Source organism: Actinocorallia sp. B10E7, assembly GCF_039871655.1.
Classification (GTDB): domain Bacteria; phylum Actinomycetota; class Actinomycetes; order Streptosporangiales; family Streptosporangiaceae; genus Actinocorallia.
Genome location: NZ_JBDPLZ010000004.1, coordinates 338,234 through 394,725, shown reverse-complemented (window position 1 = coordinate 394,725; position 56,492 = coordinate 338,234). Strand labels below are relative to the sequence as shown.

Annotated in this window: 53 protein-coding genes (2 of these 53 running past the window's edge); 20 read left to right on the top strand and 33 right to left on the bottom strand. The window is 70.5% G+C overall.

The features are described 5' to 3' along the window. Together ABGB12_RS15715 and ABGB12_RS15710 are read left to right on the top strand one after the other, a co-directional pair. Positions 1-822: the 3' portion of a cytochrome P450 gene (locus ABGB12_RS15715; protein WP_347678442.1), read on the top strand. It extends 408 nt beyond the left edge of the window; the window shows 822 of its 1,230 coding nt (coding positions 409-1,230); the start codon falls outside the window, past its left edge; its stop codon occupies positions 820-822. A 60-nt stretch (positions 823-882) separates the two neighbouring features. Further along, entirely contained in the window at positions 883-2,490 is a 1,608-nt protein-coding gene (locus ABGB12_RS15710; RefSeq protein ID WP_347678440.1) for an acyl-CoA dehydrogenase family protein, read from the top strand. Positions 2,491-2,499: 9 nt separating this feature from the next. Here the strand turns inward: ABGB12_RS15710 and ABGB12_RS15705 are convergent, their stop codons facing one another. Beyond that, the gene (locus ABGB12_RS15705) at positions 2,500-3,495 is read right to left on the bottom strand and encodes a zinc-binding alcohol dehydrogenase family protein (RefSeq protein ID WP_347678438.1); all 996 of its coding nucleotides are present in this window, start codon (positions 3,493-3,495) and stop codon (positions 2,500-2,502) included. 150 nt (positions 3,496-3,645) lie between these two features. Between ABGB12_RS15705 and ABGB12_RS15700 the strand changes: the two genes are divergently transcribed. The 5 genes from ABGB12_RS15700 (at position 3,646) to ABGB12_RS15680 (ending at position 7,540) form a co-directional block, all read left to right on the top strand. Then, positions 3,646-4,530: a metal-dependent hydrolase gene (locus ABGB12_RS15700; RefSeq protein WP_347678436.1), complete on the top strand. Its 885-nt coding sequence runs from the start codon at positions 3,646-3,648 to the stop codon at positions 4,528-4,530. A 73-nt stretch (positions 4,531-4,603) separates the two neighbouring features. Then, positions 4,604-5,773 (top strand): metallophosphoesterase, encoded by a 1,170-nt coding sequence (locus ABGB12_RS15695; protein WP_347678434.1) that lies wholly within the window; start codon positions 4,604-4,606, stop codon positions 5,771-5,773. Positions 5,774-5,782: 9 nt separating this feature from the next. Then, positions 5,783-6,139: an ACT domain-containing protein gene (locus ABGB12_RS15690; RefSeq protein WP_347678432.1), complete on the top strand. Its 357-nt coding sequence runs from the start codon at positions 5,783-5,785 to the stop codon at positions 6,137-6,139. A gap of 62 nt (positions 6,140-6,201) precedes the next feature. Then, positions 6,202-6,906, top strand: coding sequence for a TRIC cation channel family protein (locus ABGB12_RS15685; RefSeq protein WP_347678430.1), 705 nt, complete (start codon positions 6,202-6,204; stop codon positions 6,904-6,906). Between the two features lie 52 nt (positions 6,907-6,958). Beyond that, complete coding sequence (locus ABGB12_RS15680) at positions 6,959-7,540, top strand: TetR/AcrR family transcriptional regulator (RefSeq protein WP_347678428.1); 582 nt, start codon at positions 6,959-6,961, stop codon at positions 7,538-7,540. Here the strand turns inward: ABGB12_RS15680 and ABGB12_RS15675 are convergent. The 3 genes from ABGB12_RS15675 to ABGB12_RS15665 form a co-directional block, all read right to left on the bottom strand. Then, entirely contained in the window at positions 7,521-8,186 is a 666-nt protein-coding gene (locus ABGB12_RS15675; protein ID WP_347678426.1) for a TetR/AcrR family transcriptional regulator, read from the bottom strand. The genes ABGB12_RS15680 and ABGB12_RS15675 overlap by 20 nt on opposite strands. Before the next feature lie 64 nt (positions 8,187-8,250). Continuing rightward, the gene (locus tag ABGB12_RS15670) at positions 8,251-9,075 is read right to left on the bottom strand and encodes a cytochrome c biogenesis protein CcdA (protein WP_347678424.1); all 825 of its coding nucleotides are present in this window, start codon (positions 9,073-9,075) and stop codon (positions 8,251-8,253) included. Beyond that, positions 9,076-9,630: a redoxin family protein gene (locus tag ABGB12_RS15665; RefSeq protein ID WP_347678422.1), complete on the bottom strand. Its 555-nt coding sequence runs from the start codon at positions 9,628-9,630 to the stop codon at positions 9,076-9,078. A gap of 170 nt (positions 9,631-9,800) precedes the next feature. Between ABGB12_RS15665 and ABGB12_RS15660 the strand changes: the two genes are divergently transcribed. The 4 genes from ABGB12_RS15660 to ABGB12_RS15645 all read left to right on the top strand — a co-directional run bounded on the left by ABGB12_RS15660 (position 9,801) and on the right by ABGB12_RS15645 (position 13,141). Next, complete coding sequence (locus ABGB12_RS15660; protein WP_347678420.1) at positions 9,801-10,718, top strand: hypothetical protein; 918 nt, start codon at positions 9,801-9,803, stop codon at positions 10,716-10,718. 162 nt (positions 10,719-10,880) lie between these two features. Further along, entirely contained in the window at positions 10,881-11,651 is a 771-nt protein-coding gene (locus ABGB12_RS15655) for an SDR family oxidoreductase (protein ID WP_347678418.1), read from the top strand. A gap of 85 nt (positions 11,652-11,736) precedes the next feature. Further along, on the top strand, positions 11,737-12,414 hold the full coding sequence (locus ABGB12_RS15650; protein WP_347678416.1) for a GNAT family N-acetyltransferase: 678 nt from the start codon (positions 11,737-11,739) through the stop codon (positions 12,412-12,414). Positions 12,415-12,505: 91 nt separating this feature from the next. Continuing rightward, complete coding sequence (locus ABGB12_RS15645; RefSeq protein ID WP_347678414.1) at positions 12,506-13,141, top strand: TetR/AcrR family transcriptional regulator; 636 nt, start codon at positions 12,506-12,508, stop codon at positions 13,139-13,141. 12 nt (positions 13,142-13,153) lie between these two features. On the opposite strand, the gene ABGB12_RS15640 is transcribed toward ABGB12_RS15645, so the two are convergent. The 9 genes from ABGB12_RS15640 to ABGB12_RS15600 form a co-directional block, all read right to left on the bottom strand. Continuing rightward, complete coding sequence (locus ABGB12_RS15640) at positions 13,154-13,909, bottom strand: SDR family NAD(P)-dependent oxidoreductase (RefSeq protein WP_347678412.1); 756 nt, start codon at positions 13,907-13,909, stop codon at positions 13,154-13,156. Between the two features lie 3 nt (positions 13,910-13,912). Further along, entirely contained in the window at positions 13,913-15,190 is a 1,278-nt protein-coding gene (locus tag ABGB12_RS15635; protein WP_347678410.1) for a cytochrome P450, read from the bottom strand. An 11-nt stretch (positions 15,191-15,201) separates the two neighbouring features. Next, positions 15,202-15,672, bottom strand: coding sequence for a hypothetical protein (locus ABGB12_RS15630; RefSeq protein ID WP_347678408.1), 471 nt, complete (start codon positions 15,670-15,672; stop codon positions 15,202-15,204). A 3-nt stretch (positions 15,673-15,675) separates the two neighbouring features. Next, complete coding sequence (locus ABGB12_RS15625) at positions 15,676-17,046, bottom strand: aromatic ring-hydroxylating dioxygenase subunit alpha (RefSeq protein WP_347678406.1); 1,371 nt, start codon at positions 17,044-17,046, stop codon at positions 15,676-15,678. Between the two features lie 751 nt (positions 17,047-17,797). Beyond that, the gene (locus tag ABGB12_RS15620) at positions 17,798-18,910 is read right to left on the bottom strand and encodes a hypothetical protein (protein ID WP_347678404.1); all 1,113 of its coding nucleotides are present in this window, start codon (positions 18,908-18,910) and stop codon (positions 17,798-17,800) included. A 480-nt stretch (positions 18,911-19,390) separates the two neighbouring features. Then, the gene (locus tag ABGB12_RS15615; protein WP_347678402.1) at positions 19,391-19,759 is read right to left on the bottom strand and encodes a helix-turn-helix transcriptional regulator; all 369 of its coding nucleotides are present in this window, start codon (positions 19,757-19,759) and stop codon (positions 19,391-19,393) included. A 65-nt stretch (positions 19,760-19,824) separates the two neighbouring features. Then, on the bottom strand, positions 19,825-20,130 hold the full coding sequence (locus tag ABGB12_RS15610; protein ID WP_347678400.1) for a type II toxin-antitoxin system RelE/ParE family toxin: 306 nt from the start codon (positions 20,128-20,130) through the stop codon (positions 19,825-19,827). Positions 20,131-20,277: 147 nt separating this feature from the next. Beyond that, positions 20,278-21,477 (bottom strand): CoA transferase, encoded by a 1,200-nt coding sequence (locus ABGB12_RS15605; protein WP_347678398.1) that lies wholly within the window; start codon positions 21,475-21,477, stop codon positions 20,278-20,280. Further along, positions 21,474-22,115, bottom strand: a complete 642-nt coding sequence (locus tag ABGB12_RS15600) for a GntR family transcriptional regulator (protein ID WP_347678396.1) — start codon at positions 22,113-22,115, stop codon at positions 21,474-21,476. The genes ABGB12_RS15605 and ABGB12_RS15600 overlap by 4 nt, the downstream gene beginning before the upstream one ends. A gap of 96 nt (positions 22,116-22,211) precedes the next feature. Between ABGB12_RS15600 and ABGB12_RS15595 the strand changes: the two genes are divergently transcribed. From ABGB12_RS15595 to ABGB12_RS15585, 3 genes are all read left to right on the top strand, one after another. Beyond that, positions 22,212-23,090, top strand: coding sequence for a hydroxymethylglutaryl-CoA lyase (locus ABGB12_RS15595; protein WP_347678394.1), 879 nt, complete (start codon positions 22,212-22,214; stop codon positions 23,088-23,090). Between the two features lie 169 nt (positions 23,091-23,259). After that, the gene (locus ABGB12_RS15590; RefSeq protein ID WP_347678392.1) at positions 23,260-24,753 is read left to right on the top strand and encodes a hypothetical protein; all 1,494 of its coding nucleotides are present in this window, start codon (positions 23,260-23,262) and stop codon (positions 24,751-24,753) included. Continuing rightward, on the top strand, positions 24,741-25,775 hold the full coding sequence (locus ABGB12_RS15585) for an acyltransferase family protein (protein ID WP_347678390.1): 1,035 nt from the start codon (positions 24,741-24,743) through the stop codon (positions 25,773-25,775). The genes ABGB12_RS15590 and ABGB12_RS15585 overlap by 13 nt, the downstream gene beginning before the upstream one ends. Before the next feature lie 43 nt (positions 25,776-25,818). On the opposite strand, the gene ABGB12_RS15580 is transcribed toward ABGB12_RS15585, so the two are convergent. Further along, positions 25,819-26,625: a hypothetical protein gene (locus ABGB12_RS15580; protein ID WP_347678388.1), complete on the bottom strand. Its 807-nt coding sequence runs from the start codon at positions 26,623-26,625 to the stop codon at positions 25,819-25,821. A gap of 2 nt (positions 26,626-26,627) precedes the next feature. Continuing rightward, a complete protein-coding gene (locus ABGB12_RS15575; protein ID WP_347678386.1) occupies positions 26,628-27,917 on the bottom strand; it encodes a VWA domain-containing protein in 1,290 nt (429 codons plus the stop codon). A gap of 278 nt (positions 27,918-28,195) precedes the next feature. Here ABGB12_RS15575 and ABGB12_RS15570 point away from each other — a divergent pair, with 278 nt between their 5' ends. The 3 genes from ABGB12_RS15570 to ABGB12_RS15560 all read left to right on the top strand — a co-directional run bounded on the left by ABGB12_RS15570 (position 28,196) and on the right by ABGB12_RS15560 (position 33,935). Further along, complete coding sequence (locus ABGB12_RS15570; RefSeq protein ID WP_347678384.1) at positions 28,196-29,845, top strand: protein kinase; 1,650 nt, start codon at positions 28,196-28,198, stop codon at positions 29,843-29,845. A 105-nt stretch (positions 29,846-29,950) separates the two neighbouring features. Next, positions 29,951-32,488 carry an AAA family ATPase gene (locus tag ABGB12_RS15565; RefSeq protein WP_347678382.1) on the top strand — a complete coding sequence of 846 codons (2,538 nt, stop codon included), beginning with the start codon at positions 29,951-29,953 and terminating at the stop codon, positions 32,486-32,488. A gap of 223 nt (positions 32,489-32,711) precedes the next feature. Next, a complete protein-coding gene (locus ABGB12_RS15560) occupies positions 32,712-33,935 on the top strand; it encodes a hypothetical protein (RefSeq protein ID WP_347678380.1) in 1,224 nt (407 codons plus the stop codon). 35 nt (positions 33,936-33,970) lie between these two features. On the opposite strand, the gene ABGB12_RS15555 is transcribed toward ABGB12_RS15560, so the two are convergent. Then, entirely contained in the window at positions 33,971-34,438 is a 468-nt protein-coding gene (locus ABGB12_RS15555) for a DNA-binding protein (RefSeq protein WP_347678378.1), read from the bottom strand. 619 nt (positions 34,439-35,057) lie between these two features. Between ABGB12_RS15555 and ABGB12_RS15550 the strand changes: the two genes are divergently transcribed. Both ABGB12_RS15550 and ABGB12_RS15545 read left to right on the top strand, forming a co-directional pair. Next, positions 35,058-35,864, top strand: coding sequence for an SAM-dependent methyltransferase (locus ABGB12_RS15550; RefSeq protein ID WP_347678377.1), 807 nt, complete (start codon positions 35,058-35,060; stop codon positions 35,862-35,864). Between the two features lie 256 nt (positions 35,865-36,120). Further along, positions 36,121-36,996, top strand: a complete 876-nt coding sequence (locus ABGB12_RS15545; RefSeq protein ID WP_347678375.1) for a hypothetical protein — start codon at positions 36,121-36,123, stop codon at positions 36,994-36,996. A gap of 236 nt (positions 36,997-37,232) precedes the next feature. Here the strand turns inward: ABGB12_RS15545 and ABGB12_RS15540 are convergent, their stop codons facing one another. The 15 genes from ABGB12_RS15540 to ABGB12_RS15470 form a co-directional block, all read right to left on the bottom strand. Further along, on the bottom strand, positions 37,233-37,613 hold the full coding sequence (locus ABGB12_RS15540; protein WP_347678373.1) for a hypothetical protein: 381 nt from the start codon (positions 37,611-37,613) through the stop codon (positions 37,233-37,235). A gap of 180 nt (positions 37,614-37,793) precedes the next feature. Continuing rightward, positions 37,794-38,507: an oxygenase MpaB family protein gene (locus ABGB12_RS15535; RefSeq protein WP_347678371.1), complete on the bottom strand. Its 714-nt coding sequence runs from the start codon at positions 38,505-38,507 to the stop codon at positions 37,794-37,796. Between the two features lie 243 nt (positions 38,508-38,750). After that, entirely contained in the window at positions 38,751-39,557 is an 807-nt protein-coding gene (locus tag ABGB12_RS15530) for a MaoC/PaaZ C-terminal domain-containing protein (protein ID WP_347678369.1), read from the bottom strand. Positions 39,558-39,574: 17 nt separating this feature from the next. Further along, entirely contained in the window at positions 39,575-40,750 is a 1,176-nt protein-coding gene (locus ABGB12_RS15525; protein ID WP_347678367.1) for a lipid-transfer protein, read from the bottom strand. Then, a complete protein-coding gene (locus ABGB12_RS15520) occupies positions 40,747-41,169 on the bottom strand; it encodes a MaoC family dehydratase (protein WP_347678365.1) in 423 nt (140 codons plus the stop codon). Before ABGB12_RS15520 ends, ABGB12_RS15525 begins: the two co-directional genes overlap by 4 nt. Then, positions 41,166-42,260, bottom strand: a complete 1,095-nt coding sequence (locus ABGB12_RS15515; RefSeq protein ID WP_347678363.1) for an acyl-CoA dehydrogenase family protein — start codon at positions 42,258-42,260, stop codon at positions 41,166-41,168. The genes ABGB12_RS15520 and ABGB12_RS15515 overlap by 4 nt, the downstream gene beginning before the upstream one ends. After that, positions 42,260-43,213 (bottom strand): bifunctional MaoC family dehydratase N-terminal/OB-fold nucleic acid binding domain-containing protein, encoded by a 954-nt coding sequence (locus ABGB12_RS15510; protein WP_347678361.1) that lies wholly within the window; start codon positions 43,211-43,213, stop codon positions 42,260-42,262. Before ABGB12_RS15510 ends, ABGB12_RS15515 begins: the two co-directional genes overlap by 1 nt. Continuing rightward, complete coding sequence (locus ABGB12_RS15505; protein ID WP_347678360.1) at positions 43,210-44,379, bottom strand: acyl-CoA dehydrogenase family protein; 1,170 nt, start codon at positions 44,377-44,379, stop codon at positions 43,210-43,212. Before ABGB12_RS15505 ends, ABGB12_RS15510 begins: the two co-directional genes overlap by 4 nt. Positions 44,380-44,400: 21 nt before the next feature. Then, positions 44,401-46,056 carry an AMP-binding protein gene (locus ABGB12_RS15500; protein ID WP_347678359.1) on the bottom strand — a complete coding sequence of 552 codons (1,656 nt, stop codon included), beginning with the start codon at positions 46,054-46,056 and terminating at the stop codon, positions 44,401-44,403. Positions 46,057-46,222: 166 nt separating this feature from the next. After that, positions 46,223-46,585, bottom strand: a complete 363-nt coding sequence (locus ABGB12_RS15495) for a hypothetical protein (RefSeq protein ID WP_347678358.1) — start codon at positions 46,583-46,585, stop codon at positions 46,223-46,225. A 5-nt stretch (positions 46,586-46,590) separates the two neighbouring features. Then, positions 46,591-47,337, bottom strand: a complete 747-nt coding sequence (locus tag ABGB12_RS15490; RefSeq protein ID WP_347678357.1) for an ABC transporter ATP-binding protein — start codon at positions 47,335-47,337, stop codon at positions 46,591-46,593. Further along, positions 47,334-48,065, bottom strand: coding sequence for an ABC transporter ATP-binding protein (locus ABGB12_RS15485; protein ID WP_347678355.1), 732 nt, complete (start codon positions 48,063-48,065; stop codon positions 47,334-47,336). Before ABGB12_RS15485 ends, ABGB12_RS15490 begins: the two co-directional genes overlap by 4 nt. After that, the gene (locus tag ABGB12_RS15480) at positions 48,052-50,328 is read right to left on the bottom strand and encodes an ABC transporter permease (protein WP_347678353.1); all 2,277 of its coding nucleotides are present in this window, start codon (positions 50,326-50,328) and stop codon (positions 48,052-48,054) included. Before ABGB12_RS15480 ends, ABGB12_RS15485 begins: the two co-directional genes overlap by 14 nt. Positions 50,329-50,418: 90 nt before the next feature. Then, positions 50,419-51,795, bottom strand: a complete 1,377-nt coding sequence (locus tag ABGB12_RS15475) for an ABC transporter substrate-binding protein (protein ID WP_347678351.1) — start codon at positions 51,793-51,795, stop codon at positions 50,419-50,421. 93 nt (positions 51,796-51,888) lie between these two features. Beyond that, positions 51,889-52,650, bottom strand: coding sequence for an SDR family oxidoreductase (locus ABGB12_RS15470; RefSeq protein WP_347678349.1), 762 nt, complete (start codon positions 52,648-52,650; stop codon positions 51,889-51,891). 218 nt (positions 52,651-52,868) lie between these two features. On the opposite strand from ABGB12_RS15470, the gene ABGB12_RS15465 reads away from it, so the two are divergent. Next, positions 52,869-54,548, top strand: a complete 1,680-nt coding sequence (locus tag ABGB12_RS15465) for a class I adenylate-forming enzyme family protein (protein ID WP_347678347.1) — start codon at positions 52,869-52,871, stop codon at positions 54,546-54,548. Positions 54,549-54,693: 145 nt separating this feature from the next. Here ABGB12_RS15465 and ABGB12_RS15460 read toward each other — a convergent pair whose 3' ends face one another. Then, positions 54,694-55,305 carry a PaaI family thioesterase gene (locus ABGB12_RS15460; RefSeq protein WP_347678345.1) on the bottom strand — a complete coding sequence of 204 codons (612 nt, stop codon included), beginning with the start codon at positions 55,303-55,305 and terminating at the stop codon, positions 54,694-54,696. Between the two features lie 5 nt (positions 55,306-55,310). Continuing rightward, positions 55,311-56,492, bottom strand: the 3' portion of a protein-coding gene (locus ABGB12_RS15455; protein WP_347678343.1) for an acyl-CoA dehydrogenase. It continues 1,026 nt past the right edge of the window; 1,182 of the gene's 2,208 nt are visible here — the last part of the coding sequence; the start codon falls outside the window, past its right edge — the gene reads right to left on this strand; it ends in the stop codon at positions 55,311-55,313.

The following is a 56,492-nucleotide window of genomic DNA, read 5'->3' as shown; positions in this document are numbered from 1 at the left end:
CACGCCGACGCCGACGGCGTGGTGGACGTGCGGGCGCACTTCGCCGTCGAGGTGCCGATGCAGGTGATCTGCGAGCTCACCGGGGTGCCCGGCGAGCAGCGCGCCAGGCTGCGGGAACTGGTCGACAGCATCTTCCGCACCACGACCCCGCCCGAGGAGGTCGTCCAGGTGCAGACCGACATCTTCCGGCTGCTCGGCGACCTCATCGCGCTGCGCACGGCCGAGCCCGGCGACGACCTCACCAGCGCGCTGATCGCCGCACGCGCCGACGACCCCGAGGCGTTGTCGGACGAGGAGCTCGCCGGAACGTTGTGGCTGATGCTGGCGGCCGGGCACGAGACCACCCTCAACCTCATCACCAACGCCGTCCGCGCCCTGCTCACCCACCCCGACCAGCGCGCCCTCGTCGACGGCGGCGAGGCCACCTGGGAGGCCGTGGTCGAGGAGACCCTGCGCTGGGACGCCCCGATCGGCAACTTCATGGCCCGCTACCCGCTGGAGGACCTGGTCGTCGAGGGCGTCACCATCCCCGCCGGGGACGCCATCCTCGCCCCCTACAGCGGCGTCGGCCGGGACGAGGCCCAGCACGGCGACGACGCGTCGGTCTTCGACCTCGCCCGCGCCCAGGCCAAGAACCTGGCGTTCGGCGGCGGCCCGCACATCTGCCTGGGCGCTCCGCTGGCCCGGATGGAGACCCGGATCGCGCTGGAGGCGCTCTTCGCCCGCCACCCCTCCCTGGCCCTGGCCGTCCCCGCCGAGAAGCTGACCCCGCTGGAGTCGTTCTTCTCCAACGGCCCGCAGACCCTGCCCGTCACGCTTTAGACGATCTGTCCGGTACATGGCCCGTTGGTAGTTACTGGCGGGTCATGTACCGTGCGAGACATGACGCACGAGGTCTTCAACCAGGTTCCCCCGCTGGTCGATCACGATCTGGCCGAGGACCCGGCCCTGCTGGACGGGCTGCACCGCGAGGGGGCCGGCTGGGCCGCCGAGGAACTGCACGCCCTGGGACGGCTCGCCGGGACCCACGAGGCCCAGGAGCACGGACGCCTGGCCAACGAGTACCCGCCCGTGCTGCACACCCACGACCGGTACGGCAACCGGATCGACGAGGTGGAGTTCCACCCGTCCTGGCACCACCTGATGCGGACCGCCGTCGAGAACGGCCTGCACGGACGCCCCTGGAGCGACCCCCGCCCCGGCGCGCACGTCGCGCGGGCCGCGAAGTTCTACACCTGGCGGACCGACGCCGGGCACGGCTGCCCCATCTCGATGACGTACGCGGCCGTCCCCGCCCTACGGCAGCAGCCCGACCTGGCCGCGCGGTACGAACCGCTGCTGACGTCCGAGGTCTACGACTTCGGGCTGCGCGCGCCCCTCGGCAAGCGCGGCCTCATCGCCGGCATGTCGATGACCGAGAAGCAGGGCGGCTCGGACGTCCGCGCCAACACCACGACCGCCACCCCGCAGGCGGACGGCGCCTACCGGCTCGTCGGGCACAAGTGGTTCACCTCCGCTCCGATGTCGGACGTGTTCCTCACCCTCGCCCAGGCGCCCGGTGGCCTGACCTGCTTCCTGGTCCCCCGCGTCCTGCCAGACGGCTCCCTCAACCCGCTGCGCGTCATGCGGCTGAAGGACAAGCTCGGCAACAAGTCCAACGCCTCGTCCGAGATCGAGTACCACGACGCCCACGCCTGGCGCGTCGGCGACGAGGGCCGCGGGGTGCGCACCATCATCGAGATGGTCAACATGACCCGCCTGGACTGCCTGATCGGCGCGGCTGCGGGCATGCGCCAGGGCGTGACGGTCGCCGCCCACCACGCCGCCCACCGCAGCACGTTCGGCAGGACCCTCGCCGAGCACCCGCTGATGCGCAACGTCCTGGCCGACCTCGCCGTCGAGTCCGAGGCCGCCACCACCCTCATGATGCGCCTCGCCGGCGCCGTCGACCGCGGCGAGACCGACTTCAAGCGCCTGGCCCTGGCCGTCGGCAAGTACTGGGTCACCAAGCGCTGGCCCGCCCACGCCGCCGAATCCCTCGAATGCCTCGGCGGCAACGGCTACGCCGAGGAGTCCGGCATGCCGCGCCTCTTCCGCGAGTCCCCCCTCAACTCCATCTGGGAGGGCTCCGGCAACGTCGCTGCCCTGGACGTCCTGCGCGCCATGATGAAGGAGCCTTCGAGCATCCCCGCCTTCTTCGAGGAGGTCGAGCAGGCCTCCGGCGCCGACTCCCGCCTCGACGCCGCCGTCCGCCAGATCAAGGACTCACTCACCGACGCCTCCACCCTCGAGCTCCGCGGCCGCCGCGTCGTCGAACGCCTCGCCCTGGTCCTCCAGGGCTCCCTTCTGGTCCGCCACGGCCACCCGTCCGTCGCCGACGCCTTCTGCGCCTCCCGCCTGGGCGGCGACTGGGGCTCCGCCTTCGGCACCCTCCCCCCGGGCGTGGACTTCGGCACCATCATCGAACGGGCCACCCCGAAGATCGGATAGTCCGCGTGGTCAGGGGATGAGGACCGCCGCACCTTCGAAGCGGTCGGCGGCCAGGTCGGACAGGGCGCGGTCGGCCTCCGACAGGGGGTAGGGCCTCGTCGTGACGGTGAGGGAGAGGTTGTCGGCCAGGCGGAGGAACTCCTCGCCGTCGGCGCGGGTGTTGGACGTGACCGAGCGGAGCTGCCGCTCCTGGAACAGGTGGCGCTGGTAGTCCAGGGGCGGTACGTCCGTCAGGTGGATGCCCGCCACGGCCAGGGTGCCTCCCCGGTCCAGCCGTTCCAGCGCGGCGGGGACGAGTTCCCCCGCCGGGGCGAAGACGATGGCCGAGTCCAGGGGCTCCGGGGCGGGGTCGAAGGAGTCGCCCGCGAAGGAGGCGCCCAGCTCCAAGGCCAGGCGGCGGGCCCCGGCGGAGCGGGTGAACACGTGGACGGACGCCCCCTGCGCCAGCGCGATCTGCGCCGTCAGGTGCGCCGATCCGCCGAACCCCCAGATCCCGAGCCTGCCTCCCTGCGGCAGCTCGGCCCGCCGCAGCGCCCGGTAGCCGATGATCCCGGCGCACAGCAGCGGCGCGAGCGCGACGTCGGGCATCCCCTCGGGAAGGTCGTACACGTAGGCGTCCGGCGCGATCGTGTACTCGGCGTACCCTCCGTGGGCGTCCCAGCCGGTGTAGCGGGAGAACGGGCACAGATTCTCCGAGCCCCGCCGGCAGTACGCGCACGAACCGCAGGTGGAGCGCAGCCACGCCACTCCCACCCGGTCCCCCGCGCCGTGGCTGCAGCCCGGCCCTGCCGCGACGACCTCGCCCACGATCTCGTGCCCCGGCGTCACCCCCTCCAGGTGCGCCGGCAGGTCCCCCTCGGTCACGTGCAGGTCCGTCCGGCAGACCCCGCAGGCCAGCACCCGGACGAGCAGTTCCCCCTCGCCCGGCTCCCCGACCTCGCGTTCGACCCGCCGCAGCGGCCCCGTCTCCAGAGGACCCGGCCACACCACGCTCCACGCTTCCACTCCGGTTCAGTTCCCGGAGGGCTCCCCGGTCAACCTCCGTCCGGCCACGGGTTCAACCCGTATCCCCCTCAGGGCTAGGGGACACGGCCCGGAGGTGTCACAATTCGGCATGCAAGATCCCCCGAAGTCCTAAGGAGCACCCGTCTGATGATGGGCCGAACGCATGCCCTGTCCGGAGCGGCACTCTTCAGCGCGGGGACGATCCCGCTGGGGCTGCCCTGGCACCAGGTGCTGATCGGGGCGGTGGCGTGCGCCGGGGCCGCGGTGCTTCCCGACATCGACCACCACAGCTCCCACATCGCGCGGACGTTCGGGCCGCTGACGCGCGGGTTCGCCTGGGGCGTGGGGAAGGTCTCGGGCGGGCACCGCAACGGCACGCACTCCGCGCTCGGCGTCGGGCTGCTCGCCGCCGTGGTGTTCTTCGCCTCGGCCGTCTACGTCCAGGACGAGGTGACGTTCTGGATCGGGTGCGGCATCACCGGCACGATGCTGGTCGTCGGGCTGTTCATCGGGCTGCTGTCCAAGGGGCGGGGCAGGGCCGCCTACCGCAGGCCCTGGCACGGCTTCCTCGCGATCATGGCGTGCGCGCTGGCGGCCGCCGGAATCGGTGCCGGGACCTACTGGTACGGGCAGGACGCCGGGGTCGTGCTCATCGGCGCCGTCCTCGTGCTGATCCTGGCCGCCGCGATCCGGCCCCTGAACATCAAGGGCGTCTGGGACGACCTGGCGCCCATCCCGATCACGTTCGCGCTGCTGTGGTTCCACGTCGACCTGTCGGTGCTGCCCTACGCGGTCGTCGTCGGCGTCGTCATCCACATCATCGGCGACATGATCACCCTCGGCGGCTGCCCGCTCGGCTGGCCCTGGTCCCAGACCATGCACGGGCCGAAGTGGTTCCGCACCGGCGACAAGACCGAGAAGCGCGTCGTCTTCCCCGCGCTCATCGTGGTGCTCTGCATCTCCTCCGGCATCCACGTCTCCCCCTACATCCTCGAGCACACCGAAAGGTTCCAGGTCACCCTCCCCGGCAGCTGAACCCGCGGGCGCGGGAACGGCCCGGCGGACCGGTTCGTTCTCAGCCCGTCCGTGACGAAGAAGGGGGTGCTCCATGGCGGTGGACACGACGGCGCGGCCGAGCTTCCTGCGGCCGCTGACGGTGGCTCTGGTGCTGATCGCCGTCCTCGGGCTGCTCTTCGGAACGTCCTGGTGGACGGTCGTGGCGGCCGCGGGCTGGGGCCCCGCGGGTCTCGCCGCCGGGTCGGCCGTGTTCGGCGGCGCGGCGCTGGCCCTCCCGATACTGAAGATCCTGGGTCAGCGGGACCACGACGGGCTGTCGGTGGCCGGAGACGTGCTGCTCGGGGCCGGGTGGGTGCTGTTCACCTGCTCGGTGGCCGGGAACGTGCTGCGGCTCGCCCTGTCGGCGTCCGGAGTCGAACAGGCCGGAAGGATCACCGCCGTCGCCGTCCTCGCGGTCTCCGGGGCGCTGCTGGCCTGGGGGCACTTCGAGGCGATGCGGGTGCCGCGGGTCGAAGAGGTCGAGGTGACGCTGCCGCGGCTCGGCCCCGGCCTGGACGGCGCACGCGTGGTCCTGCTGACCGACACGCACTACGGGCCGACCGACCGGGCCGCGTGGTCGCGGAAGGTGACCGGCGTGGTGAACGGGCTCGGCGCGGACGTCGTCTGCCACACCGGTGACATCGCCGACGGGAGCGTCAGGCAGCGCCGGGAGCAGGCCGCTCCCCTGGCGGACATCGAGGCGCGGCTCGCCCGCGTCTACGTCACGGGTAACCACGAGTACTACGGGGACGCCCTCGGCTGGCTCGACCACATGCGGGAACTCGGCTGGGAGCCGCTGCGCAACCACCACGTCGTCGTCGAACGCGGCGGCGACCGTCTCGTGCTCGCCGGGATCGACGACGCCACCGCCCACCACTCGGGTCACCCCGGCCACCGCGCCGACCTGGAGGCGGCGCTGACGGGCGCCGACCCGTCCCTGCCCGTCCTCCTCCTGGCCCACCAGCCCAAGCAGATCGGCCAGGCCGAGGCCGCGGGCGTGGACCTGCAGATCTCCGGCCACACCCACGGCGGTCAGATCTGGCCGTTCCGCTACCTGGTGCGCCTGGACCAGCCCGCCGTCGCCGGCCTGTCCCGCCGCACCGACCGCACCCAGCTCTACACCAGCCGCGGCACCGGCTTCTGGGGCCCGCCCTTCCGCGTCTTCGCCCCCAGCGAGATCACCCTCCTGGTCCTCCGCTCCCCTGTCGGCACGTCCTCTTAGACTGTCCCGATGACCGCGCTGACCCTGGGCACCGTCCCGTCCTCCTTCGTGATCGAGCACCTTCCCCAAGCCACGCTCCCCGAGGACGACGACTGGGTCGCCCTGGTCCGCGCCCCCGAGGGCCTCACCGTCGTCCGGGACGCCACCCCCTGGACCGAGGCCGAACGCTGGACCGGCCTTTACGGCACAGAGCACGGCCTCGACTCCCCCACCCGGCTCTCCTCCGTCGTCTCCCCGCTGGCCGAGGCGGACGTCCCGGTGTTCGTCCTGTCCACCTTCCACGGCGACCTCGTCCTCACCCCGGAAAGGCTCCAGAAGACCGTCGCCGAGGCCCTCGAAGGGGCGGGTCACCGGATCCTGCGGTAAGAGGCGGCCTTGCCCTCGGCCCGGGCGGGCCTCTCGTCCGCGCGGTCCCTACAATGATCGGCGTGCGGATCGAGACGATCACCACGGGACTCGACCTGGCCGGGGTGTTCGCGAGCGGTCTGCTGGGCGGTGCCGTCGCGCGCCGGTACGGGCTCGACCTGTTCGGGTTCGTGGTGATCGGCCTGGTGTCGGGGCTCGGAGGCGGGCTGATCCGCGATGTGCTGCTGCAGAACGGGCCGCCCGTCGCGCTGACGAACTCCGCCTACATCCCCACCGCGCTGGCCGGCGCGGGCCTGGCGTTCGTGCTGCAGATCTCCGAGCGGGACTGGGACCGGGTGTTCACCGTGCTCGACGCCGCCGCGCTCAGCCTGTGGGCCACCGTGGGGGCGCAGAAGACGCTGGCGGTCGGGCTGGGCTGGATGCCGGCGGTCCTGCTCGGCACGATCACGGCGGTCGGCGGAGGCGCCTGCCGCGACCTGCTCGTCCAGCGCATCCCCGCCGTGCTGGGCGGCAACGCCCTGTACGCGACGGTCGCGGTGATGGTCTCCGCCATCCAGGTGCTCGGCACGCAACTCGGCTCGCCCCTCACCGGAACGGTCCTGGGCATCCTCGCGGGCGCGGTCCTGCGCGTCCTCGCCGCCTGGCGCGGCTGGAACCTGCCCAACGCCCTCGACTGGCAGCCCCGCACCGTCCTGGGCGGGATCCGGCCGGCCCGCCGTCCCCGCCGCCGACGACGCCCCGGGCCCGAGGACGGCGGCTCGCGGTAGCGCCCGTCGGGGGACCCGGCTCGGGCGGGACCGGCGAAGGTAGTCTCGGGACATGGGGAAGCCGCGGCGCAGAAACGTGATTCTGGAGGAGGCCATGCGGGTCTTCTCCGCGAAGGGGTACGCGGCGGCCTCACTGGGGGAGATCGCCGCTGCCGCCGGGATCACGCGGAGCAGTATGTATGAGTACTTCCCGTCCAAGAAGGCGTTGTTCCTGGACGTGTTGAAGTACCAGACGGAGGCCGCCATCGCCTATGTCGGGCCGAAGGTGACGGCGGCGGGACCCGCGGACTCACGGATGCAGGCCGCGGTGGCGGCCTACTTCGAGTACGCGGTGGACAACCCGGCGGCCTGGCGGCTGCTGTTCGACCGGAGCCGAGAGGGCGACCCGGAGGTGCAGCAGCTGCGCTGGGAGGTGCGCAGCGCGGCCATCGAGGTGGTCAGGCGGCTGCTCGAGCCGGACTTCGAGCGGGCCGGCATCGGCACGGCGGCGGGAACGGTGATCGCCGAGGTGATGGTCTCCGCGCTGGACGGGGCGACCCGCTGGTGGGAGCGGCATCCGGAGACGCCGGTGGACGAGCTGGTCGGCGCGGTGCTGCGGGCGCTGCTGATCGGGTTCAGACGGCTTCCGGCCTGACCTCTCCGCCGAGGCCGGTCCAGAACACCCGCATCGCGGTGTCGACGAGTTCGGCGCGGGGGACGTGCGGATTGTGGTCCCGCCACTGGGCGAGGCCGTCGAGCCCGGACAGCAGGATCTCCACGTGCAGCGCGGCGTCCGGGGAGGCCGGGTCCAGCCCGAGGTCGCGCAGTTCCCCGCCGAGCAGGAGCGTCAGCACGCGGGTCCTGCTCTCGTTGATGCCCCGGCGGGCCACCTTGATCTCCGGGTCCTCCTCCGCGGAGAAGTCGAAGAGCAGGCGCCGGGCCGCCGGGTCGCGTTCGGCGAACTCCAGGTAGCCGTCGACGGCCGCCCGCAGCCTGTCCTCCATCCCGGTGCGCGCCGAGACGGCGACGCCCATCGCCATGAGCACGGCGATGTGCTGTTCCTGGAGCACGTTCAGGAACAGCACCCTCTTCGTCGGGAACCTGTCGTAGAGGATCGAGCGGTTCACACCGGCCTCGAGGGCGATGTCGCCCATGGAGGTGTCCCGGTACCCCTTCTCCGCGAACACTCGCAACGCGACCTCGATGAGGTTGGCCCGCCGCTGGCCCGGCGTCATCCGCCTCCGCGTTCCCGCCTCCCGCTTCGTCGTCGCGGTCGGGATCGAGGAGTTCGGCTGGCTCACTCCACGGAGTCTAGCCACCAGGGGTCCGCTCACCGGGCCCGGCCGATCCGCACGCGGTCTCCGGTCACCGCCTTTCCCGAACACGCCCGGCCTTGCGTACGAGCAGGGCGAGGAGCACCAGGACGGCGAAGGCCACGGCCACCGGGAGGGCTCCGAGGTCGTTGAGGTGGCCGGTGACGGCTCCCTGCACCTCGGTGAACGCCCTGATGACGGGGTCGTCGGCGGCGGCACCGTCCAGGACGCGCAGTTCGTACCAGCCGTAGTAGGTGACGTAGAGGCCGGCCGCGAGCAGGAGGGCACCGCTGATCCGTGAGACGTACGGGAGGATCCTGCGGAGTCTCCGGACGGCGGCCTCCTGTGCGAAGGCCACCATCAGGGAGAGCACTCCGACGATCAGGCCCATGCCCAGCCCGTAGGCGATGAAGGCGGCCAGGCCGTCCAAGACGTTCCCCGAGCCGGAGGCCAGTCCCGTGACGGCCAGGAACGGGCCGATCGTGCAGGAGAGGGAGGCCACCGCGTAGGAGGCTCCGTAGCCGTAAAGAGCGGTGAAGGAGCCCGCGGGGCCTCCCGTCTTCAGGTGCGGTACGCGCACGAGCAGTTCCCTGCCCGCCAACAGCCAGATCCCCAGGAGGAGCAGGGCCAGGCCGATGACGATGGTCGCCCAGGGCAGGTAGCGCTGGAGCGGGGCCGCGACGAGTGAGATCGCCAGGCCGAACGCGCCGAAGACCGTCACGAAACCCGCCGTCATGGCCGCCGACAGGCGCAGGGCCCGCCAGAGTCCTCCGGGGCCGGCCAGCAGCAGCGCCAGGTAGGACGGGAGAAGGGCGAAGCCGCAAGGGTTGAACGCGGCGACCAGGCCGGCGGCCAGGGCGAGTGCGAGGTCGTCCATCTACAGGGCGAACTGGTCGATCAGTTCGGACAGGGCGGACTCGCTGAGCGGCCCCACCGCGGAGTGGGTGCCTCCATCGGGGTTCACCAGCAGGTAGGAGGACTGCGACGTCACCTTGAAGTGCTTGTACAGCTCACCGGTGCGGTCGTCCAGGTGGACGAAGTTCGACGTCCCGGTCCGGGAGACGAACGCGTCCATCTGCTCCTTGTTCTTGTCGAGCCCGGCCACGCCCACGAACTTCACCTTGTCGCCGTACTTCTTCGCCGTCGCGGCCACGGCGGGGCCCTCCCCCTGGCAGGTGGGGCACCACGGAGCCCAGAACCACAACACCACCGGCTCGCCCGTCAGGCTGCTCCCGTCGAACGGCTTCCCGTCGAGGGACGTCGCCTGGAACTTCCACAGCGCGGGCGTCTCCGCCGCCGAGGACTTCTCCGGCTCCGCGGAGGCCGTCACCGTGGTCGAGGACGCCGCCGAGGGCTTCTCCTCCTTTTCTTCGCTTCCGCACGCGGTGGCGGCGAGCGCGGTCATGACCAGCACAGAAATCAGCTTTCTCATACGAAGCACCGTATTGCGCGCGGAGCCCGCAGGACCTTACGCCTTGATGACACCGGAGATCAGCGGGGACACCGCGGCGGTTCCGGCTCTTGACCCATGCCCGATCGTGAATGAAACTGTGTCTGCCTGAGCGGAACAATGTTTCCTTGTGCGTTACGAAAGGAGCCCTGGTGGGCCTTCGCCGCATCCTCCGCTTCGCCCTTCCCGCCGTTCTCTCCGCCGCCTTCCTGACGGGCGCCCCCGGCCCCGCGCGGGCCGACGGCCCCGTCTCCACCTACACGAGCACGGTCAGCGGGGACCCCGCCGACGTCTACTACCCCACCGGCATCAGCGAGCGTCTGCCCGTCGCGCTCATGCTGCAGGGCGCGCAGGTCGGCCGCGCCCACTACTCCGCCTACGCCCGCGCCGTCGCCGCCCACGGATTCATCGTGGTGGTGCCCGACCACAGGCGCCTGCTGTTCTTCGACAACGACTACTACCCCGAGCAGAAACAGGCCGCCGACACCGTCGCGTGGATGAAGGACGAGAACTACCGCGACGGCTCACCGCTGGAAGACCTCGTCAAGACGACCCGGCTGGTGCTGCTCGGCCACTCCTTCGGCGGCGCGACCGGACTGTCGATCGTCGGGGAGACGTGCACCTTCCCGTTCTGCACGGGCCTGACGTACGAGATGCCGACGCAGGTGAAGGGCGCCTCCTTCTTCGGCGCCAACAACAAGTCCCCGCTGACCGGCACCTTCGCGACCATCGACCTGCAGGTCCCGACCCAGCTCGTCCAGGGCGTCCAGGACGGTGTGGCCCTCCCCGCGGACGCCGAGACGACCTACACGAAAATGATCCACGACCCCAAGCAGATCGTCCGGGTCTCCGGAACCAACCACTACGGCATCACCGACACCCAGAACCCCGCGGGCGCCGACCCCGAGGTGGGCCCCCAGTCCCTCGGCCAGGGTCAGAGCATCGAGATCGCCGCCCGCTGGGCCGCGAAGTTCCTGCTCGCCGCCATGGGCGACGAAGCCGCCGCGGACTACGTCTGGAACACCGGCGACGCCGCCGACCCCGACGTCACCGTCACCGGCGACAACTGACCTTCCCCCTCGCGGCCGGGCCCCGGCCATCGGGGCCCGGCCGCCCCCTTTCCCGCCCGAAGGGACCGTCCCGGTGAACGGTATGGGCGGCGTCCGGGCAGGCGGGTCCGTTGCTAAGGTCCGCGCGACCGTGGTTGCCGGGCGAGGAGAGGCGGAGGGGCGATGAACACGGTGGTGGACCTCAAGGGCCGGGCGGTGCTGGTCACCGGAGGGACGAAGGGCATCGGCGCGGTGATCGCGCGGACGTTCCTGCTCGCGGGCGCCGACGTGATGGTGTGCGGGCGCAACGAGCCCGAGGCGCTGCCGGAGGCCGACGGCCGGTCGGCGCGGTTCCTGCCCGCCGACATCCGGGACGCGGCCCAGGCCTCCGCGCTGGTGGAGCGGACGGCGGAGCAGTTGGGCGGCCTGGACGTGCTGGTCAACAACGCGGGCGGCTCCCCCGACGCGGACTCCGCGACGGTCTCCCCCCGGTTCGTGGAGCGCATCGTCTCCCTGAACCTGCTCGCGCCGTTCTACGTCGCCCAGCCCGCCAACAAGATCATGCAGGCCGGGAACGGCGGATCGATCATCAACATCGGCAGCGTCTCGGGCATCGACCCGCAGCCGGGGACCGCCGCCTACAGCGCCGCCAAGGCCGGGCTGCTCATGTTCTCCAAGGCCCTGGCCATGGAGTGGGCGCCGAAGGTCCGCGTCAACCACATCACCACCGGCCTGGTGATGACCGAGGCCGCCGCCCACAACTACGGCCAGGACGGCGGCGCCTCCACCGCCGAACTCATCCCCATGCGCCGCATGGCCGACCCCCAGGACGTCGCGAACGCCTGCCTCTACCTGGCGAGCGACCTGTCGGCCTACGTGACCGGCGCCGACCTCGCCGTCCACGGCGGCGGCGAAGTCCCGGCCCGCTACCTCGTCAAGCAACAGCAGAGCTGACCCGAACGACCCGAGAACACGGGAACCGGGCTCTTCTCCGGTTCCCGTCCCATCAGAGGCCGGGGGGCGGGATCACGCTTTGATGATGATCAAGCGCGTTTGGTCGCTGTGGGCCGGCATGGCCCAGGTCCCGATCGGGTTTCCCCGGCCGGGTGAGATCCGTGTCGTGGTCTCGCCCGAGTCGCAGCTGTGCCCGCCGGGCTGGGTGGGCATCGTGCAGCTCGCGGGGGCGACACTCGCGACCGTTCCGGAGGCCGGGATGGTGGATCATGTGCGGGACGCCCTTGAGCAGGGGGATCCCGTGGCCGTCCTTCAGCCGACGGAGACAGTGGGGCCGGCCTGGCTGCCCTATCTCGACCGCGCCGATTTCGTCCCCGTGAGCGGGCGGGTGGAGCGGCTGCCCGTCGAGCATCCGGCGGTCAAGGAACTCATCGCCGGCGTGGACCAGACGGACGCGGACGAAGCTCGGCTGGATGCGATCCTTTCGGACGCCTTCGTCGTCAGGGACGCGGCCGAGGCGGTCTCCGGCTGCGGTTACCAGCCGTGGTCGGATACGGCGGCGCATCTGTCGGTGCTGACCGCTCCGCGCGGGCGGGGCAAGGGGCACGCGCGGGTGGCCGCTTCGGCGGCCGCGGCCGACGCGCTCGAGCGCGGCCTGGTGCCGCAGTGGCGAGCGCGAGTGGAAGCGTCGCGGCGAGTAGCTCGGGCCCTGGGGTTCCGTGAGCTGGGAATGCAGCTCAGGCTGCGGTTGCCGGCCGAATGAAAGCGAGATGCGTCGCCGGACACGTCCATGGTGATGATCTCGCGCCGAGTAGAGTGCTTTCAGGGACGTTCTCGCCGAACCGGGGGTTACCGTGTCGACCACTCCGCCGCTTCTGGGCCGGCCGGTCGCCGCCAAGGGCGGAGAGACCAGGAAGCGCGTCATCGAGGCCACTATGCGCTGCGTGGCGGAAATGGGTTACTCGCGAGCGACCATTCGGGAGATCGCCCGTGTGGCCGAGATGACCAGCGGCAGCCTCTATCACTACTTTCCTAACAAGTCGGAGCTCGTTAAGGCCGCTTTCCTCGAGCTCTCAGGGATCTCTCTGCCTCGGTTGGCCGCGGCCGCGGACCGCGCGGACGGTGTTCTGGACAAGCTGATGGCCGTGCTCGACGAGGGCGATCGGCTCCTGCGCGACTATCCCTTCGCGGTGGCGTTCGATCGTGCGATCCGGGTGGAGAGCGCTGCGGATCTCCATCTGGCGGAGGACAGCGACACGATCTTCACGGCAATCCGTGACGTGGTCGTCGGCATCATGGAGCAGGCCCGGCAAGAAGGGGCTCTGAGGCCGGAGGTCGACGTCGAGAGTGCCTCGAACGCGATCTACACCATCATGCTGGGCCTGTGCGAGCACACGGCCGCGACGCCGCCGGAGGTCTATCAGGCCACCGGGCGCGCGTTGAGACTCCTCATCCGGGGCTCACTGTTCGACTACACGAAACTGGCGTAGGAGCCCTGGCGCTCAGGTCTTACGGCCGCCGTTGACGCCGAGGACCTGGCCGGTGATGTACGACGACGAGTCCTCGCACAGGAAGACCGTGGCGTTGGCGATGTCCTCGGGGCGGCCGGCCCGGCGCACCGGGGTGATGCTGATGAAATGCTCGAGCGAGTCGTAGAAACTGCCTTCGGCGACCGACTTCTCGAGCATCGGGGTCACCACCATGCTGGGTGGGATCGTGTTGACGGTGATCCCCTTGGGGCCGAGTTCGAGCGCCAGGCTCTTGGTGAGCCCGATGAGCCCCGTCTTCGAGCTGACGTAGGCCGACATGTACGCCTCGCCGCCTTGCGCGCTCGAGGACGAGATGTTGACGATCCGGCCCCACTTGGCGGCTTTCATATCGGGCAGCACCGTCTGGGTGCAGAGGAACGGCCCGCGCAGGTTGATCGCCATGACCCGTTCCCATAGTTCGTCGGTGATCTCGGAGAACTTGCCGAACTGCACGATGCCCGCGTTGTTGACCAGGATCAGCACCGGGCCGAGCTCGGCCCGCACCCGCTCCACGGCGGCCTCGACCAGAAAGCGGTCGGAGACGTCGACCGCGTAGCCGTTGACCGTGGCGCCCTCCTTGCGCAGCCGGGCGACCTCGGCGTCGAGCAACTCGGCCTGGACGTCGAAGACGGCGACCTTGGTCCCGCGTGCGACGAGCGCCTCGGTGATCGCCAGGCCGAGGCCGGAGGCCCCGCCGGTGACGATCGCGGTGGTTCCCTCGAAGGGCATGGCTCAGGTCCTCCCGGCCGGGCTGAATTCGATGTGCAGTTCGGTGAGCCCGCGGAGGATGAACGTCGGGATGTACCGGTAGCGCCGGTCTCCCGCGGGGCCGTGCCGTTCCTCGTCGATCCGGATGTCGGAGGTGCGGTCGAGGAGCCGCTGGAGGCTGATCAGGGCCTCGGCCCGGGCCAGGGGCGCGCCCGGGCAGCTGTGGACCCCGCGGCCGAACGCGACATGGGTCCGCGCGTTCTTGCGCTCGATGTCGAAGACGTCGGGTTCGGGGAACTTGCGAGCGTCGCGGTTGGCCGCCGCGTTCAGCAGCATCACCGTGGTGCCGGCGGGGAGGTCCACGCCGCCGACGGTGACCGGGACCCTGGACAGCCGGAAGTCGCCGCGGATCGGACTCTCGTACCGCAGGGCCTCCTCGATGAAGTTGGGGAGCAGAGAGCGGTCGGCGCGCAGCCTCGCCTGCAGGGAGGGATCCTCGGCGATCAGCATCACCGCGGTGCCGAGCAGGCGGACCGTGGTCTCCTGTCCGGCGGCGAACAGGTTGGCCGCGACGCACACCGCGTCGATCACCTCCGGGACGCTCCCGTCCGGGAAGGTCGCCGAGGCGACGCCGGTCAGGACGTCGTCGCGAGGCTCGCGGCGGCGGTCCTCGATGTACTCGGTGAACTTGCCGTAGAGGTATTCCAGGGGCGAATGCGCCAGCGTGTCGCCCTTCTTGCTGCTGCCGAGCACGCTCCCGCTCAGCAGCGCCTCCCGGAACTCGGCGTGGTCGGGCTCCGGGACGCCGAGGAGGTCGGCGATGACGAGCATCGCGAACGGGGACGCGAACTCGCCGTTGAACTCGCAGCGGTCGCCGGTCAGAGCCCTGTCGAGCTGGCCGTCGGCCAGCCGCCACATGAACTCCTCGTTCTCCTTCAGACGCTTCGGTGTGATCATCCGTGACAGGAGGCCTCGGTGAACGGTGTGGGTCGGGGGGTCCATCGTCGGCAGCTGGTCGTTCATCGGCAACTCGTCGCGGTGCGCGGCGATCAGCTCAGAGATGTCGTCGCCTTCGAGCGGGACGGGGAAGCCGGGGAACGGGCCGGTGACGGAGGTGCACGAGGAGAACCGCTCGGTGTCGTTGTAGACCGCGACGGCCTCCTCGTACCCGGTGATCATCACCACGTCGTGATGGGGCTCCCTGCGGACCGGGCACTGCTCGCGCAATGCGGCGAGGTAGGCGTACGGGTCGTGCAGGAGCGCGTTGTCCGTGAAGAAGTCGACGGAATCGATGTCGGTCATCTGGTCTCCACTCACTCCGATATCCGGACGCCCTCGTAGCTCTTGAGCATGTCGTTCTCGGGCAGCGCCATCTGCAGGTAGACGTCGATGTGCCGGATCTTGCCGGCTTCGTCGAACTCGTAGACCGAGACCGAATTGACGACGCTCTTGTAGTCTCCGACCTCGCTGCGCTCCTCGAGTTCGAGGAAGACCAGGCCAGGCTTCTCGGTGATCCGCTTGAAAGAGCACTCCCATTCGGCGGAGGTCGCCCAACCGGTGAGGAACTCGACGTACTCCGCCCAGTTCATGACCTCTTTGAAGTTGCCGACGCGCTCGAACTCGTCGACCGCGACCAGTTCGGCCAGAGGCGCCCAGTCCGCGGCGGAGAAGCCGGGGTTCTTAGCGCTGTCCACCAGGCGCTTGGTCGTCAGGCCGTATTCCAGCACCTTGCGGGAGAGGCCGGTGTGCTCCCCGACCACCTCGCTGAGCTCTCGCATTCCCATGGATCACACCTCGCCGTTCGCGCCGGCGGAGAGGTACCCGTCCACGACCGAGTGGTAGTGGGCGATGACGATCTCCTCTTTCACCAGCGTCATGTGTTCGAGCCGCTTGTTGCGCAGACCCCGCTGCTGCCGCGGCATCTGCTCGTAGTCCTGCTGGAGGGCGAGGAAGTAAGGGAAGCTTCCCGGCTCCTCGACCTCGGTCAGCTCCGCCCGGAACGCCTCCCGGTGTTCCGGAGGCAGCCACATGTAGCTGCTGATGTGCCAGACGCACTTTCCGGGGTCGCCGCCAGGGTCCGGCAAGGCCAGGATGACCGTGGCCTCGCCCGCGCGGATCGTCATGAAGAAGTTCGGAAAGAGCACCCAGCCGTGGTTGTCGCTCATCTGGGCGTCGGTCAGCCCGCTGACGTCCAGCCCCATCCCGGTCAGGGTGTCGCGCGTGGCCCGCTGCAGCAGCGTGCGAGCGGTCACGCCCTCAGGGAAGTCGAGCTTCCCGTCCTCGTCGCGGTGAGCGGAGACGAGTTCCTCGAAACGGGGCAGCACCGTGGCCACCGTGGGGAAGGTCCCGGGCAGCTCCCTGATGCCCTCGACCTGGTCCTCCGGGCCGAAGACCGACACGTTCGCCACCTCGAACGGGGCGACGGACACGCTGTGGTCGCCGAGGAAGAGGTGCCGGCTCTTGGACGGATCGATGTCGATCACCTTGAGGAGTTCCGGATGGATACCCGAGATGTGGTAACCCTCCGAGAACGCGTCGACGACGACCTTCCAGTTGCAGTCCAGGCTCTCCCGGACGTCCAGCACCGTGACCATCTCGTCGAGACGGTAGGGGGCCAGGAGCTTCGGGATCTCGTCGCCCAGAAAGTCGGCGAGCGGCTCCGCGTCCGGGTCCGGGTTGAGGAAGATGAACCCGGCGAAGCACTCGACCCGGACCGGGAGGAGCGAGTTCTCGTCCTTGTCGATCGGGTCGAGGACCTTCTCCCTGAGGATGCCCCGCAGTTTCCCGTCGAGGTCGTACGACCACAGGTGGTACTGGCACAGGAACCCGCGCTTGGAGTTCCCCTTGCCCGTGCACAGCGGGTTGCCGCGGTGCCTGCAGGCGTTGACGAACCCGCGGATCTCGCGGTCCTTCCCCCGGACGATGACGTAGGACTGGTCGAAGAGCCGGTGCTCCTTCCAGTCGCCGACCTCGGGCAGCTCGTCGACGCGGCCGACGACCTGCCAGATCCGCGTCCAGATCAGGTCCCGCTCCTTCTCCGCGAACTCCCGTGACGTGTAGCGGTCGGTCGGGATGTGCATGCGGTACCTGCCGGACGGGATGTCCGCCAGGCTCAATCCCGTTCCGTCGACCCATTCACCCGGTTTGGCTGATGACATGGACCTCGTTCTCCTCGTCTATGGCAGGGGCGATGTTGAAATGCGCCTGGTAAAAGACATGGGAATTCCACTGGGCACACTTCTTGAATTCCCGTCCTCTTCAGACAGGCCGAGAACGCCTGTATCGCAGGCGCAGGAGCGGACATGGTGCCCTTGATGGGCCGGGGTGTCCATGTTCTCTACATAGGAGGCCGGAGATAATTGATCGCTTGATTGATTAGCATGATGAAGGACACATCGAGGCCATGTCAACAGTCTTGTATGATTCCGAGAATCTTCCTACCGTCCTAAAACAGACACTCTCGCGTGAGCTGGGAACCCTTGTCCGCCGGGTTGCGGAAGGACGTCGCGGCGTGGGCGGTACCGTGGCCGGAAGTGGAGGGTTTCGTGATCGTCGTCATGGGTCTGCCGGCGGACGCGCAGACGCCGGAACCAGTGAGGCGGCCCGATTGAGGCGCCTCGGAGGTTCCGGACAGCCGGTTCGCGGTCAGGGACGCTTGTCGATCACGACCTGGCGAAGGCTGCGTGCGCACCATCCCGATGCGGTCCATGGGTGAATGCCGTAACCCGGAGAGGAAGCCGAACACCTATGCGCCCGACCTGAAGCGATGGGTTCACCGATATGAACCCCTATGCCCATGGTGCGCGCACCATCGTGTGATCCGAATGTCGGACACCACCGGTGTCCTCGCCGTGAGGAGAGGTTCGACCGGACTCAGGGGCGGCGATCCGCTGCCGTATGGGCCGGGGTTCAGGAGAGTTCGAAGATCGCGGCGTCCTCGTCTCTTCCTGGAGGTTCGACGCTGCCGACGCCGAGGAGGCGCTGGGTGCCGGGGAGGCGGACGACCTCAAAAACGCCTTTGGTCTCGTCGACGTGGCCGAGGAGGCGTTCGCTCCAGCGGCCGGTGGCGGTGCGGTGGGTGAGGACCAGGCCGTATGCCGGGTCGCCGTCCTGGTCTGACATGTTCTCCGAGGCCAGGAGCCAGAGGCCTCCTCTGCCGTCGGGGACGGGAGTGTGGCTGATCGTGGAGGCGGGGCCGGTCTTCTCCTTTCGCCATCTGCCGTTGCTGTGGCGGAGGAGGAAAGATTCGATCTTCGAGTCGTCGTCGTTGCGGTTCGCGATGCGGTAGGCGACCATCCAAACGTCCTTGCCCGCGAAGGCCGGTTCTCCGAAGAGGGTCATGGACCCCTCGGTGTGCTTCGGCAGGAGGGCGTCCGGGTTCGAGATCTTCCAGCGGCGGCCGTCGAAGCGCATGACTTTGGCCTTGCCGTATCCGTCGGGGCCTGAGGCCCAGGTCGTCTTCCCTCGGGCCGCGGCGTTCAAGACGGGGACCGGAGTCTTGACCTTGTGCCATCGCCGTCCGTTGAAGCGCAGCGCGCGGGGCTGTGAGAAGTCGAACACCCAGACTCCGCGCCCGCTGGTGGCGGCGATGGTCAGGGGGAAGGCCGATTTCCAGCGTTTGGCGAGCTTCCATCGTTCGCCGTTCCAGTGCAGCAGGTAGGCACTGCCTTTCCCGTCGAACGAGCCGCCTCCCACGGCCCAGATGTTGCTTGCGGAGGAGGCGTCAGCGGCCTGTATCCCGCCGTTCAATCCGCTCGGGAGCCGGGCTCTCTTCCAGGTGGAGCCGCTCTTGCGGTAGACGAGGGGCTTCTCCTTGCCCGCTGAACGGGTCGAGCCGAACGCCCAGATGTTCTTCTCGTCCGGGGCGACGATGGCGTTGAAGCCGTTGTCGCCCTTGAGCGGGCTGGTCCAGACGGGAGTCAGCGGGTCTCTTTCCGCGGCGGTGGAAGCACCGGCCGGAACCATCAGGACGGCCGAGGCGAACACCGCGGCCAAGAGGCGTCCGGCACTGGTTTCCAACATGCCAGGCACTGTCCCACAAAGATCGCTTAGTGACACAAACTTCAGTCTGGTGGGCCTGCTTTTCGAGCATTACGGGGGTTCAGCTGCGGTTGCCGGAGGCAGGGTCGACTTCCAGGCCGAGGGGCATGAGCGGTTGATGGTCGCGATGGCCGCCCAGGTGAGGACACAGGGCCGGTATCAGGGTGGTCGTCCGCCGTATGGGTACCGTCTGGCCGGTGCGGGGCCGCATCCGAACCGGGTGCGTGCGGCGTGGGTGCGGCACGGATCATCGTCGACCGACGGGCCGGTTGGACCACGCGACGAAGCGATTGAAGGAGGGCCTACACGGGAACCGGGTTCTTCTCCGGTTCCCGTCCCAGCCAGGTCGTCAGCCGATGGCGCGGACCTTCCGGAGCAGACTCTCGGCACCGGGACCGGTGAGCTCCAGGGCCGAGAGCTCCGGATTCTTGGAGTCGCGGATCAGAAGCCGCCCTGGCCGGTTCATGCTGCTGAGGTGCGGCCGTCAGTGGACGGTTTGCCGGATCGGGGTCCTTGGTGGGGCGTGAAGACGAAGGCTGAGCTGTCGTCGTCGAGTTGGATGGTCAGGGAGGCGTCCAGGGCTTTGGCGAGGCGGGTGAGCAGGGGAAGGGTGGGAGTGGAGTCGCCGCCTTCGATGGTGGAGATCTGGGGTTGGGTCATGCCGGCGCGGCGGGCGAGTTCGGTCTGGGAGAGGCCGAGGGCGGTGCGGCGGTCATAGACGGCTTGCCCGAGTGCCAGGGCGTATCCGGCCTCCACGTAGGCGGGGGACTCCTCGACCGTCTCCCCCAGAAGCTTCTTGGTCCGTCGGGTCTTCCACTGGGAGTGGTTCACGGCGTGTCCTCCTTCGTCCTGTCGTAGGTGTGTTCTGCGGGGCCGTGCTCGGTTTCACAGACCTTCTATGCTTGTCGTGCCCGCTCGATCTCTGCTTCCTCACGTTGCCGGGTCTTGCGGAACGCCTTGAGAAGGATGATCCGCTGTTCTGGCGCGAGCCAGTAGGTGATGCGGACGGCGTTGCCGTCCAGGATGAAGCGCAACTCGCGGATCTTGCCGCCGAGGTGACGTGAGTACGGTTCGCCGAGAGTGGTCGGCTGGGCGGCGAGCATGTCGACGGCCCGCTCGGCCTTGTCGTAGTGCCGGTCGGTGAGGAGTTCCAGCCAGTGCCGGACCTCTGGCTCGATCTCGATCTGCCACAGTGCGCCCACGCACCGACTATACAAAAATCGATATAGGCGAGTGGGTAAGGACCGGAAAACGTGGTCCAGGAGTGTGCCCCTATCCTCCGGTGAATCCCCCCGTCCCGTACGGCCGCGCTGTCAGGCGGCCGCCGTACGGGCGGGTGTGCCGGGTGGTCAGACGACGCCGTCGGCCTGCAGCTTCTCCAGTTCCGCTTCGGTGAGGCCGAGGAGGCCGCCGTAGATCTCGGTGTTGTTCGCGCCGAGTTCGGGGCCGACGGAGCGGACCCGGCCGGGGGTGCCGGAGAGCTTGGGGAAGACGTTCTGCATCGGGAACTCGCCGAACTCGGGGTGGGCGAGCCTGATGATGGCCTCGCGGGCCTTGAAGTGGGGGTCGGCGAGCATGTCCTTGGCCCGGTATGTCAAGCCGGCGGGGATGCCGTTGGCGTGCATCTTCTCCAGGACCTCGTCGCTGGTGAGCGAAGCGGTCCAGACGCCGATCAGCTCGTCCAGCTCCTCGGCGTTGGCGCCGCGCGCGCCGTGGGTGGCGTAGCGCTCGTCGTCGGCCAGCTCGGGCCGTCCCATGACCTCGGCCAGGCGGCGGAAGACGGTGTCCTGGTTCGCGGCGATCAGGACGGGGCCGTCCTTGGTGGGGTACACGTTCGACGGGGCGACGTTCGGGAGGACGGAGCCGGTGCGCTCGCGCTGGTAGCCGGCCAGCTCCCACTCGGGGACGAGCGACTCCATCAGGGCGAACACCGCCTCGTACAGGGCGGAGTCGACGATCTGGCCCTTGCCGGTGCGCTGCCGGGCGTGCAGGGCGACCAGGGTGCCCAGCGCCGCGAACGTGCCGGCGAGCTCGTCGCCCAGGGAGATCCCGGCGCGGGCCGGGGCGCTGCCGGGGTCGCCGGTGACGTAGCGGATGCCGCCCATGGCCTCGCCGATCGAGCCGAAGCCCGCGCGCGGGGAGTACGGGCCGTTCTGGCCGTACCCGGTGACCCGCGTGATGATCAGGCCGGGGTTCAGCTCCCACAGGGCCTCGGGCGACAGGCCCCAGCGCTCCAGGGTGCCGGGCCGGAAGTTCTCCACCAGCACGTCGGCCTGGGCGATGATCCGGCGGGCGAGGTCCTGGCCTTCGGGCTCGCGCAGGTTCAGCGTCACCGACTTCTTGTTGCGCGCCAGGATCGGCCACCACAGCGACTGGCCGTGGGGCTTCTCGCGGCCCCACTGGCGCATCGGGTCGCCCGTCACCGGCGGCTCGATCTTGATGACCTCGGCGCCGAAGTCGCCGAGGAGCTGGCCGCAGAACGGGCCGGCGAGGAGCTGGCCCATCTCGACGACGCGCAGGTCGTCCAGGGCGCGGGGGGTGTCGGTCACTGGTCCTCCTTGAGGGTGGCGGCGGCGGCGCGCACGTGGGAGCGCATGACGGAGGCCGCCCATTCGGGGTCGCGGGCGGCGATGGCGTCGACGACCTCGCGGTGGTGGCCCATGCTGCGGGCCATCGTGGCGGGTTCGTAGCGGTGGAAGGTGCCGAGGATGAGGGGGGCGTGCATGACGGACGCCAGCATGCCGGGGAGTCTGCTGTTGCCGGAGGCGTCGATGACGACGGCGTGGAAGCGGGAGTTCAGCCGAGCGACCTCGGCCATGTCCTTGCGGGCCGCCGCCTCCTCCATGTCCGCACACAGGCCGCGCAGTTCGGCGAGGGCCGACGCGTCCAGGCCGACGCGGGCGGCGCGGGCCGCGGCGTAGGGCTCCAGGAGCGAACGCAGCTCGAAGATCTCCGTCAGGTCGGCGGGCGTCCACGCCACCACGCGGGCCCCGCGGTGCGGCAGCACCTCGACGAGCCCGTCGGCGCCGAGCCGCTGCAGCGCCTCCCGGACGGGTGTGCGGGAGAGGCCGAGCGTCTCGGCGAGCTCGCTCTCCCCCAGCCGGTCGCCGGGCGAGACCTCCCCGGAGAGGATCATCTGGCGCACCGCCTCGTAGGCGGTGTCGGCGGCACGCCGCCCAGCGGACATCGGCTTCCCCCTCGGCTATATTGCATGCAAGATAGCCGACAGATCAGGCGAATACCAAGCAAGAGTGCAGAGGTGGGAGTCAAGTTGCATACAACAGTGCTGGAAGTCGGTCCGCGTGACGGCCTCCAGAACGAAGCCCGCGCTCTCTCTCCCGATGACCGGATCGCGTTCATCACCCGCTGCGTGGACGCCGGGCTCCGCCGCATCGAGGCCGTCTCGTTCGTCAACCCCAAGCGCGTCCCGCAGATGGCGGGCGCCGAGGAGGTCATGGCGGGCGTGCCCCGGCGGGAGGGCGTCTCCTACAGCGGTCTCGTCCTCAACCGCCGCGGCCTGGACCGCGCCCTCGAGGCCGGGGTGGACGAGGTGAACGTCGTCGTGGTCGCCTCCGACACCTTCTGCTCCCGCAACCAGGGCTGCACGACGGACGAGGCCCTCGACGCCTGGGACGACATCGCCAAGGCCGCCGCCGACGCCGGGGTCCCCGCCGCCATGACGATCGCCGCCGCCTTCGGCTGCCCCTTCGAGGGCGAGACCCCGCCCGAACGCGTCGCGGAGATCGCCCGCCGCGCCGAGGCCGCAGGCGCGTTCGAGGTGGCCCTCGCTGACACCATCGGCGTCGGCGTCCCCGCCCAGGTCCGCGACCTGACCCGCCGCGTCCGCGACGCCGCCCCCTCCACGACGCTGCGCTTCCACTTCCACAACACCCGCAACACCGGCTACGCCAACGCCCTCACCGCCGTCGACGAGGGCGTCACCGTCCTGGACGCCAGCGCCGGCGGGTTCGGCGGCTGTCCCTTCGCCCCCGCCGCCACCGGCAACATCGCCACCGAGGACCTCCTGTACGCCCTGCACCGCAGCGGCGTCGAGACGGGCGTCGACATGGCGGCCGTCGCCGCCACGGGAACCTGGCTCGGCGGCCTCCTCGGCACCCCCGCCCCCGCCCTGCTGGGCCGCGCCGGGGGCTTCCCCGCCTGACGCCTCGCGGGACCGGGCGGCCGCCCGGTCCCTCCGGCGATACGAAGCCGATATGAAGTTGAAAGTTACATGATCCCTTCGGGACCGCCCCGCCCGTCTAAGCTGGTGCCCGGCCTCCACGGGTCAGCGAACCCGCCCGCTCGGCCCCCCTCACCGCGGAACGGAACCCTTGACTCGTCGGTTTGCGCTGCTCCTTCCGTACGCGCTGGTGCCATGGGCCGTCGTCATGGCGCTCTCCGCGCCCTGGGGCGGGGACATGCGCCTGCACGTCGCGACCCTGTTCGCGCTCCGGCGAGACCCCTGGAGCCCCGTCGACCCGCTGATGGGCGTCTCGGAAGGCAGCCCCTACTTCTCCCCCTACGCCTACGTCCTGACCTTCGCCGGCTGGATCGGCGACCTGGAACCGCTCACCGTGCTCAGGGCGGCGGGCGTCCTCAACATCGCCTTCTGGCTCTGGGCCCTGCGCCGGTTCTGCCGCAGGCTCGGCGAAGGCCGGGCGGTCTTCGCTTCGGCGGTGCTCTTCTGCCTGCTGCTGTGGGGGCTGAAGCCGCAGGCCTGGAGCGGTTTCGTCGGCCTGTACTCGCTGTCCTGGACCATGGCCTACCCGAGCCTGTTCGCCACCGCGCTCATGCTCCTGGCCTGGGACCTGTTCCTCGACCTCAGGGACGAGCGCCCAGGTTGGAGCGTTCCCGCCGCACTGGCCCTGCTCCTTGCGCTACTCGTCCTGATCCACCCGTTCACGGCCGTCAACACCGTCCTCGGTCTCGCCGCCTTCGCCCTGGCCGCGCCGCGCGCGGTGCTGCGGCGGTGGCGGCTGGCGCCCGCCGCCGCGGGGGCCGTGGCGCTGGCGCTGCTGTGGCCGTTCACGAACGTGACGTCCCTGCTCGGCGCGCCCTCCGGCATGGCGGAGATCCACTGGACCCTCGTCGACGACCTCTGGGCGGACCTGGGGTTCGCGCACTACGGGCTCGCGCTGGTGGGGCTCCCCGCGCTGGTCGCGCGCCGCGCCCGGCCGCTCGGCCGCGAGATGCTCCTCCTCTTCGGGCTGGCGGCCGCCGTGCTCTGCGTCGCGTCCGCCTTCGGCTCGTGGGGCTTCGCCCGCGTCATCCCGGTGGCCGTGCTCCCGCTGCACCTCTCGGCCGCCGCCTGGCTCACCGAGGCCGGGAGGCACCGCAGGATCATGTACCCGGTCACGGCCACCGCCTGCGCGGTCGGCCTCGTCGGCAACCAGGGCGGGCTCACCCGGCCGCTGTGGGCGCCGGTGCGGGCCGCGACCCTGGCCGAATGGCAGTCCCGCGACCCTGCCACCGGCTACCAGGACCTCGTCTCGCGGATCCGGCCGGGCCAGGTGGTGGCCGCCGAGACCGAGTGGGCGGGACGCGTCGTCAACGAGAGGGGCGCCTACTCCCTCGTCCCCGGTTGGCCCTACCCCTTCGCCGAGACCGGAGCCGACGGCACCGGGGCCGAGGCCGCCCGCCGCGCGGACAGCGATGTCCTGTTCGGCTCCGGGACGGCACCCGCGCGGAGAGCCGAGGTCACCGGCCGGTACGGCGTCGCGTGCGTCCTCGCCGACCTCTCCTCACCAGTGCTGGCGCCCGGCGCTCTGCCCGGTTTCCGGACCGTCTCGACCGCGGGGAGCGTGGGGTTGTCGTGCAGAGGGTGAGCAGCCGCGAGGCGTACTTCGACAACGCCAAGTTCATGATCGGCGCCTTGGTCGTCGCGGGTCACGCCTTCGACCCGATCGTGCTCCCGCACGGATTCGAGGTCGCCGAGATCGTCGGCACCGCGTTCCGGATGCCCGTCTTCGCCTTCCTGGTCGGCTACTTCAGCCAGGGCTTCCTGCGCTCGCCCGGCCGGGCCCGGCGGCTGGTGGCCAAGGTCGCCATCGCCTACCTGCTTTTCGACCTGCTGTACCGGCTCCTGGAATGGCGGCTCACCGGCGGGGCGTTCACCTTCAACCCTTTGGACCCCTACGACCACCTGTGGTTCCTCGTCGCGATGCTGGTCTGGCGCGGCACCGCCCCGCTGTGGCCGCAGCTCAGGCACCCGTTCGCCGTGTCGGTGTTCGTGTCGCTGACCTCGGGCCTGGTGGAGTTGGAGGCGTTCACCCGGATCCTGTCGATGCTCCCGTTCTTCGTCCTGGGCCTGACGCTCGAACGGCGGCACCTCGCCGCGCTGCGGGAGCGGCCCGCCCACCGGATCGCGGGCGTCGCGGTGCTCGCCGCCGCTTACTCGGCGTTCTTCTTCCTCGTCCCCCGCTACATCTCCGGCAAGGGGGTGCTGAACAACGCCTGGGTCGCCTCCTACGCCGAGTCCGGGTTGGCGGCCCCGGTCGGCATGGGGGTGCGGCTGTTCTTCATGGTCACCGCCCTGGTCCTCGGCGCCGCCGTGCTCGCGCTGATCCCCGAACGCGCGGGCCGGATCTCCGCGCTCGGCAGCCGGTCGCTGTACATGTACGTCCTGCACTACGCCTTCATCCAGCTCGGCAAGCACTTCGGGTGGTTCGAGCCGCTGCCGGAGGGGTGGCTCGGCGCCTCCATCGTGGTCGTCCTCTCGTTCGTGCTCGGCGCCCTCCTGTGCAGCCGACCGACGTACCTGCTCTTCCGGCGGCTCATGGAGCCGCCCACCGACTGGCTGTTCGCCCCCCGGCGGCCGTCCGGCGATCGTCCGGCATCGTCCGCTTGACGCCGCGGGCGGCCCCTTCCGTCGGGGCCGCCCGTCCTTCTTCTCAGTGGGGGGTGGGAAGCCGGCGGCGCGGGTGGCGGGTCAGGTGGTAGCCGACGACGCCCAGGAGGGCGGCGAGGACGCCGCCGGCCGCGGTCCATGCCCAGCGGGTGGAGAATCGGGAGAACCAGCTCCTGGCCTGCGCGGCCGGTTTGGGAGCGGAGACGACGTCCACCGCGGACGATGAGGGGTCGGTGTCCGGGGCGAGAGTGGCGCCGGGGTTGACGGGCGGGGACAGGGGCGCCTTCAGGGCCGCGCCGTCGGGTTGGGCGGTGCCGTCGCGGAGGGCGAGGTCCAGGGACGTCTGGATCGGCAGGCCCAAATCCTGTTCCGGTAGTGCGGTCGCGGCCAGGCGGATGTAGTAGGTGCCCGGCAGCGGGTCGGACGACCAGGGCTCGGCCCAGGAGCGGATCCGCCGCAGCACGCAGCCGAGCGAGATCGCGGCGCTGCCGGGTTCTGCGGTGGCCGTCTGCGCGCCCGCCGTGCAGGACTGGCGGCGGCGCAGGCCGTCGAAGACGTCCACGGTCCAGGTGGCGGCACCGTGCCGACTCGCGGCGTCCGGCAGGGTGACGTTCACGGTGATCCGGCCGGTCTGCCCGGCAGCGGCGGCGAACGACCAGTACAGGTAGTCGCCGGTCGAGGCCGGGACCCGCACCGGCTGCCCGGCCCGCACCGTGGTCGCGGTGAGGAACGACGTGCCGGCGGTGTCGACCGTGGGGAGGGGCGTCGGCGTGGCGTCGTCCGCGGCGGCCGGTCCGGCGACCGCCGCCAGGACGGCGCCGGTCAGGCCCAGAAGCGTCTTGGAGCGCATCGTCAGTTCTCCTTCCAGACGGCGATCCGCCAGCGGGCGAGCCAGCCGGCCACCAGACCCGTGAGCAGGCCGGTCACGGCGAGCATGAGCAGCAGCTGCCAGCCTCGCCCCAGGTCGGGGCCGCTCGGCGCGGGTGAGGAGGGCGCCAGGCCGACGGTCAGTTCCAGGGGCATGCCGGGCTCCTTCCGTACGGCTCCGGGTGCGGAGAAGGAATTGCTGACCTCCAGGCAGACGGTGCTCGGCGCGGGCGCGTCCTCGTCGTCCGAGCCGGGGGCTCGCTGGTCGGACCAGCGCAGCCCGGCGGACTGCACGTCGGTGCGCCCGCTGCCCGCGTCGGTGCCTCGGACCAGCTCCCGGCCCTGCTGGGATGTGGCGCGCAGCAGCACTCCGTAGTCGGGGTTCAGCTTCCGGTCCAGCGAGATGCTCACCGAGGCGCGCAGCTCCTGCCCGGCGGGCACCTGGACCCGGTACCAGCGGTGGTCGGAGAACACCTGGCGGTCGGTGTAGACGCCGGAGGCCAGGATCGGGGCGGTGGCGCACCTCGCGTCACCGGCCACCTGGCGCGGGGTCGCCTGGTAGGTGGTGGCGGCCCGCCGCATCAGCTGCCCGAGCCGCGCGGTGAGCTGATCCTGGCTCTGGACGGCGGTGTAGGTGCCGCCGGTGGCCTCGGCGATGCAGGTCAGCTGCTGCCTCACCTTGGCGTTCAGGGTGAGCCCGAGGGTGTCGACCACCAGGTGGGTGCCCTGCGCGGCCAGTTCCCTCGCGACCTCGCACGGGCCGGGGAAGCCGCACTCGTCCTGGCCGTCGCTGATGAGGACGATCCGCCGGGTGGTCTCACCGGTGCCCAGGTCCTTGGCGGCGGCGCGGAGCGCGAGCCCGATCGGAGTCCACCCGGTGGGCTGCAGCGTGGCGATCGCCGTCTTGACCGCGGTCTTGTCGACCGGACCGACCGGGACGAGCTGCCTGGTGTCCTTGCATCCGACGGCCTTGCTCGCACCGGGGAAGCGGTGCTGGGAGCCGAACAGCCGGATGCCCACGTGGGCCTCGGCGGGTATCGCGTCCAGCACGTCGTTGAACGCCTGCTTGGCGACCGACATCCGGGTGCGTCCGTCGAGGTCGGCGATGCGCATCGATCCGCTGACGTCCAGCAGCAGCTCCACCCTGGGAGGCTCCTGGACGGGAAGCTCGTCGGCGGAGGCGGGTCTCGCGCCGAAGAGAGCCAATGCGCTGAATAGGGCCAGGGCAACCGACATACGCGAGAAGACGGCTGCGGACCATCGTCCGTTGATCACCCGAGGGATGATAATGACGGCGAATAGCGAAGATCGCCTTCCAGCCCGCAGACCTGGAAATATGCCTGGTTTCGTTATGGAACCCCGCTCCCCAGACACCGAGCGCGTATCGCCGCCCCCTCTGCCGAGCACCCGTCCGCCGACGTCCGCGACGGAAAGCGCGTCTCAGCGCCGCGGATGCGCGGAGGATGCGCGGTCTTTCCGCAGAACGCCCAGAAGACGGCACACGGGTGATCGGATACGGAGAAGCAGCGAACCGACCGGGAGGTGGGCTGGACATGGAAGACCTGCGCAGCGGCGATCCGCGCCGGGTGGGCTCCTACGAACTGCTCGGCAGGCTCGGCGCCGGAGGCATGGGGCAGGTGTTCCTCGGCCGCTCGCCCGGGGGGCGAGCCGTGGCGGTGAAGGTGATCCACCCGTCGCTGACGGCCGACCCCCGCTTCCGCGCCCGGTTCGCCCGCGAGGTGGAGGCGATCCAGCTGGTGGGCGGCTTCCACACCGCCCCCGTCGTCGACGCCGACCCCGGCGCCGACCCGGCCTGGCTGGTCACCGCCTACGTCCCCGGCCCCTCGCTGCGCGAGGCGGTGCCCGCCCACGGCCCGCTGCCGGAGAGAGCGGTGGCCACCCTCGGCGCCGGGCTCGCCGAGGGCCTGAACGCGATCCACGCCTGCGGCCTGGTGCACCGCGACCTCAAGCCGGGCAACGTGATCCTGGCCGCCGACGGCCCCCTCATCATCGACTTCGGCATCGCCCACCTCGCCGACGCCTCCTCACTGACCGCCACGGGCGCGTTCCTGGGCACCCCCTCCTACATGTCCCCGGAGCAGGCCCGCTCCCACGACGAGATCGGCCCGCAGAGCGACGTCTTCTCCCTGGGCTGCGTCCTGTACTTCGCCGCCTGCGGCCGCGGCCCGTTCGACTCCTACGCCCCCGCCCTCTCCGTCCACCGCATCCTGAACGAGGAACCCGATCTCAGCCGCCTCCCGGAGAGCCTGCGCGGCCTGGTCGCCGCCTGCCTCGCCAAGCGCCCCGAAGACCGCCCGACCCCGCAGGACGTCCTCGGCGGCCTCGCCTCCCACCAGCCCTCCACCGCCGACTGGCTCCCCGCCCCTCTCGCCACGATGGTCGCCGAACGCTCAGCCGCCGTGGCCTCCCTCCGCACGACGCCGCCCTCCGCCACCACCCTCGAGCCCCCCTCCGCGCAGACCACGGAGCCCAAGGCCCCGGGAGCTTCGGAGCGCTCGCGGCTGATGCGGCTCCTGCCGGCCGCGGCGGTGCTCCCGCTCGCGGCGGTGGGAGCCGCGGCGTTCTGGTGGCCGACCGCCCCCACCCTGTCCGGGAGCAGGCCCGCGGCGCAGGACACGGCGGCGCCGTCGGCCACCGAAACGGTCGTGCCGAGCGCCCAGCCCGTCTCGGACTCCCCGAGCGGATCCGCCGAGGAGAAGAAACCATCGAAGAGAACGCCCACGGCCTCCCCTCCTTCTGGCGAGCACCCCGGCCCTGAAGCCGACCCCGATCCGCCGGAGAACACCTCCCAGCCGAAGCCGTGGCGCTGCCGCGGGTCCTACGAGTACTTCCCCAAGTCCAACATCGAGGCCAAGCCCTGCGTGCGGCTCGAGAAGGACGGGGTGGGCTACATCGTGTACGCCCGCGCGGCGGGAGAGGCCACCGACGGGGCCGTCTCCTTGTGGACCTGGATCTCCGACACGAAGATCACCAAGTACCGCGGGAGCCTCCACAAATGCCGGTTCTCCTTCGACTCCGCCGACGACAAGACCACTTGTGGCCCCTTCGTCTTCACCCCTCCCAAACCCGGCACCTACCACACCGCCTCGGACAGCAGCACCGCCGACGACGAGCTCCCGGCTGCCTGGGAGCCCCCATGGGTGGGCACGGGCAGCGTCGCGGAGGTGCGGTGGCCCCCCTGACACAGGACTGAGACTTTCCGCACCGCCTCCCCTCCGCCCGGCCCGACGGTTAAAATCCGCTACTGACAGCTGACAGACGGTCATGGCGGAGGCGGAGTGGGCCGGTTGGCACGCCCCGGGCGGCGCGCCGCGCCCGTGCCCGACCCCGGCAGCCCCCTGGGCCGTTTCGCCCAAGGGCTGCGCGACCTGCGCGACCAGGCCGGAGACCCCGGGTACGAAGCCCTCGCCAGGGAGAGCAGGCGCCTGGGCCTCCCCTACTCCGCCACCTCGCTGCGCACCGCCGCCTCGGGCCGTTCCCTCCCGTCCTGGAACGTCACCGAGGCCTTCATCCGCGCCTGCGTGGAGTTCGCCCGCCGCGATCCCCGCCGCGCCCACCCCTCGGCCCTCCGCTGGAACACCGAGGACCTCCTCGCCCTCTGGACGGTCCGCTGGCGCGAGATCTCCTTCCCCGACGGCTCCGATCCTCCCGTTCCCGCCCTGCGGCCGCCCGAACGGAAAATCGGCCTCCCTCCGGAGCCCCCGCGGGATCCGGAGGGTGCGCCTGGCCGGGACGCGCGCGGCGGGCTTCCGACGGCGGTGAGCAGACTCGTGGGGCGGGAGGCGGAACTAGCCGAAGGGGAGCGGCTGCTGGAGGGCTCCCGGTTGGTGACGGTGACCGGGATCGGCGGGGTCGGCAAGACCCGGCTGGTGCTGGAGCTGGCCGAGCGGGTCGCGGGGCGGTTCTCCGACGGGGTGCTGCTGGTGGAGCTGGCCGAACTCGATCCGTCGATGTCGGTGCGGCAGGCCGTGGCCGCGGCGCTGGGCGTGCGGGTGGAGGCCGGGCGGGGGCCGCTGGAGGCCGTCGCCGCGGCGCTGGCGGAGTTCCGGACGCTGTTGGTGCTGGACAACTGCGAGCACCTGCTCGACGCGAGCGCCGAGTTGGCGCGGGCGCTGCTGCGGGCCGTGCCCGGGCTGCGGGTGCTGGCCAGCAGCAGGCAGGCGTTGAACCTCGCAGGGGAGAGGGTGCTGGCGCTCGGGCCGCTGCCCCTGCCGGAGGAGGGCGGGGAGTCGTCCGCCATGGAGCTGTTCTTGGAGCGGGCCTCGGAGGTGGTGCCGGAGTTCCGGCCCGACGCCGCCGCCCGGGAGGCGGTACGCCAGGTGTGCCGGCGGCTGGACGGACTGCCGCTGGCGCTGGAGCTTGCCGCCCGGCGGCTGCGCCTCCTCAGCCCGCAGGAGCTGCTGGAGCGGCTCGACCTGGAACTGCTGGGCGGAGCGGGCGCCGAACGCACCGCCCCCGCCCGGCACCGCGCCCTGCGGGCGGTGCTGGACGGAAGCCACGGCCTGTGCACCCCCGAGGAACGCCTCCTGTGGGAGCGGCTGTCGGTGTGCGCCGGTACGGTGGCGCTGGCCGACGCCGAGGCGCTGGGCGTCGCGGGCGGCCTGTCCCCTGATGCCTGCTTCGAGGCCCTCGCCGGGCTCGTCGACAAGTCGCTGCTCACCCGGGTGGAGTCCGGCGGACGCACCAGGCTGCATCTGCTGGAGACGGTGCGGACGTACGGGCGGGAACGCCTGGCCGCCTCCGGCGGGCAGGACGAGGCGCGGCGAAGGCACCGCGAGCACTATCTCGGGCTGGTGGTCCGGGCCGAGCGGGAGTACGCCTCCCCCCGCCAGCGCGAGTGGCTGCTGCGGCTCCGGGCGGAGCACGCCGACCTGCGACAGGCCCTCACCTCTCTGCCGTCCCGGCCGGAGGCGGTGCGCGAGCCCCATGCCCGGCTCGTCATGGAGGCCGTGCGCGGCCTGTGGATGTACTGGCCGCTCTCCCCGAACATGGGCGAATGCGCCCTGTGGATGCGGGGCCTGACCACGCTCTGGCCTCTCCCGCCGAGCCCCGCGCTGGCCGGGGCCTGGTGCGGGATGGCCTGGTCGGCCGCGATGGTCCTGCTGCTGCACGGGGACAGGAAGGGCAGCGCGCTGCTGCTCGACCAAGTCCAGGAGCACCTGCCCGGGACCGCTGATCCGGAACGGACGGAGCTGGCCGCCGCGGTCGTGCAGCTGCGCGGGCTGGCCGCGCTGTTCGCCGGCGACCTCGCCGAAGCTCAGGCCCTGTCCCTGGAGGCGGCGCGGACTCCAGGACGCCTGCCGGGCCTGCTCACCGCCCAGCAGGCGCTGACCCAGGTCGGCCTGTGCCACTCGGTCCGCGGCGAACTGGAGGAGGCCACCGCGTTCTTCGCCCGCGCGCTGGAGCTGTCGGAATCCTGCGGCGAGATCTGGCACCGCTCCTACCTGCTGTGGACGCTGGGAATCACCCAGATCGAGGACGGCCGGGACGACCTGGCCGCACGAACGCTGCGGCGCGCCTTGGAGCTCAAGGGCGCGCTGGACGACCGGCTCGGCGAGGCCACCGTGAGCGTGACGCTCGCCCGGCTGCTGGTGCGCCGCGGCGACACCGGGACGGCGGCGCTGCTGCTCGGCGCGGTCCAGTCCTCATGGCGGCTCTCGGGCACCGTGCACCTGTGGGGCTTCGAGCTTCTCACCCGCTCCTGGGAGCAGGACGCCGCGGAGCTGCGGCGTGTCCTGGGCGACGACCGCCTCGACGAGGAGTTCCGGCGAGGCGAACGGCTCGGCCCGCGCCGGGTGCTGGAACTCCTGGAGCACACCGGCTGAACCGCTCCGGCGAAGTGGCGATGAGCCATGGTGGTCGCCACAGGGTTTCCCGGAGAAAACGCCCGCCTCAGCCGTTGACCCGCGTCACGGGCGGGGTTACGTTGGCGCCACTCCCCTGTCGCCCGCCGTCGTGTCCGCCCGCAGCGCCCCCAGCGGAAGGACCTCCATGCAACCCCACCCCCCAAGACACCGAGCGCGTATCGCCGTTCTTTTCGCGGTACCGGTGACGGCCGCGGCGCTGGTCGTCGTGCCCGGCGGCGCCGCACCTGCCGCCGCACCCTCCAACGACCACCTGACCATCACCGTGGCGGGCTCTCCGGCCTACCGGCTCGAAGGGGAGCTCTCCTCGGGCGCCATCGCCGTCACCGACACCGTCGCGGACTACCGCACCGACCGGATCCAAGGAGAGGGGACGCTTCCGGGACCGGACGGCGGAACCGCGGAGGTCTCCTTCCAGATCAAGCGGAGTGTGCTCGGGCTGTCGGGGACCTTCACCCTCCGGGACGGGGATGTGGAGGTCTCCGCGAGAGTCGGCGAAGTCGAAGTCCCGAGCGATGGGACAGTGGCGTGGGAAGGGCCCGGCACCGTCGTACGGGACGGGCGGTCCTCACGTCGGACCGTCGCCTTCACCCTCCGGGACCGTCGGCCCGACCCCGGCGACCACGCCGTCCGCATCACCCACGCGGGGCAGGAGCGCAGAGCGATCCTGCGACTTCCCGACGACTACGACGGCGGGCCCCGGCCGGTGTTGTTCCACTTCCCCGGGCTGTACGAAGCCCCCTGGATGGCGGAACTGTTCGGGCGGATGGCCGACTACGCGCAGATCCGCGGATTCATCATGATCACGCCGGAGCATCACGGGCGGGGATGGCAGGGCGTCCCGGCCGGAACGCCCTCACCCGACCTGGACGATCCCGGGTTCGTGGAACGCCTCCAGGACATCCTCGTCGAACGCTTCAACGCCGACCCCCGCCGCCTCTACGCCTCCGGCATGAGCAACGGCGGCTTCTTCACCAGCAAGATGGCCTGCGACAACGGGCGGTTCGCCGCCTACGCCCCGGTCGCGGGCCAGCTCAGCGACCGGGCTTCCTGCGATCCCGGCCGGAACATACCGATCGTCCTCATCCACGGCGACGGGGACTTCATCGTCCCCTACACCACGGCTCCCCCGGCCGCCGAGTTCTGGGCCCGCAACAACGGCTGCGGCACCACGCCGGTCTCCACGGACCTTCCCGACCTCGACCCCGAGGACAACACCACGGTCGTCCGCCACGACCACCCCGGCTGCCCCTCCGACGGGCCGGTCGTCCTCTACCAGATCAAGGGAGGCGGCCATAACTGGCCCGGCGGCACTCCCTTCCTCGGCCCGTTCCTCGGCGGTACGACCCGGGACATCGACGCCAACGAGGTGATCTGGGACTTCGTCTCCCGCCACCGCCTCCCCTGAAGCGCCCGAGCAGGCCATGAGACCTGACGAGCGCGTCAGCGATCGACGACCTGGGACCGCTCGTCCTGCACGCCGGAGGCGGTCCGTTCTGTCAGGCGTTCGTAGCGCTGCCTGGCGGCTTGCGGGGTGCCGAGTCCGAGACCGAAGGCGATCTCCTGCCACGTCATGCCGCGGCCCCGCGCCATCTGGATGAGTCCCGCTTCCAGATCATCGGCTTGTGCGCGGGCCTGGGGAACGAGGCTCAGTGCCGCGACGATGTCGGCCCGGTCCACCTCCGGCTCGCCGTCGTCGGGCGGTATCGCTCCGCTGAGCAGGAACGACACCATCCGGACGGCCTCGTGCGGCCCGAGGACCGAGGGGTGCGCCTGGCGGCGGCGCTGTTCCTCGGTGGCCGCGTGCCGCTCGGTGATGCGCAGGAGCGACGCGTATTCGCGGTGCGCTCGCGCCTGGGCCGGGTTCAGGGGCGTGAACGGGTCGACGGGCTGCTCTGGAGTCGAAGGCATACGATCAGCGTCCACAATATGCAAACCGTTGTCAACTATTCGTTTTAAACAGATCGTTCATTATGTTGGAGCCGTACGGCGGAGGACCTCTTTGTCGGGTCCCACTCGACCCGGCGGAGTTCCAGCCGACCCGGCGAGTCGGCTGCGGCTTGGCGTTCGACGACGTGGCCGGAGAGGAAGGCAGCCTGGTTCCAATTGCGGTTCTGGCATGACCGCCGGTGGCCGGCCCACCTGCTCAGCGATCGATACCTGTCCCGTGAGCAGTTCCGCGATCTCTACGCGGAGGTTTTCCCGGTGCCCGGTTCGACGATCTCGGCTTCGCCATGGCCATGGCCTGGACGGCCCCTCCGGCCGAGGGGGCGTCTCCGCCTCCCACCAGCTCCCCAGCGCAGCCGGTTCTTCGACCCGCCCGATGAATCTCTCCATCTTTGAAAACCAACATCCTTTGCTACTCACATCCAACGCGACCGGCATTCGATGCAACTCACATCCGGCGTTGGTTTCACGCCGAGCGGGGGGGAGAGCGGCCACAACCGGTCGGATGGTGAGGCTCCCCCGAGAGTTTCCGATCATGACAGGCTTCGACCGGCGAAAGCAGTCGATATCCAGGAGCGCATCCGTGACCCCAGCCGCCGTTCCCGGCCTGGACACCACCCGTCCGCACCCCGCCCGCATGTACGACTACTACCTCGGCGGCAAGGACAACTTCGCCTCCGACCGGGAGGCCGCCGACGAGATCCTCGGCCGCTTTCCCGAGACCCGGGTGATCGCCCGCCAGAACCGCGCCTTCATGCACAGGGCCGCCGCGGCCATGGCGGCGAGCGGGATCCGCCAGTTCCTCGACCTGGGCTCGGGGCTGCCGACCGCCGACAACCTCCACCAGGTCGTCCAGCGCACCGCGCCCGGCTCCAGGGTCGTCTACGTCGACAACGACCCCATCGTCCTGGTCCACGGCCGCGCCCTGCTGGCCGACGACGCCACCACCCGCGTCATCACCGCCGACCTGCGGGAACCCGGCGAGGTCTGGGAGCAGACGGAGCGGACCGGACTGCTGGACCTCGAGCAGCCGATCGGCCTGATGATGGTCGCGGTCCTGCACTTCGTGCCCGGCGACCTCGCCGACCTGATGCGCGCCTACCTGGACCGGCTCGCCCCCGGCTCCCACCTGGCGCTGGCCCATGGGACCGCCGACGGCCTGGACGCCGACCGCACCCGGCAGGCCGACTCCACCTACCAGAAGACCTCCTCCGGCCTGTACCTCCGCGGCGCCCGGGAGATCGAGACGCTGTTCGACGGCACCCGCCTGCTGGAGCCCGGCGTGGTGCCCACCTGGGACTGGCGGCCCGACCCCGCCGAAGCGCGCCCGACACTCCCCGGCGGGACGGCTTTCCCCGGCGTCCTCGCCGGCGTCGGACTGATCGCCTGAAGGCCGACGGCCCCGGACACTCGCTCTGGGCGAAATTTCGCGTCCAAGGACGCTCTCCCGCCGCTTTTGCCGGGAGAAATACGCCTTGAGGAATTCTGGTCGGGCTGCGGTGCGGCGGCGAGCCGAGAATTACCGCATGCTGCAGCGCGATGTGCGAGATTCAAGTCGATCAAGCCGGGGAATTCCCCTCCGGACAGTTCGCATCGGCTTCCTCGCATGAGCGAATCCACCAGAAAAATCCTCCTTAGGGGAAATCGTGGACATATTCAGGATCCGTTATTTCGCCGCGCTCGGCGTTTTCGCGATGGCCTCGATCAGTGCGCCGACGGCGGCCGGCGCGGCCGCGACGACGAATGTGCCATGTGACAGCACCGCCCTCATCACGGCGATCAACGACGCCGGGGCAGGCGATACGCTCAACCTCGACCACGACTGCGTCTACCTGCTGGACGGCTCCACCGGTCCGCTTCCCCCGATCAACGTGCCGCTGACCGTCCACGGGAACGGAAGCAAGATCAAACGAGATCCGTCAGCTCCCCCATTCCGGATCTTCACCGTCAACGCCGACTTCCGCCTCGATCGGGTGGTTCTCACGAGAGGCGACGCGAGAAACTCGCCGGGGAGCTTCGGAGGGGCCGTCGCGGTCTTCGGAGGCACCACTCACCTCGACAGAATGACCATCAAGAACAATACCGCCACCTATTCCGGAGGAATCGGCTCCCTCGCCGGAACCACTCTCATAGTGTCGTCCAGCAGAATTCAGGGCAATTTTGCGACGATCAATGGTGGGGGCGCCGCCAACGACGGGACGATGAGCATCACCGACAGCGTCATCAACAACAACACCGCCGGCCAAAAGGGCGGAGGCCTGGCGAACGACGGCACGCTACGAGTCACTCGAAGCATGGTCAACAACAACAGAGCCGGCAACGTCGGAGGAGGAATCGCCAACGTCAACGGCGGAACCACGATCCTCAACCGGAGCACGGTGAACAACAACACCGCCGACAACGCGCCCGGGGGAATCGACAACGAGGCCGGAGCGAACGCCGTCACGTTGATCAGATCCAACGTACGCGGCAACGCTCCCACCAACTGCTCCCCCACCCCGGTCCCCGGATGCGTCAATTAGCACGACCGGAAAGTCCGCGGTGAAGAAAGACTCGGACCGGCCGATCAGCGAGGACCGGCCGGTCCGAGTCCTGGACGGAGTACGGAGCCCGCGCCGGAGAGGGCTCCGTACGGAACAGAACACGACCCGACGAGAGCACCATCTCGCCGTCGATGGCGGCCTCGAACAGCAGTGCGCCGTCGTCCTCGCGCCAAGCGCTCACCTGCAGGACGCGTGCGGACCTTCGGCTCTCGTCATCACTCAGACCACGGCTCAGGCTCCCCGTCCAGGGGGATGTGCTTGAACTTCCTCAGGAACCGGTGGGCCAGCAGGACGACGGCCTTCTCGTCCAGGTCCGGGAGCTCATCGAACTCCGCGGAGGTCATGTAGAGGGAGAAATGCCTTCCCTCTCCATTCGACAGGATGACGGTGACGGAGCCCCGCAAACGATCCTCGAATTCCTCGCTGAGGAAGGTCACGAAGACCTCGCAGACCGATCCGCGATGCTCGCGAAGCCAGCGCGGATGACTCCGGCCACGCTCGTTCCGCGCGTTCACCTGCTCGAAGATCCGGTCGAGCCACTCCGGCGCCACCTGTTTGATGTCTCCCCTTCCCACCCCGAGTCGACCCTCGACCACGGGCCAGGTGCGCCTCCTCCGCCTGAACCACCGATGACGCCTCAATCGTCGACCTCCCAGAATCCTCCGCTGAGGCAGGTGAAAAGACGGGCCTGCCGATCCCGGGGCCGTCGGGTCCGCAGAGCATCCGATACGACCAGCGTTCGATACGACTCGCGTCCGGCGCCCAAGGGCTGAAAGTCACAGGCCGAGGCGGAGGCGGTGCCTTGTGCGGACGGCGATGGCGTAGGTGCGGAAGCGGCGGGCGTCGTCGCCGGTCCACGGCAGGTCGAGCAGGGTGCGGACGCGCGGAGGGAGGATGCCGCGGACCGCGTACTCGGGCATCCGGCGGAACTTCCAGGGGCAGGGTTCGAGCAGCCGGCCGGTGAGGGCTTCGGCGCTGGGCGTGAGCCGGAGTTCGGTCTCGCACATGTGGTCCATGTACTCGGTGAAGGCGTGCCAGTCGGGGGGCAGGGGGCGGTCGCTGACGCCGTACGAGCGGTACCAGTCGCAGCACTCCTGGTAGAGGCGCTCGCGTTCGGCCGGTCCGAGCGGGCGGTCGAACACGTCGATCATCGTGAAGAGGGCGTCGACGAAGGTGGCGTGCTCCCAGTGGAAGATCTCGGGAGCGAGGGCGTGGTAACGGCGGCCCAGGTCGTCCTTGCCCGTGACATGGCCGTGCAGGTCCCGGACTCGGCGTCCGGTTCGGGAGGACCCGCGGGCCGTGGCGAGCGTCAGGGGCAGGGCCCGGTCGAGCTGGATCCACACGTCGTCGGGGAACTGGGAGTGCTGCGCGGCCCCGGCCGCGATCGCCGGGTGCAGGAGCTGCAGGGCTGCGGCGCGGGGCATGGCCAGCTTGTAGCGGCGGTCGCTGACGTAGCGCCGCAGCAGGGATCCGTGACTCGGGGCGGCCATGGCGGATTCCTCTCCTCAGGACATAAGTAACCACTTACTTCTATCCTAAAGAGAGGCGATGGCGTCTCTTCACCGCCCTGCGGGGACAGGGCCCTCTCCCATGCCGCCCCCTTGTCCCGCCTCAAAGATCCTCTCGCGGAGACACCGGTTCACCACGTCGCCGAAGCCGGTCAGTGAGGATCCGGTGAAAGGACGGGGCCCGCCGATCCGCGAATCGGCGGGCCCCGCAGAGCGAGTCCGGGTCTACTCCGGCGTGCCGAAGAGCACTCGGCCCGCGGAGAGGACCGTCTTGCCGTCGACGGCGGCCTCGAACAGCAGGGCGCCGTCGTCCTCGCGCCAGGCGCTCACCTGGAGGACGTCGCCGGGGAAGACCGGGGAGGCGAAGCGGCCGTCCAACTCGACCAGGTCGGCCGGGTGGGCACCGGCCACCTCGGCCAGGGGCAGGGTGACCGCGGCCAGGGTGCACAGGCCGTGCATGAACGGCTTGGGCATGCCGGCGGCCTTGGCGGCCTCCGGGTCGATGTGCATGTGGTGGCGGTCGCCGAGCAGGCGGTAGAGGGCGGCCTGCTCGGTGCCGGTGCGGAGCGTGAACTCGTGGTCGGGCTCCCGCTCGGGGCGGCGGGCCGCGGACGGGCCGCGCTCTCCGCCGAAACCGCCGCAGCCGGGCGCGAAGATCGACCAGGTGGCCTCGAGGTACTCGGTGTCCACGGCGACCTCGAAGACCGCGGCGCCGCCCTTGTCCCAGACCTCCGAGACGCGGGCCGTCATCTCCAGGTCACCGGAGCGCGGCAGCGGCTTGCGGACCCGCAGGCGCTGCGAGCCGTGCACGGCGGTGCCGGTGTCGAAGGCGCCCGCCGAGCCGAGCACGTCCGGCGCCCACTGGGCCCTGGTGAGGGCGAAGGTCGGCAGGACCTTCAGCTTCTCCTCGAAGACGAGGTCGAGGTCGGTGGCCTTGGCCCCGACGGCCAGCGCGTAGAGGATCGCGTCGGTCTCCTCGTAGCGCTCGGTCCGGGTGCCGAGGTCGCGTCCGCGCCATTCTCCCGAGTTCACGGTCTCTTCCTTCCCGCTCACGTGTCCGCGGCCAGGATCAGGCCGCTGGTCGGCACCCCGGTCCCGGCGGTGACCAGGACGTTGTGGACGTCGCCCGGCTGGTTGACGGACGTGCCGCGCACCAGCCGGACCGCCTCGGCGATGCCGTTCATGCCGTGGATGTAGGCCTCGCCGAGCTGGCCGCCGTGGGTGTTGAACGGCAGCCGGCCGTCGAGTTCGAGGTTGCCGTCGGCGATGAAGTCCTTGGCCTCGCCCTTGCCGCAGAAGCCGAGCTCCTCCAGCTGCGGCAGCACCAGCGGGGTGAAGTGGTCGTAGATGATCGCGGCCTGGATGTCGGCGGGGGTCAGCCGGCTCTGGGCGTACAGCTGCTTGCCGACCAGCCCCATCTCCGGCAGGCCGGAGATCTCGGGCCGGTAGTAGCTGGTCATCATCAGCTGGTCGGGGCCCGAACCCTGGGCGGCGCCCCAGATCACGGCCGGAGGGTTCGGCAGGTCGCGGGCCCGCTCGGCGGAGACGACGACGATCGCCTGGCCGCCGTCGCTCTCCTGGCAGCAGTCCAGCAGGTGCAGGGGTTCGGCGATCCAGCGGGACGCCTGGTGCTCCTCCAGGGTGATCGGCCGCTCGTAGAACCAGGCCTTGGGGTTGGTCGCGGCGTGCTTGCGGTCCACGACGGCGACGCGGCCGAAGTCGGCGCTGGTCGCCCCGTACTCGTGCATGTAGCGGCGGGCGAACATCGCCACCCACTGGGCGGGTGTGGAGAGGCCGAACGGCGTCATCCACGAGTAGGCGGCGCGGTCGGCGCTGACGTCCATCGGACGTTCGGCCTGGCCGAGGCCGTAGCGCTCGCCGGAGCGCTCGTTGAAGGCGCGGTAGCAGACGACCACGTCGGCGATGCCGGTGGCGACGGCCATCGCGGCCTGCTGGACGGTGGCGCAGGCGGCGCCGCCGCCGTGCCCGATGCGGGAGAAGAACGTCAGCTCGCCGATGCCCAGGTTGCGGGCGATGTGGATCTCCGAGGAGGTGTCGGCGGTGAAGGTCACCATGCCGTCGACGTCCGAGGGCTCCAGGCCCGCGTCGGTGATGGCGGCCAGCACCGCCTCGCAGGCCAGCTGCAGCTCGCTGCGGCCGGACTCCTTGGAGAACTCGGTGGCGCCGATGCCGGCGATGGCGGCGGCTCCGGGCAGCACGGTCATGCGTCACTTCCTTCCGGGAGCTGGACCACGACGGTGCCGGTGACGTGCGGGCCGATCGAGTTGACGCCCTTCACGGAGATCTCGACCCTGCGGCCGTCGTCGTCCTTGGCCGACACGGTCCCGGTCAGCACCATGGTGTCGCCGGGGTAGTTGGGCGCGCCCAGCCGGATCTTGATCTTCTTGACCACGGCGGCGGGTCCGGCCCAGCCCGTCACGTACCGGTCGACCAGCCCGTTGCTGGTCAGGATGTTCATGAACACGTCCTTGGAGCCGCGCTCGAGGGCCAGGGACGGGTCGTGGTGCACGTCCTGGTAGTCGCGGCTCGCCAGCGCGGTCGCCACGATCATGGTGCGGGTGAGGGGGATGCTCAGTTCCGGCAGCTCCTCCCCCACCGTCACGTCCTGGTAGGCGCGGCTCATGACGCGGCTCCCGCCAGGACGTCGCCGAGCTCGGCCAGGTCGGCGGACGCGCCGCCGAGGGTGCCCGACAGCTGCTTGCCCCACAGGAAGTAGCGGTGCACCGGGTAGTCGACGTCGACGCCGATGCCGCCGTGCAGGTGCTGGGCGCGGTGGACGGTGTTCAGCCCGCCCTCGTCGGCCCACCACTTGGCGGTCAGGGCGGCGGTGGTCGCGTCCTCACCGGCGTCCAGCAGGGACACGGCCTTCCACAGGCAGACCTTCATCGCCTCGATCTCGATGTAGCAGTCGGCGAGCTGGTGCTGCGCCGCCTGGAAGGTCGCCAGGGGGCGGCCGAACTGCTCGCGCTCGCTCAGATAGCTCCCCGCGAGGCGCATCGCGCCGTCGGCGACGCCCGCCTGCACAGCGGTGACCGCCACCCGGGTCAGGTCGAGGACGGTGCGCAGCGCGCCCTCTCCCAATGCTTGGGCGGGCGCTCCCTCCAGCGTGAGGCTTCCTGCCACATCACGGCTGGTGGTCTCCGCCCGCTCCCACACCATGCCCGGCGCGGACGTCTCCACGACGAACACGCCGGGGCCGTCCTCGGTACGGGCGGTGACCAGCACGTACCGGGCGCCGAAGGCGGAGGGCACGACGGCCTTGACGCCGGTCAGCTTCCAGCCGTCGCCGTCAGGGGTGGCCGAGCAGGCGGGGCCGGCCGGGTCGGCGGGAGCGAACTCCTCCAGCGCGACGGTGACGCGGGCGGTGCCCTCCACGATGCCGGGCAGCAGGCTCTCCCGCTGCTCCGAGGTGCCGTGGCCGGCGATGGTCAGCCCCGCCACGAGCGCGGGCCACACCGGGACGGGCGCGACGGTGCGGCCCTGCTCCTCCAGCAGGACGCACAGGCCGCCGACGCCCAGGCCGGCGCCGCCGTCCTCCTCGGGCAGCGCGATGCCGAGCAGCCCGGACTCGACCAGGGCCTTCCACAGCTCCTCGTCGACGCCGTTCTCGCTCTGCTCGGCGGCCCGCAGCCGGTCGGCGGTGGCGTAGTCGGTGAAGATCTGCCGGGCCAGTCCCCGGACCTCTTCGAGTTCCTCGCCAAGGGTGAAGTCCATCAGTCTTCCTTCTTCGGGACGGCGGGCCGGAAGACCGGCAGGGTCAGGTCGGGGTCGGCGTCCAGCCACTCCAGCGAGACCGGCATGCCGATCTCGACGTCCTCGGGCGCGACGCCGGTGAGGTTGGCGGTCAGGCGGGTGCCTTCGGGCAGCTCGATCACCGCGATGAGCAGCGGGTAGTCGAATGCCGGGTGCCGCGGGTGGTGGGCGACCACGTAGCTGTAGACGGTGCCCTCTCCCGTGGACTCGACGGTGTCCCACTCGAAGGAGCCGCACACCGGGCAGCAGGGGCCGGGCGGGTGCCGCAGCGACTCGCAGGCGGAGCAGCGCTGGATGACCAGCCGGTGCTCCTTGGCCGCCTCGAACCAGAACGCGTTGTCGGTGTTGATCGCGGGCCTGGGCCGCAGCGCCTTCGGCTTCTTCTTCTCGGCGGGCTTGAACCGCAGGGTCCGCCAGCGCTGGGTGGCCACGATCTCGCCGCCGGAGTCGCGGTAGGTCTTCACGGTGGTGACGAACCGGCCGGTGCCCAGCCCGGTCTTCTTCTCCGGGGAGATCGACTCGACCGTCTCGGAGACGCTGACGTGGTCGCCGGGGACGAGCTCGCGGTGGAACTCGAACTCCGAGTCCGTGGCGACCACCGAGGTGTAGCCGCCCTCGGCGAGCAGCGCCACCAGCTCGTCGAACCCGGAGGACGATCCGTCGTCCACGGGGTTCACCGTCGCGGCGTACCCGCGCATCGTCCACGCCTGGACCATCGACGCGGGCGCCACGACGCCCGGACGGCCGGTGGCCTTGGCGGCCTCGTCGTCCAGGTAGACCGGGTTGGCGTCCTCCATGGCCTCGACCCAGTGGCGGATCATCGGCACGTTCACCGGGTCCTGGCCGCGCCGCTCGGCGACCAGCTCGCGGCCGGCCCAGGCCTGCAGCCTGGCCTCGTAGTCCTGCTCGCTCATCGTCCCGACCTCGCCCTCGGCAGGCCCAGGCCCTGCACCGCGACCATGTCGCGCAGCACCTCGTTGACGCCTCCGCCGAAGGTGTTGACGATGCCCTGGCGGGACAGCTGCTCGATCTGCCCGTACAGCACCGCGCCCGGCGACTCCGGACGGATCCGGCCCGCCGCGCCGAGGATGCCGGTGAGGGTGCGCTGCACGTCGATGTGGGTCTCGGTGCCGTAGGTCTTGGTGGCGCCGGCCTGGGCGCCGGACAGCTCGCCCGTGGTCTCCACCGACCAGGTCATCCGCCAGTTCAGCAGCGCCATCGCCTCGAGCCTGGCGTAGGTGCGGGCCAGGTCGCGGCGCACCCACGGCAGGTCGATCACGCCGTTGTCCTTCGCCCAGTCCCGCACGTCCTCCCACAGACGGATCATGCGGCCGCCGAGCGCGGCCAGGCCGATGCGCTCGTGGTTGAGCTGGGTGGTGATCAGGCCCCAGCCGCCGTCGACCTCGCCGACGACGCTCCCGGCGGGGATCCGCACGTCCGAGTAGTAGGTGGCGGTGACGACCATGCCGCCGACGCACTGGATGGGGCTCCAGGAGAACCCTTCGGCGTCGGTCGGCACGATGAGGATCGAGATGCCCTTGTGCTTGGGCTTGTCGGGGTCGGTGCGGGCGGCCAGCCACACGTAGTCGGCGGTGTTGGCGCCGCTGGTGAAGATCTTGCTTCCGTCGACGACGAACTCGTCGCCGTCCCGCACCGCGCGGGTGCGCAGCGACGCCAGGTCGGTGCCCGCGTCCGGCTCGGTGTAGCCGATCGCGAAGACGATGTCCCCGGCGAGGATGCCCGGGAGGAACTGCTTCTTCTGCTCCTCGGTCCCGTACTTCATCAGGGTCGGGCCGACGGTGTTGACGGTGACGAACGGGAACGGCAGGCCGGCCCGCTGCACCTCGTCGAAGAAGACGTACTGGTCGGAGATGGACCGTCCCTGGCCGCCGTACTCGGTGGGCCAGCCGATGCCCAGCCAGCCGTCGTTCCCGAGCATCTTCACGACCTCGCGGAACCGGCTCCCGCCGACGCCCTCCTCGCCTACCCGGCGACGCACGTCCTCGGGCAGCAGGTTCGCGAAATAGGAACGAAGTTCCGCGCGCAGTTCCTGTTGCGCTGCGGACTCACGCAGATCCATGGGCACTCTCTCTCTGGATGGTCAGGGCAGGAAGCGCAGTCGGCCGCTGGCGACGAACTCCTCGCGCAGCGCCTCCTTGTCGGCCTCGGTCATCAGGGTGTAGTCGGGTGTGCCCCGTCCCACCCACCGGTAGACGGGCTCTTCGGTCCGCCAGCCTTCGACCTGGAGCTGTTTCTTGGCCAGCTTGCCCGAACCCGTGGTGGGCAGGGCGTGGGAGAAGCGCACGAAGCGGGGGGCGCCCTTGGTGCCCAGGTCCTGCTGGGCGGCCAGGAACCCCGGCAGGTCGAGGTCCTCGAAGGCCGTTCCCTCGGGGACCTCGACCGCCGCCATCACCTGGTCGCCGGAGCGGGGGTCGGGGACGGCGAACGCGACGGCGTCGATGACCTTGGGGTGGCGGCGCAGCACGAGCTGGGTGTGCAGGGCGGAGATGTTCTCCGAGTCCACCCGGATCCAGTCCCCCGACCTGCCCCCGAAGTACAGGAAGCCCGCTTCGTCGAGGTAGCCGAGGTCGCCGGTCCAGTACCAGCCGTGGCGGACGCGTTCGGTGTCGGCCACGGGGTTCTTGTAGTAGCCCTCGAACTTTTCCGCGCCGTTCACGTCGACGATCTCGCCGATCGCCTGCTCATGGTTGAGGACCCGGCCGTGCTCGTCCAGGACGGCCGGCACGCAGGTCTCGCGGGTCTCGGGGTCGACGATCCGCACGCCGTCGTGCATGGGGCGGCCGAACGCGCCCGCCGGGGTGTCCGGCGTCTGCTTGATCATGCCGGCGCCCTCGCTGGAGCCGTAGCCCTCCACCAGCCTGCAGCCGAAGCGGCGCAGGAACTCGGCCCTGTCCTCGGGCGAGGCCTCGGTGCCGAAGGCGTGGGTGAGGGTGTTGTCCGCGTCGTCCGGCCGCTCGGGCGTGGCCAGGATGTAGCCGATGGCCTTGCCGACGTAGGTGAAGAACGTGACGCCGAAGCGCCGCACGTCCGGCAGGAAGCCGGAGGCGGAGAACTTCGGGGTGAGCACGACGGTGGCGCCCGCGGCCAGCGCCGGAGCCCACAGGGCCATCAGCGCGTTGCCGTGGAACAGCGGCATCGGGCAGTAGCAGACGTCCTCGCGCTTGACGTCGTACTTGGCGCTGTTGTTGCGGCCCAGCTCGGCGAGCCGGCCCTGGGAGCAGCGGGCGGCCTTGGAGGCGCCGGTCGTCCCGGAGGTGAACAGCAGCAGCAGCTGCGTCTTCGGGTCGACGGACGGGTCGGCGGCCGGTTCGCAGACGTGCCCGGCGACCAGGGCGGGGTACTTCTCGTCGTCGACCAGCAGGAACCTGTCGCGGGGCACCCCGATGTCCAGGCCGTCCAGCAGCTCGAGCCCCGCCCGGTCGGTGATCACCAGCTGCAGGTCGGTGTGGCGGACCTCCTGTTCCAGGTAGGCGCCGCGCCGGGTGGAGTTGATCCCGACGACGGTCGCCCCGCCCAGCGCCGCGGCGCCGAGCCACAGGATGTACTCCGGCACGTTGTCCAGCAGGACCCCGATGTGGAAGGGGCCGTCCTGGCGGAGCTCCGCGGCCAGGGAGGCGCGGGCCGCACTTTCCCTGACCACTTCGTCCCAGGTCCAGGCGTCGTCGCCGCTGAGCAGGCCGGGGCGGTCGTCCCCGGCGCGGGCCAGCAGCAGTTCGGCGATCGTCTCGTTGCGCACGTTTCGCTTCCTCTATGCGGCGTATCCGGGGAGCACGCAGTGCGCGCCCTTCGCGCCGTAGATCGTGAACAAGCACCCGCAGAGGGCGCGCAGTCAAACTAAGTCAGCGGGATGCCCCCGGTAGGAGGGCATCCCGCTGACCGGGAGCGGCGGGCTTACCCGCCGGTCAACGCCGGGAAAGGGCCTCGGTGATGGCCTCGGTGTGGGACTGGGACTCCGCCAGCTGGCGCATCAGCCACAGGCGCAGCACCCGGGTGACGGCCGCGGCCACGTACAGCGCCGCGCCCAGCAGGGTGACGGACACGAACGCGAGCGCCAGGATCTGGGTCGAGGCGATGTCCCGGTTGTCGTCCAGGGCCAGCGAGTTGCTGTAGGAGACGAAGGTCCCCGCGACGCCGAGGATCATGACCACCAGGCCGATGATCCGGAACTTGCCGTCGACGGCGGAGGCGTTGCCCGCACCGATCTTCTGGGCGGCCACATCCTGGGCGAACTTCGCGCGGCGTTCTTCGCTGTGGGTCGTGGTCATGGGGGTCAACCTCCTAGATATTCGCTGGAAAGACGGCCTTCGATCTCATCGGGCCTGCCGGTGTCCACGATGCGGCCGTGCAGCATGAGGGCGGCGGTGTCGGCGATCGGCAGCACCACGCGGGCGAACTGCTCGGCGACCAGCACCGACAGCCCGCCGGCGACGAGTTCGGCGACCGTCTCGTACATCTGGCTGACGATCATGGGAGCCAGGCCCATGGACAGCTCGTCGAGCAGCAGGACGGCCGGGTCGGTGGCCAGCGCCCGCGACAGGGCGAGCATCTGCTGCTCGCCTCCCGACATCGAGCCGGCGAGCTGGTCGCGCCGCTTGCCGAGGATGGGGAACCGGCCGTAGGCGACCTCTTCGATCTTCTTCAGGTCGGTGCCGGTGCCGGTGGCGATCCACAGGTTCTCCCGGACCGTCAGGTTCGGGAAGACGCCGCGGCCCTCGGGGATGGCGCAGACACCGAGCTTGGCGATCTCCTGCGCCGACAGGCCGTTGACCCTGCGTCCGGCCAGCCGCAGCTCGCCTCCGTTCAGGGGCAGCAGCCCGGTGCACACCTTCATGGTGGTGGACTTGCCGCCGCCGTTCGGGCCGAGCAGCGCCACCACCGAGCCGGGGTGGACGGCCAGGTCGACGCCGTGCAGCACTTGAATGGCGCCGTAGCCCGCGCGGGCTCCGACCAGTTCGAGCACGGGCGTCTGGTGCTCCGCCTCCACGGCGGCGCCCCGCGCCCCGGTGTCCGTGCTCATGCCACCTCCTCGGTTCCGATGTAGGCCGCGATGACCTCGGGGGACTGCTGGACCTCCTGCGGGGTTCCCGAGGCGATGACCGAGCCGTAGTCGAGCACGTGGATGACGGTGCACAGCCGCATCACCAACGGCAGGTCGTGCTCGACCAGGCAGATCGCCAGCCCGCCCTCGGCCAGGCCGGTCAGCAGCTCGGCGAACGCCTCGGTCTCCTGCTCGGTCTGGCCGGAGGCCGGCTCGTCCAGCAGCAGCACCCGCGGGGAGGTCATCAGCGCCCGCGCGACCTCCACCACCCGCGCCCGGCCGGTGGGGATGTCGGAGACGTCCCGGTCGGCGATGTCGGTGAGCCCGGTCAGCTCCAGGATCCGGTCGGTCTCGGCGTCCAGGTCGACGCGCTTGCGGGTGGTGGCCCGCAGGATGTCCCCGGCGACCTTGACGTTGTCGCGCACCGACAGCGACAGGAACAGCTCCAGCTGCTGGAAGGTGCGGGCCAGTCCGAGCTTGGCGCGCTTGGCCGGAGACAGCCCGGTGACGTCGGTGCCGTCGATGAGCACCCTGCCCTCGGTCGGCTTCTGCAGCCCGGTGACGGTGTTGAACAGCGTGGTCTTGCCCGCGCCGTTCGGGCCGATAAGCCCGGTGATCAGGCCCTCCTCGGCTCCGATGCTCACCTGGTTCACCGCGGTGTTGCCGCCGAAGCGGACCGTGACTCCCTGGGTCTCAAGCAGGGGCATTGACTTCCTCTCCCTTCTTCAGGACCGGGGCGGCCGCCCGGACGCCGGGGACCCGCGCGGGCAGGCCCAACGCCAGGTCGAGCCGGTCGCGCAGCGCGTCGGTGAACGGCTCGTCGTCACGGATCTCGTCCTGGCCGGAGTGCCCGTGGCCTTCGACGGCGGTGACGGCGTGCGGCATGAGCTTGTGCCCGACGGCCGGCAGCGCCATCACCACGACCATGGCCAGCAGCGAGAACGTCCAGCTGCCGTAGACGCCGGCCAGAGCCAGCACGTACAGCACGGCCACGAGCGCGGCCCCGCCGATCAGGACGGGCCTGGCGTGCCGCAGAGAGCGGTAGCCGTCCATGATCCCCTGGACCGAGCCGCTGGGGGTCTTGCCGACGCCCATGCCGATCAGGGCGGTGCCGACCATCACCACGTTGCCCAGCAGCTGGAAGAACGTCGCCGCCTGCGGCTGGGAGATGGCCAGATCGTTGAAGGTGCCGACGAGCAGGGTGAAGCCGATGCCGGACATCACGCCGCCGAACAGGGCGCCGCTGATGTAGCCGATGCCGCCGACGACCACCAGCATCACCAGCGCGAGGCTGGCCATGATGCCGAAGTGCTCACCGTCCACCGAGCCCATGCCGGAGCTCATGAGGATGCCGCCCAGGCCGGCGATGGCGGCCGAGAGCATGAAGACGCTCAGCTTCAGCTTGACCAGGTTCTGGCCGAGCATCGCGGTGGCGGCCGGGCTGTCCTTCATGGCGGCCAGCCGGCGGCCGTAGCCGCTGTTGCGCAGCGCGGCCAGGCCGACCGAGATCAGCGCGAACAGCGCGGTGGCCACCAGGAGGAACGTCAGCGGCTCGCCCATGTCGACCGGACCGAACCTGGGCTTGGGGATGATCAGCGTGCCGTCGGGGAACAGCGTGAACGTGAAGCCCGCCACGGTGTGCTCGACGGTGTCGCGCAGCACCATGTTCGACAGCAGCGCGCCGAAGGCCAGGGTGGCCAGCGCCAGGTAGAGGCCGCGCAGCCGCAGCGCCGGCAGCGCGACCAGGCCGCCCACGACCGCGGTGGCCAGGACGGCCAGCACGATGCCCGGGAGGTTGAGGGTGGCGTCCAGGCCGGTGCCGGTGATGCCGAAGTGGAAGACGATGACAGTGGCGATCGCGGCGAAGGACAGCGGAGCGAGGTTCATCTCGCCCGCGTAGCCCGTCAGCACGGTGAGGGACAGCGCGATGATCGCGAACGCCATGCCCAGGCCGAGCGTGGTGATGCCCGAGTCGGCCAGCAGCAACGAGTACAGGAACACGATGCCGACCAGCGCCAGACCCCACGCCGCCGCGGCGCGCACGCTCGGCACCCGGTAGCGCTCGCGGGTCCGGGTGGCGGCGCCGCGCAGCCGGTCCTGCGGCAGCACGATGATCACGATGAACAGCAGGATCATCGGGAGCGAGACCCGGAAGTTGCCCGTCCAGCTCCACTCGCTGGGGAAGTAGGCGGTCACGTACGCGCCGAGGAGGCCGAGCACCATCGCTCCGGCGAAGGCCGGCGGGATGCTGCGCAGGCGGCCGAACATGGCGGCGGCGAAGGCGTCGATCACCAGCAGGGTGAGCGCGTTGGCCTCCAGCGAGCCGCCGCTGACCGGGGTGATGAGGATGCCGGCGAGCACCGCGAGGGCCGAGCCCAGCGCCCAGGAGAAGGCGGCGACGCGCGCCGGGTCGTGGCCGTTGAGCCGCAGCAGGTCGGGGGAGTCCACGGTGCCGCGCATGACCACGCCCACCCGGGTGCGGTGGAAGAGCATCCGCAGGCCCAGCGCGATGGCCAGGGCGACGACGAGGCAGAGGATCTCGTGGACCCGGACGACCACGCCCGCGATCTCGACGGAGGCGTCGGCCCCGAAGAACATGGTCAGCGTGCGGGGCTCGACCGGGTCCCAGATCCACTGGGACAGGTACACCATGCCGAGCATGACCGCGACGGTCACCACGATCTTGGCGACCTCGGCGGTGTCCCGCAGCGCACCCATGATCAGCTTGTGCAGGAGCAGGCCCATCAGCGGACCGAAGACGCCCACCACGAGCAGCAGGGACAGCCACACCGGCAGCCCCCAGCCCACGGAGAGCTGCCAGTACACGAAGGTGCCCAGCATGGCCTGGGCGCCGTGGGCGAAGTTGAAGATGCCCGAGGTGTTGTAGGTCAGGACCAGACCGGAGGCGGCGATGGCGTAGACCGACCCCAGAACGAGCCCGAGGATCGTGAAGGTAAGGAAGGTGGTCATGGTCGCCCTTGTGGAGATGAGGGAGAGGGGCGGGCGGACCGGCCGCCGAGGCGGCCGGTCCGCTGGAACCGTGCGCGGGGCACGGTCACATCAGGACTTCAGGAAGGTGGTGGCGATCCGGTCCTTGTTGAGCTTGGTGCCCCACAGCGCCTCGTCGATCTCGACCACGGCGTTGTCGGGGCAGGAGAACTCGCCCAGCTCGGCCGGGGCGACCTGCTCGAACTTCGAGCCGGTCAACTTGATCATCAGGGCGCACTTGGCCGGCATGTTGGCGCCGGGGTCGGTGGCCGCGTGCAGGCCGCCGCCGGTCCACTCGTGCACCTTGGACAGCTCGGTCGTGACGCACTCGCGGGTGAGGTCGGAGCCGCAGGCCTTGGCCGCGGTCGCCCACAGCAGGAACGACGAGGTGGACTGCATGCCCATCATGCCGGTCTTGCTGTTCGCGTCCTTGGCGATCTCCAGGTACTTCTTGACCGCCGGAACCTTCTCGGCGTTCTCGAACGGCTGGAAGATCATGCCGAGGTGGATGTTGTCGCCCTGGCCGCTGGTGTTCCACTTGGCGACGTAGTCGCTGTACCAGGTGGACTCGCCGAGGAACGGGACCTTGACGCCCACCCGGTCCAGGGCCTCGAGCATGCCCATGGCCGCGGCGTCCGGGGTCTTGGAGGTCCACAGCGAGGTGACGTCGCACTTCTTGAACTTCTCGGCGAACGGCACGAAGCTGGCGTCACCCTTGACGTTGAGCTGGACGCCGCACTTCTTGAAGTCGATGTTCATGCCCTTGAGCACGCTCTCGATCTTCTTGGTGCCGGTCGTGACCGCCGGAGAGGTGGAGTTGATCGCGTCCAGCCCCTTCTTCATCTCCGGGAACTTCTCCTGGGCCAGCATCAGGTTCGCGGCGTTGTAGTAGTCCACCGGGTAGGGCACGGCCTCGAACTTGTTCGGGCCCATCGTGGCGTTGGGGCCGACGGTGAAGCCCGCGACCGTGGGCAGCCCGCAGGCGACGCGGTACTGCTCGGCCGCCTCGTCCATGGCGAAGCCCTGGCCGACCAGCATGAAGTCCTGCTTGCAGGCCTTCTGCATGACGCTGACCGACTGCATGTAGGCGGCGTCGTACTGGTTGCCCTTGAGCTTGCGGCCGTTGATGCCGCCCTGCTCGTTGCACCAGTCGATCATCGCCTTGACGGCGTCGCCCATCTCCTTGTTCAGGCCGGGCGCCTGGGCGAAGCCTCGGTCGTCGCCGTAGCCGATGACGATCTCGCCGTCGGTGACGCCCTGGGCGGTGGCGCCCTTGGCGTCGCCCGCGCCGCACGGAGAGGCGAGCGTGCCGAACATGGTGTCGGACGCCTTGGTCTCGGACCCGTTGTCCGAGCCGTCCGTGCCGGAGCGCTGGCCGGCGCACGCCGTGCCCAGCAGCATCAGGGACAGGACGCCCGCGGTCAGGCGCCCGAACTTGCTGGCTTTCATGGGGTGGTGCTCCTTTCACCGGACCGTGGAAGACACGGGCCGGCAGGGTGGGGTGTGGGGAGAGCGGGGTCTGGGGGAACCGGACCGCGGGACTCAGCCGAAGTAGGCCTGGCCTCCGTCGAGAGGCAGGGTCGCGCCGGTGAGGTACCGCATGTCGGGCCCCACGAGCGCGGCCACCGCGCGGCCGATGTCCGGTTCGCATTCGCCGATGTAGCCGAGCGGGATCGTCTTGCGGAACTCCTCGGCCTCCTCGGGGAAGTTCTCGGTCCACTGCTTGAGCCCCGGCGACAGGGCGTGCGGCGCGACCGCGTTGACGCGGATGCCGTCGGGCCCCCACTCGACGGCCGCGGTGCGGGTCAGTGACTTCAGCGCCTGCTTGGCCGCCGCGTACGCGCCGTACGTGGTCGGGTCCCAGCGGACCATCGCCGAGGTGACCAGATTGACGACGTTGCCGCCGCCGCGCGCCTTCATGTGCGGGTGGCACGCCTTCATGAAGGCGAACGCCGCGAACGGACCGCTCACGAAGCCCTTCTGGAAGGCCCGGTCGCTCAGCGACAGCAGCGTCCCGTAGTTTCCGGAGTAGGCGTTGTTGATGAGGATGTCCACGCCGCCGAAGGTCTCGACGACCCGGTCGACGACCGCGGGGATCTCCTCGGTCTTCAGCACGTCACAGGCGAAGGGTTCGGCGCGGGCGCCCCGTTCGCGGATGAGCTCGCAGGTCGTCTCGAGCTTGGCGAGCGTACGGCCCAGAACCGCTATTTCGGCCCCCTCGGAGGCGAGAGCCAGCGCGATCCCTTGTCCGACGCCCTGACCTGCGCCTGTAACGATCGCCACCTGCCCGGATAGGCTTCGCAATGGTTCTCCTAGTTGTCCAGGTCACAACGAATCGCCATAGTGATGTGACGCGGACCACCTGACGAAGCCAGTCCCACTCAGCGGAATGGAGTTGCAGGAGGTCGGCGAGTTCGCCTCCGTCCCGCTCATCGGGACCCTCGCGCCGGAGAACCCGCAGGTGTCCAGAATGGGCGCGAGAGAGAAAAGTGATCTGCGTCATGCAGTGAAGAGGAGAACCGATGAGCACCGATCCGACGGTGGTGATGGCTGAGATCATGGGGCGGCTCACCGGACCCGGAGGGAAGTTCTCCCTGGTCGAGGAGCCGGGCCGCCTCTCGCCCGGCTTCGTCGGCGCAGCGCGCAACCTCGGCGAGGTGCTCACCGCCTCGGTGGCGTACGGGGACCGCGACTACATCGTCACCGCCTCCGAGCGCCTCACCTACGCCCAGCACGCCGAGCGGGTGGCCGCGCTGGCCGAGGCGCTGCGCGAGGAGCACGGTGTGCGGCCCGGCGACCGCGTCGCCATCGACGCCGCCAACGCCCCGGACTGGATCGTCTCGTTCTGGGCGGCGGTCGCCGTCGGCGCCGTCGCCGTCGGCTACAACGCCTGGTGGGCGCCGCTAGAGATCGAGTACGCGCTCGGCCACACCGAGCCCAGGCTGGTCATCGCCGACGCCAAGCGGGCCGCCCAGATCGGGGACCGGGCCACGGTGCTGACCCTGGAGGAGGGCGTTCCCGCCGCGGTGGAGCGGCACCGGGGCGCCGAGCTGCGGGTGCACGACGCCGCGCCCGAGGACCCGGCCGTCATCCTCTACACCAGCGGGACGAGCGGGCGGCCCAAGGGCGCCGTCCACAGCCACCGCAACCTCGCCTCGGTGATCGAGTACCACCGGCTGAACGACGCGATGATCGTCGAGATGGCCGCCAAGTGGGGGATCGAGAGCCGGCCGGAGGACCGCCGGTACCTGCTGGCGCTGCCGCTGTTCCACATCGCCAGCCTGCACAACCTGGCCGTGCCGCGGCTGGCCACCGGCAGCACGGTGGTCATGTACCAGGGCGCGTTCGACGTCGACCGGGCGCTGAGCCTGGTGGAGAAGGAGAAGGTCACCAACTGGGGCGCCGTGCCGACCATGGCGCACCGGATCCTCGAGCACGGTGACGTCTCGAAGTACGACCTCTCGTCGCTGACCGCGTTCGCGCTGGCCTCCGCGCCCTCCTCCCCCGCCTTCAAGGCGCGACTGAGCGAGGCCTTCCCGCCCGCCCGCGGCGCCCTCGTCGACAGTTACGGGCTCACCGAGTCCTGCACCGCGATCGCGGTGGCCTCTCCGATGGACCTCGAGCAGGCCCCGGGCACGCTGGGACGCCCCGTCACCGGCGTCCGCCTGGAGATCCGCGACGCCGAGGGCAGGGCGCTGCCCGAGGGCAAGGAGGGCGAGATCTGCGTGCTCAGCCCGTACGTCATGCTCGGCTACTGGAACGACGAGCAGGCCACCTCCTCGGCGATCGACCCGGAGGGCTGGCTGCGCACCGGCGACATCGGCATGATCGACCAGGGCCGCCTGCGGCTGACCACCCGCCGTTCGGACCTCATCATCCGCGGCGGCGAGAACGTCTATCCCGTCGAGATCGAGAACGCCCTCACCGAGTACCCCGGGGTGCACGAGTGCGTCGTCCTGGGCGCCCCGCACCCGGACCTGGGGCAGGAGGTCATGGCCGTCGTCGTCTTCTCCGGCGAGCCCGCCTCCGAGAAGGAGCTGACCGACTTCGCCCGGGAGCGCCTGGCCTACTTCAAGGTCCCGTCGCGCTGGGAGATCACCACGTCGCCCCTGCCCCGCAACGCCACGGGCAAGGTGATCCGCCGCGAGGTCGAGAACAGCGTGGGCCTCTCCTCCGACACCTCGGCCGCCTCTCCCGACTGACATCCGGGCCGACGCCCCGGCCGTCCCTGTCTCCAGGACCGGGACGGCCGGGGCGTTCCCGTGTCGCGGTCCGGGTCACGGCGTACGGGCGGCCGACGCGAAAACCCGCCGCCCCCGGAGGGACGGCGGGTTTGGAGCGTTCCCGCTAGCGCGGCCTGGGCTTGAACTTGGCGATGAACAGGCCCTCCGCGGTGACGCACTCCCGGCCTCCGGCCGAGATCGAACCCACCGTGCGGATCTTGCTTCCCTCCACCGACACCTGCCTCGCCCTGATCGTCAACGGCTCGAACAGCGGGGTGAGGTGGTGGTAGCGCAGGACCAGCTCCGCCGTCATGCCCGACACCCCCGCCCAGCCGTTGGCGACGCCCAGGGTGTGGTCCAGGATGAGGGCCGACACCCCCCCGTGGACGCATTCGGGCGGGCCCTGGTAGGGCAGCCCGAGGACGGTCACGGCCTCGATGGAGCCGTCCGGCAGCGCCGTGTACTCCAGCGGCGGGGCGATCGGGTTCTCCGATCCGGCGACCGCGTCGTGCCTGGTGACGTCGTCGCCCCGCCACATGTCCACCAGCCGCTCCCGCAGGTCGGGAGCGGTGGCGTCCAACTCGTCGGCGATGGTGTTCAGGCGGTCGGTGATGCCGGCCAGGTCCGCGCCGGAGATGTCCCCGGCACGGACCAGGCCGTCGATCACCCGGCGGGCCGCGGCCGCGGCCGCGTCCACGCCGGTCCCCCGGTACGGACGGGAGAGTTCGATCGTCATCTCCTTCAGGCCTTCCCGACCGGCTCGGGGTCGCGGGGCAGGCCCAGCAGCCGCTCACCGATCACGTTGAGCTGCACGTCGGTGGTGCCGCCGGCGATCGACATGCAGCGCGAGTTCAGGAACATCCAGGTGGCGTCGGGGCTCCCGCTCGAGAGGCTCCGCCCGGTGGTGGCCAGAGCCGCGGGGCCCGCCCAGTCCATGGCGGTCTCCCACACCTGCTGGATGTGCTCCACTCCGATCAGCTTACTGATGCTGGCCTCCGCTCCCGGCTGCGCCCCCGACAGGGAGCGCAGCGTGGTGCGCAGGCCGAACAGGCTGCTGGACTGGGCGTCGCACAGGATCTGGCCGAGCACGGTGAGGCGCTCGTCGTCGATCCGCCCGCCCTCGGCGGCGACCAGGCCCAGCAGGGCCTCGCCGCCGCTGCCCAGCGAGGAGTCGTGCGACAACGAGACCCGCTCGTTGGACAGGGTGGTGCGGGCCAGCTTCCAGCCGTCGCCGGGGCCGGCGACCAGCAGGTCGTCGGGGATGAACACGTCGTCGAGGAAGACCTCGTTGAACAGCGCCTCGCCGGTCAGCTCGCGCAGCGGCCGGATGTCGATCCCGGGGGACTTCATGTCCAGCAGGAAGTACGACAGGCCCTTGTGCTTGGGGGCCTCCGGGTCGGTGCGGGCCAGCAGGATGCCCCAGTCGGCCTCGAGGGCCATGGACGTCCAGACCTTCTGGCCGTTGATCTTCCAGCCGCCCTCGACCTTCTCGGCCCGGGTGGACAGCGCCGCCAGGTCCGAGCCGGCGCCGGGCTCGCTGAACAGCTGGCACCAGCGCAGCTCGCCGCGCAGCGAGGCGGGCAGGAAGCGCTCGTGGTGCTCGGGCGAGCCGTGCGTGATGAGGGTCGGCACCACCCAGTTGCCGATGATCATGTCGGTGGCGCGCAGGCCGGCCGCGCGCATCTCCTCGGCGATCACCAGCTGGGTGACGGCGTCCGCGCCCTTGCCCCAGGGCTTGGGCAGGTGCGGGGAGGTGTAGCCGCGCTCGGCCAGGTAGGTCAGCCGCTCCTGGCCCTCCAGAGCCTTGGCTGGCTCCAGCTCAGCGCGGATCTCGACGCGGACCTGCTCGGCCTCCTCGGGCAGCTCGACGCTCAGCTCGCGACGGACTCCGTCCAGGGTGAGCCGGGCCACTCGGCGGCGCCA

What these genes read in the sequence shown, in the direction of transcription:
- ABGB12_RS15710 (WP_347678440.1), top strand. Translation starts at nt 883, where the DNA reads ATGACGCACGAGGTCTTCAACCAGGTTCCCCCGCTGGTCGATCACGAT.
- ABGB12_RS15700 (WP_347678436.1), top strand. Translation starts at nt 3,646, where the DNA reads ATGGGCCGAACGCATGCCCTGTCCGGAGCGGCACTCTTCAGCGCGGGG.
- ABGB12_RS15695 (WP_347678434.1), top strand. Translation starts at nt 4,604, where the DNA reads ATGGCGGTGGACACGACGGCGCGGCCGAGCTTCCTGCGGCCGCTGACG.
- ABGB12_RS15690 (WP_347678432.1), top strand. Translation starts at nt 5,783, where the DNA reads ATGACCGCGCTGACCCTGGGCACCGTCCCGTCCTCCTTCGTGATCGAG.
- ABGB12_RS15680 (WP_347678428.1), top strand. Translation starts at nt 6,959, where the DNA reads ATGGGGAAGCCGCGGCGCAGAAACGTGATTCTGGAGGAGGCCATGCGG.
- ABGB12_RS15670 (WP_347678424.1), bottom strand. Translation starts at nt 9,075, where the DNA reads ATGGACGACCTCGCACTCGCCCTGGCCGCCGGCCTGGTCGCCGCGTTC.
- ABGB12_RS15665 (WP_347678422.1), bottom strand. Translation starts at nt 9,630, where the DNA reads ATGAGAAAGCTGATTTCTGTGCTGGTCATGACCGCGCTCGCCGCCACC.
- ABGB12_RS15655 (WP_347678418.1), top strand. Translation starts at nt 10,881, where the DNA reads ATGAACACGGTGGTGGACCTCAAGGGCCGGGCGGTGCTGGTCACCGGA.
- ABGB12_RS15650 (WP_347678416.1), top strand. Translation starts at nt 11,737, where the DNA reads ATGATCAAGCGCGTTTGGTCGCTGTGGGCCGGCATGGCCCAGGTCCCG.
- ABGB12_RS15640 (WP_347678412.1), bottom strand. Translation starts at nt 13,909, where the DNA reads ATGCCCTTCGAGGGAACCACCGCGATCGTCACCGGCGGGGCCTCCGGC.
- ABGB12_RS15635 (WP_347678410.1), bottom strand. Translation starts at nt 15,190, where the DNA reads ATGACCGACATCGATTCCGTCGACTTCTTCACGGACAACGCGCTCCTG.
- ABGB12_RS15630 (WP_347678408.1), bottom strand. Translation starts at nt 15,672, where the DNA reads ATGGGAATGCGAGAGCTCAGCGAGGTGGTCGGGGAGCACACCGGCCTC.
- ABGB12_RS15625 (WP_347678406.1), bottom strand. Translation starts at nt 17,046, where the DNA reads ATGTCATCAGCCAAACCGGGTGAATGGGTCGACGGAACGGGATTGAGC.
- ABGB12_RS15620 (WP_347678404.1), bottom strand. Translation starts at nt 18,910, where the DNA reads ATGTTGGAAACCAGTGCCGGACGCCTCTTGGCCGCGGTGTTCGCCTCG.
- ABGB12_RS15600 (WP_347678396.1), bottom strand. Translation starts at nt 22,115, where the DNA reads ATGTCCGCTGGGCGGCGTGCCGCCGACACCGCCTACGAGGCGGTGCGC.
- ABGB12_RS15580 (WP_347678388.1), bottom strand. Translation starts at nt 26,625, where the DNA reads ATGCGCTCCAAGACGCTTCTGGGCCTGACCGGCGCCGTCCTGGCGGCG.
- ABGB12_RS15570 (WP_347678384.1), top strand. Translation starts at nt 28,196, where the DNA reads ATGGAAGACCTGCGCAGCGGCGATCCGCGCCGGGTGGGCTCCTACGAA.
- ABGB12_RS15555 (WP_347678378.1), bottom strand. Translation starts at nt 34,438, where the DNA reads ATGCCTTCGACTCCAGAGCAGCCCGTCGACCCGTTCACGCCCCTGAAC.
- ABGB12_RS15535 (WP_347678371.1), bottom strand. Translation starts at nt 38,507, where the DNA reads ATGGCCGCCCCGAGTCACGGATCCCTGCTGCGGCGCTACGTCAGCGAC.
- ABGB12_RS15525 (WP_347678367.1), bottom strand. Translation starts at nt 40,750, where the DNA reads ATGACCGTGCTGCCCGGAGCCGCCGCCATCGCCGGCATCGGCGCCACC.
- ABGB12_RS15520 (WP_347678365.1), bottom strand. Translation starts at nt 41,169, where the DNA reads ATGAGCCGCGCCTACCAGGACGTGACGGTGGGGGAGGAGCTGCCGGAA.
- ABGB12_RS15515 (WP_347678363.1), bottom strand. Translation starts at nt 42,260, where the DNA reads ATGGACTTCACCCTTGGCGAGGAACTCGAAGAGGTCCGGGGACTGGCC.
- ABGB12_RS15510 (WP_347678361.1), bottom strand. Translation starts at nt 43,213, where the DNA reads ATGAGCGAGCAGGACTACGAGGCCAGGCTGCAGGCCTGGGCCGGCCGC.
- ABGB12_RS15505 (WP_347678360.1), bottom strand. Translation starts at nt 44,379, where the DNA reads ATGGATCTGCGTGAGTCCGCAGCGCAACAGGAACTGCGCGCGGAACTT.
- ABGB12_RS15495 (WP_347678358.1), bottom strand. Translation starts at nt 46,585, where the DNA reads ATGACCACGACCCACAGCGAAGAACGCCGCGCGAAGTTCGCCCAGGAT.
- ABGB12_RS15490 (WP_347678357.1), bottom strand. Translation starts at nt 47,337, where the DNA reads ATGAGCACGGACACCGGGGCGCGGGGCGCCGCCGTGGAGGCGGAGCAC.
- ABGB12_RS15485 (WP_347678355.1), bottom strand. Translation starts at nt 48,065, where the DNA reads ATGCCCCTGCTTGAGACCCAGGGAGTCACGGTCCGCTTCGGCGGCAAC.
- ABGB12_RS15480 (WP_347678353.1), bottom strand. Translation starts at nt 50,328, where the DNA reads ATGACCACCTTCCTTACCTTCACGATCCTCGGGCTCGTTCTGGGGTCG.
- ABGB12_RS15475 (WP_347678351.1), bottom strand. Translation starts at nt 51,795, where the DNA reads ATGAAAGCCAGCAAGTTCGGGCGCCTGACCGCGGGCGTCCTGTCCCTG.
- ABGB12_RS15465 (WP_347678347.1), top strand. Translation starts at nt 52,869, where the DNA reads ATGAGCACCGATCCGACGGTGGTGATGGCTGAGATCATGGGGCGGCTC.
- ABGB12_RS15460 (WP_347678345.1), bottom strand. Translation starts at nt 55,305, where the DNA reads ATGACGATCGAACTCTCCCGTCCGTACCGGGGGACCGGCGTGGACGCG.